Annotated in this window: 37 protein-coding genes and 2 pseudogenes; 14 read left to right on the forward strand and 25 right to left on the reverse strand. The window is 73.0% G+C overall.

Annotation, left to right across the window (positions count from 1 at the left end; all coding sequences use genetic code 11):
* The first annotated feature begins 576 nt into the window (after positions 1-576).
* Together ABZ924_RS24290 and ABZ924_RS24295 are read left to right on the forward strand one after the other, a co-directional pair.
* Entirely contained in the window at positions 577-3,138 is a 2,562-nt protein-coding gene (locus ABZ924_RS24290) for a LuxR C-terminal-related transcriptional regulator (protein WP_361913490.1), read from the forward strand.
* Positions 3,135-4,859, forward strand: a complete 1,725-nt coding sequence (locus tag ABZ924_RS24295; protein ID WP_361913493.1) for an AMP-binding protein — start codon at positions 3,135-3,137, stop codon at positions 4,857-4,859. The genes ABZ924_RS24290 and ABZ924_RS24295 overlap by 4 nt, the downstream gene beginning before the upstream one ends.
* Positions 4,860-4,880: 21 nt before the next feature.
* Here the strand turns inward: ABZ924_RS24295 and ABZ924_RS24300 are convergent, their stop codons facing one another.
* From ABZ924_RS24300 to ABZ924_RS24310, 3 genes are all read right to left on the reverse strand, one after another.
* Positions 4,881-5,981 (reverse strand): serine hydrolase domain-containing protein, encoded by a 1,101-nt coding sequence (locus ABZ924_RS24300; protein ID WP_361913496.1) that lies wholly within the window; start codon positions 5,979-5,981, stop codon positions 4,881-4,883.
* Between the two features lie 51 nt (positions 5,982-6,032).
* Complete coding sequence (locus ABZ924_RS24305; protein ID WP_361913499.1) at positions 6,033-6,704, reverse strand: DUF4097 family beta strand repeat-containing protein; 672 nt, start codon at positions 6,702-6,704, stop codon at positions 6,033-6,035.
* Positions 6,705-6,978: 274 nt separating this feature from the next.
* Entirely contained in the window at positions 6,979-7,941 is a 963-nt protein-coding gene (locus tag ABZ924_RS24310) for a polyprenyl synthetase family protein (RefSeq protein ID WP_361913502.1), read from the reverse strand.
* Positions 7,942-8,271: 330 nt separating this feature from the next.
* Between ABZ924_RS24310 and ABZ924_RS24315 the strand changes: the two genes are divergently transcribed.
* Together ABZ924_RS24315 and ABZ924_RS24320 are read left to right on the forward strand one after the other, a co-directional pair.
* Positions 8,272-8,523: a hypothetical protein gene (locus ABZ924_RS24315; protein ID WP_361913505.1), complete on the forward strand. Its 252-nt coding sequence runs from the start codon at positions 8,272-8,274 to the stop codon at positions 8,521-8,523.
* A 3-nt stretch (positions 8,524-8,526) separates the two neighbouring features.
* Entirely contained in the window at positions 8,527-9,438 is a 912-nt protein-coding gene (locus ABZ924_RS24320) for a hypothetical protein (RefSeq protein WP_361913508.1), read from the forward strand.
* Here ABZ924_RS24320 and ABZ924_RS24325 read toward each other — a convergent pair.
* Together ABZ924_RS24325 and ABZ924_RS24330 are read right to left on the reverse strand one after the other, a co-directional pair.
* Positions 9,435-9,644, reverse strand: a complete 210-nt coding sequence (locus tag ABZ924_RS24325) for an MbtH family protein (protein ID WP_361913511.1) — start codon at positions 9,642-9,644, stop codon at positions 9,435-9,437. The two genes, ABZ924_RS24320 and ABZ924_RS24325, sit on opposite strands and share 4 nt — an antisense overlap.
* Before the next feature lie 44 nt (positions 9,645-9,688).
* Positions 9,689-12,631 (reverse strand): AAA family ATPase, encoded by a 2,943-nt coding sequence (locus ABZ924_RS24330; protein ID WP_361913514.1) that lies wholly within the window; start codon positions 12,629-12,631, stop codon positions 9,689-9,691.
* Between the two features lie 797 nt (positions 12,632-13,428).
* Between ABZ924_RS24330 and ABZ924_RS24335 the strand changes: the two genes are divergently transcribed.
* The gene (locus ABZ924_RS24335; RefSeq protein WP_361913517.1) at positions 13,429-14,085 is read left to right on the forward strand and encodes a 4'-phosphopantetheinyl transferase superfamily protein; all 657 of its coding nucleotides are present in this window, start codon (positions 13,429-13,431) and stop codon (positions 14,083-14,085) included.
* A 137-nt stretch (positions 14,086-14,222) separates the two neighbouring features.
* On the opposite strand, the gene ABZ924_RS24340 is transcribed toward ABZ924_RS24335, so the two are convergent.
* From ABZ924_RS24340 to gdhA, 3 genes are all read right to left on the reverse strand, one after another.
* A complete protein-coding gene (locus ABZ924_RS24340; RefSeq protein ID WP_361913520.1) occupies positions 14,223-14,981 on the reverse strand; it encodes a 4'-phosphopantetheinyl transferase superfamily protein in 759 nt (252 codons plus the stop codon).
* A gap of 160 nt (positions 14,982-15,141) precedes the next feature.
* Positions 15,142-16,518, reverse strand: a complete 1,377-nt coding sequence (locus ABZ924_RS24345; protein WP_361913523.1) for an AMP-binding protein — start codon at positions 16,516-16,518, stop codon at positions 15,142-15,144.
* A 146-nt stretch (positions 16,519-16,664) separates the two neighbouring features.
* Complete coding sequence (gene gdhA, locus ABZ924_RS24350) at positions 16,665-18,020, reverse strand: NADP-specific glutamate dehydrogenase (RefSeq protein ID WP_361913525.1); 1,356 nt, start codon at positions 18,018-18,020, stop codon at positions 16,665-16,667.
* Between the two features lie 261 nt (positions 18,021-18,281).
* On the opposite strand from gdhA, the gene ABZ924_RS24355 reads away from it, so the two are divergent.
* Positions 18,282-18,779, forward strand: coding sequence for an anthrone oxygenase family protein (locus ABZ924_RS24355; protein ID WP_361913528.1), 498 nt, complete (start codon positions 18,282-18,284; stop codon positions 18,777-18,779).
* Positions 18,780-18,835: 56 nt separating this feature from the next.
* On the opposite strand, the gene ABZ924_RS24360 is transcribed toward ABZ924_RS24355, so the two are convergent.
* The gene (locus ABZ924_RS24360; RefSeq protein ID WP_361913531.1) at positions 18,836-19,363 is read right to left on the reverse strand and encodes a DUF1772 domain-containing protein; all 528 of its coding nucleotides are present in this window, start codon (positions 19,361-19,363) and stop codon (positions 18,836-18,838) included.
* Between the two features lie 165 nt (positions 19,364-19,528).
* Here ABZ924_RS24360 and ABZ924_RS24365 point away from each other — a divergent pair, with 165 nt between their 5' ends.
* Positions 19,529-20,002, forward strand: coding sequence for a GNAT family N-acetyltransferase (locus ABZ924_RS24365; RefSeq protein ID WP_361913534.1), 474 nt, complete (start codon positions 19,529-19,531; stop codon positions 20,000-20,002).
* Positions 20,003-20,284: 282 nt separating this feature from the next.
* Here ABZ924_RS24365 and ABZ924_RS24370 read toward each other — a convergent pair whose 3' ends face one another.
* From ABZ924_RS24370 to ABZ924_RS24380, 3 genes are all read right to left on the reverse strand, one after another.
* Positions 20,285-21,346 (reverse strand): AraC family transcriptional regulator, encoded by a 1,062-nt coding sequence (locus tag ABZ924_RS24370; protein ID WP_361913537.1) that lies wholly within the window; start codon positions 21,344-21,346, stop codon positions 20,285-20,287.
* A gap of 37 nt (positions 21,347-21,383) precedes the next feature.
* A complete protein-coding gene (locus tag ABZ924_RS24375; protein ID WP_361913540.1) occupies positions 21,384-22,241 on the reverse strand; it encodes an NAD(P)H-binding protein in 858 nt (285 codons plus the stop codon).
* 124 nt (positions 22,242-22,365) lie between these two features.
* Complete coding sequence (locus ABZ924_RS24380; RefSeq protein WP_361913543.1) at positions 22,366-22,767, reverse strand: SgcJ/EcaC family oxidoreductase; 402 nt, start codon at positions 22,765-22,767, stop codon at positions 22,366-22,368.
* 59 nt (positions 22,768-22,826) lie between these two features.
* On the opposite strand from ABZ924_RS24380, the gene ABZ924_RS24385 reads away from it, so the two are divergent.
* Positions 22,827-23,384, forward strand: coding sequence for a flavoprotein (locus ABZ924_RS24385; protein ID WP_361913546.1), 558 nt, complete (start codon positions 22,827-22,829; stop codon positions 23,382-23,384).
* 26 nt (positions 23,385-23,410) lie between these two features.
* On the opposite strand, the gene ABZ924_RS24390 is transcribed toward ABZ924_RS24385, so the two are convergent.
* Positions 23,411-23,917 (reverse strand): DinB family protein, encoded by a 507-nt coding sequence (locus ABZ924_RS24390; protein ID WP_361913549.1) that lies wholly within the window; start codon positions 23,915-23,917, stop codon positions 23,411-23,413.
* 726 nt (positions 23,918-24,643) lie between these two features.
* Positions 24,644-25,978, reverse strand: a complete 1,335-nt coding sequence (locus tag ABZ924_RS24395) for a cation:proton antiporter (RefSeq protein ID WP_361913552.1) — start codon at positions 25,976-25,978, stop codon at positions 24,644-24,646.
* Between the two features lie 278 nt (positions 25,979-26,256).
* On the opposite strand from ABZ924_RS24395, the gene ABZ924_RS24400 reads away from it, so the two are divergent.
* The 3 genes from ABZ924_RS24400 to ABZ924_RS24410 all read left to right on the forward strand — a co-directional run bounded on the left by ABZ924_RS24400 (position 26,257) and on the right by ABZ924_RS24410 (position 29,249).
* Positions 26,257-26,937, forward strand: a complete 681-nt coding sequence (locus tag ABZ924_RS24400) for a ScbR family autoregulator-binding transcription factor (RefSeq protein WP_361913555.1) — start codon at positions 26,257-26,259, stop codon at positions 26,935-26,937.
* Positions 26,938-27,084: 147 nt separating this feature from the next.
* Positions 27,085-28,356, forward strand: a complete 1,272-nt coding sequence (locus ABZ924_RS24405; protein WP_361913558.1) for a ParA family protein — start codon at positions 27,085-27,087, stop codon at positions 28,354-28,356.
* Positions 28,353-29,249 carry a ParB/RepB/Spo0J family partition protein gene (locus ABZ924_RS24410; protein WP_361913561.1) on the forward strand — a complete coding sequence of 299 codons (897 nt, stop codon included), beginning with the start codon at positions 28,353-28,355 and terminating at the stop codon, positions 29,247-29,249. Before ABZ924_RS24405 ends, ABZ924_RS24410 begins: the two co-directional genes overlap by 4 nt.
* Positions 29,250-29,516: 267 nt before the next feature.
* Here ABZ924_RS24410 and ABZ924_RS24415 read toward each other — a convergent pair whose 3' ends face one another.
* The 6 genes from ABZ924_RS24415 to ABZ924_RS24440 form a co-directional block, all read right to left on the reverse strand.
* Entirely contained in the window at positions 29,517-29,894 is a 378-nt protein-coding gene (locus ABZ924_RS24415; RefSeq protein ID WP_361913564.1) for a DUF6009 family protein, read from the reverse strand.
* A gap of 180 nt (positions 29,895-30,074) precedes the next feature.
* Entirely contained in the window at positions 30,075-31,655 is a 1,581-nt protein-coding gene (locus ABZ924_RS24420) for a phage/plasmid primase, P4 family (protein WP_361913567.1), read from the reverse strand.
* Entirely contained in the window at positions 31,652-32,686 is a 1,035-nt protein-coding gene (locus ABZ924_RS24425; RefSeq protein ID WP_361913570.1) for a bifunctional DNA primase/polymerase, read from the reverse strand. The genes ABZ924_RS24420 and ABZ924_RS24425 overlap by 4 nt, the downstream gene beginning before the upstream one ends.
* A 980-nt stretch (positions 32,687-33,666) precedes the next feature.
* Positions 33,667-34,224: an XRE family transcriptional regulator gene (locus ABZ924_RS24430; RefSeq protein WP_361913573.1), complete on the reverse strand. Its 558-nt coding sequence runs from the start codon at positions 34,222-34,224 to the stop codon at positions 33,667-33,669.
* 9 nt (positions 34,225-34,233) lie between these two features.
* Complete coding sequence (locus tag ABZ924_RS24435) at positions 34,234-36,336, reverse strand: helix-turn-helix transcriptional regulator (RefSeq protein ID WP_361913576.1); 2,103 nt, start codon at positions 36,334-36,336, stop codon at positions 34,234-34,236.
* A gap of 96 nt (positions 36,337-36,432) precedes the next feature.
* Entirely contained in the window at positions 36,433-36,696 is a 264-nt protein-coding gene (locus tag ABZ924_RS24440; protein WP_361913579.1) for a hypothetical protein, read from the reverse strand.
* Positions 36,697-36,928: 232 nt separating this feature from the next.
* Between ABZ924_RS24440 and ABZ924_RS24445 the strand changes: the two genes are divergently transcribed.
* Complete coding sequence (locus tag ABZ924_RS24445) at positions 36,929-38,413, forward strand: hypothetical protein (protein ID WP_361913582.1); 1,485 nt, start codon at positions 36,929-36,931, stop codon at positions 38,411-38,413.
* On the opposite strand, the gene ABZ924_RS24450 is transcribed toward ABZ924_RS24445, so the two are convergent.
* The 5 genes and pseudogenes from ABZ924_RS24450 to ABZ924_RS24470 all read right to left on the reverse strand — a co-directional run bounded on the left by ABZ924_RS24450 (position 38,387) and on the right by ABZ924_RS24470 (position 40,590).
* Positions 38,387-38,731 (reverse strand): peptidoglycan-binding domain-containing protein, encoded by a 345-nt coding sequence (locus ABZ924_RS24450; protein WP_361913585.1) that lies wholly within the window; start codon positions 38,729-38,731, stop codon positions 38,387-38,389. The two genes, ABZ924_RS24445 and ABZ924_RS24450, sit on opposite strands and share 27 nt — an antisense overlap.
* Positions 38,709-38,864: pseudogene (locus ABZ924_RS24455) on the reverse strand (peptidoglycan-binding protein); the annotation flags it as partial. The pseudogene ABZ924_RS24455 and the gene ABZ924_RS24450, both read right to left, overlap by 23 nt.
* A 427-nt stretch (positions 38,865-39,291) precedes the next feature.
* Positions 39,292-39,342 (reverse strand): annotated as a pseudogene (locus tag ABZ924_RS24460) (hypothetical protein); the annotation flags it as partial.
* 399 nt (positions 39,343-39,741) lie between these two features.
* Entirely contained in the window at positions 39,742-40,095 is a 354-nt protein-coding gene (locus tag ABZ924_RS24465) for a hypothetical protein (RefSeq protein WP_361913589.1), read from the reverse strand.
* 177 nt (positions 40,096-40,272) lie between these two features.
* Positions 40,273-40,590: a peptidoglycan-binding domain-containing protein gene (locus tag ABZ924_RS24470; protein WP_361913592.1), complete on the reverse strand. Its 318-nt coding sequence runs from the start codon at positions 40,588-40,590 to the stop codon at positions 40,273-40,275.
* 497 nt (positions 40,591-41,087) lie between these two features.
* Here ABZ924_RS24470 and ABZ924_RS24475 point away from each other — a divergent pair, with 497 nt between their 5' ends.
* Positions 41,088-41,951, forward strand: a complete 864-nt coding sequence (locus tag ABZ924_RS24475) for a hypothetical protein (RefSeq protein ID WP_361913594.1) — start codon at positions 41,088-41,090, stop codon at positions 41,949-41,951.
* Between the two features lie 174 nt (positions 41,952-42,125).
* Entirely contained in the window at positions 42,126-42,542 is a 417-nt protein-coding gene (locus ABZ924_RS24480) for a hypothetical protein (protein WP_361913596.1), read from the forward strand.
* Positions 42,543-43,080 lie beyond the last annotated feature (538 nt).

Genomic DNA, 43,080 nt, shown 5'->3' on the forward strand with positions numbered 1-43,080 from the left:
CAGCGCAACGGGCCCCCAGCAGTAGCCAGGAAAGGGTCCGGGCACAGCGATCCAGCCCGCCCCGCGCTTCAGCGCAACGGGCCCCCAGCAGTAGCCAGGAAAGGGTCCGGGCACAGCGATCCAGCCCGCCCCGCGCTTCAGCGCAACGGGCCCCCAGCAGTAGCCGGGAAAGGCTCCGGGCACAGCGATCCAGCCCACCCCGCGCTTCAGCGCAACGGACCCCCAGCAGTAGCCGGGAAAGGCTCCGGGCACAGCGATCCAGCCCGCGCGGCGCTTCAGCGCAACGGGCCCCCAGCGGTAGCCAGGGAAGGGTCCGGGCGGAGCCCGGGAAACGGTGAAAGGGCGGGTAGGGGACAAGCCCCGCAGGGCCCGGTCCCCAGACCCGCGCAAGGCCCCCGCCCAGGCCCCGGCCGAGCCGAGGAACGACGGCCCCACGCCGAACCACGGCCAAGGCCCGGCTTTACCGCCCCTTCAGCGGTACCGGCGAGGGTGGCGGGGCCCGTGCCCGGCCGCATCCCGCGGGTGCCCCGCGGCATACCCGCGGCCCGGGCCGGAACCGAGAGCACAGGGGGCCCGATGACGGCGCAGACCTTCCACCCGGAGACGGCGACAACAACGGCGACAGCGACGGCCGCGACGGCGACGGCGACAGCGACGGCCACGACGACGGCCAAGACGACGCCACCGCGGACCCAGGCAACCGCTACGGCCCCGCTCCCTCCCACCCCCACCCTGATCGGCCGCGAAGCCGAGGCCCGGGCCCTGACCGAACGCCTCGCCGCAGGCCGCGTGGTCACCGCGACCGGCCCGGGCGGCATCGGCAAGAGCGCCCTGGTGGCCTCCCTGCTGCCGCAGCTCACCGACCGCTTCGGCAAGGTCACGTACGCGGACCTGTCCGAGGCCGCCACCCCCACAGAGGCGGCCGCCCTCGTCCGCGAGGCCGCCACCGCCCACGGCCCCGGCGGCCTGCTCCTCCTGGACGACTGCCGGGCCACGGGCCCCGAACTGGCCCGCGCCCTCACACACACCACGCACCCCACGCACCCCACCCACCCCGCGGCGGACCCAACACCCCCGGCCGTCCTCCTCACCTCCCGCCACCCCGTCCGCGCAACGGCCGAACAGCTCTTCGCCCTGGCCCCCCTGGCGGTTCCTCCCCCGTTCCCGGAGGAGGCCCTCCACCCCACCGAGCTCGAACGGTTCCCCTCCGTCTCCCTGCTCATGGCCCGGGCCGCCCAAGCCCGCGCCGGCTTCGCCCTGACCGAGGAGAACGCCGCGGCGGTGGCCGGCCTGTGCATCCTGCTGGAGGGACTGCCGCTCGCGCTGGTCCTGGCCGCCGACAGGCTGCGCCTGTTCACCCCGCAGGTCCTGCTGGGCCGCCTCGCCCAGGGCGGCGCCGCGCTGACCGGCCTGTCGGGCGGGCCGGCCGACGCCCCCGACCGGCACCGCTCGCTGGCCGCCCTGGCCGCCTCCCAGGTGGCCGACCTGGCCCCCGAAGCCCGCCGCACACTGGAACGCCTGGCCGTCTTCGCCCCCGGCTTCGGCATGCCCATGGCCGACCGCGCCCTGCGCGCCCCCCGGGGGACCCGCTCCGAGGAGCCGCCCCTCGACGCCCTGCTCGACACCCTCCTCGACGCCCACCTGATCACCGCCGGCGCCGGTTCCAGCGCCGGCGCCGGCTCCGGCGCCGACACCCCCGAGCCGCACCTCACGGTCCCCGAGCCGGTCCGCTCGTACCTGCGCGAGCAACTCGCCCGCGACGGCCGCCTGGCGGAGGCCCAGGACCGCCACGCCGACGCCTACCACCAGCTCGTCCTGTCCGCCGAACCCCGCCTGGCCGGCCCCGAGGAAGGCCGCTGGCTGCGCATCCTGGCCGCCGAACACGCCAACACCCTCACCGCCCTTGACCGCCTGGAGGCCCGCGGCGACCGGGACGCGGCCGCCTCGATGCTCCTCGCCCTGCGCACGCCCTGGCTGGCCCACGGCCACCTCGCCGAGGGGGTGCGCCGCTGCGAGCGGCTGCTCGCCGAGCAGCCCGGCCGGCCCGCCCCCGCAGAGCCCGTACAGGCCCGGCTGATCGACCTGTCGGCCTCCTTCACCCTCGCCCTGGGCGATGCGGACCTCGCGGTACGGCGCCACCGGCGCGCTCTGGCCCTGTGCAAGCGGCTCGGCGACCGCCGCCAGAGCGCGCTGGTGACGGCCCGGCTGGGCACCGCCCTGCTGGCCCTGCCCGACGCGGAGGCCGCCGAGGCGGCACTGCGGCCCGCGCTCGCGGCCCTGGAGTCGCTGGGCGCCACGGCCCCGGCGGCCGAGGCTGCAACCGCGCTGGCCCGCGCCCTGCGCGCCACCGGCCGCACCCGCAAGGCCGCCGAACTGCGCGAACAGGCCCTGGACACCCACCGCCGCATCCAGGCCACCCGAGGCCTGGCGGAGGCCCTGACGGAAACGGCAGAGGCGGCAGAGGCGGCAGAAGCGACAGGGGCAACAGAAGCAGCAGAAGCAGCAGGGGCCACAAACCCGGCACCCAACGGCGGCGGAGCCGGCGAGGCACCCCGGCAAGGAGCCACCCAAGGAGACCTGACGGCGCTCAAAGCCCTCCGCGAGGCCCTGTCCCTCTACGCACAGCTGAACGAACGCACCCGCCTGCCCGCCGTACTGGAGGCCTACACGTTGACGCTGCTGCGCACCGCCCCCGGCGCCCAGCCCCTCGCCCTGCGCCTGTTGGGCGCCGCCGAGGCACTGCGCGGCCGGCTCGGCTCGGCCGCGGAACCGGCGCACCGCGCCCGGGTCGCGGAGGCCCTGACGGGCCTGCGGACCCGGATGCACCCCGCGGCCGCGGCGGTGGCGTGGGCGGAGGGCCTGCGCCTGGAGCCGGCCGGCGCGGTGGACGAGGCCTTGGCCCAGCCCCTCCCGACCCGCGCGGCGGCCACCGGCCCCGCGGTGCCGGTGGCCCAGCCGCTGACGGGCCGCCAGGTCCAAGTGGCCATGCTGGTGGCAGAGGGCCTGACGAACCGCCAGATCGCCGATCGCCTGAAGATCTCGGAGTGGACGGTCGTCAACCACGTCCGCCAGATCATGCGCCGCCTGGGCTGTGCCTCCCGCGTCCAGGTGGCCTGGGCGGTGGGCCGGTGGTCATGACGACCGAGCCGATGGCCGCCGCCGACGGTCCGCCGCCCGCCGCGCTGTGGAGCTCGGCGGGCCCGCCGCCCGCCGTCGCGGACGCGTACCGGTCGGCGGGCTGGTGGCGCACCGGGACCTTCCTCGACGACCTCTACCGCACCGCCGCCGCCGACGGCACCCGCACCGCCCTGGTCGCCGACCGCGCGCACCACCCGGCCGGGCTGCGGCTGCGCCGCCTGAGCTACGCCCAACTGGCCACGTACGTCGACCGGTACGCCGCCGCCCTGCGCTCGCTCGGCCTGCGCGCCGGGGACCCGGTCGCCTACCAGCTGCCGAGCTGGTGGGAGGCGGCCGCGCTGACCCTGGCCGTCTGGCGCATCGGGGCGGTCGCGGTGCCCGTGCTGCCGGTCGTGCGGGCCGGCGGTCTGGAGCGGATCCTGGCCGCCACCCAGGCCCGCCTGTGCGTGGTGCCGGACGTGTGGGAGGGCCACGCCCACGCCGAGGTCCTGGCCGGCCTCGCCCCCCGCCTGCCGTGGCTGCGCCGCAGGGCGGTCATCCGCACCGCCTCCGGCCCGGAAACCCCCGCCCCGAGGACGGAAGGCGCCCTTGACTTCGACGCGTACTTCACCCGCACCGCCCACGAACGCGGCCCCCACGCCTGCCCGCCCGGCCTGCCCGGCGCCCGACCCGGCGACCCCGCACTGCTCATCACGGTCATGGCCCTGGGCGAGCGGTTCCGCGCCGTGCTCCACTCCCCCGACACCCTCCACGCGCCGCTGGCCGCGGCCCGCACCCTGCCCGGGCCGGTGCCGCAGCCGGGCGAGGTGTTCTGCTCCGCCCTGCCGCTGACCTCGCTCGCGTCCCTGGCCCACTCCCTGTGCTGGCCGCTCGCACTCGGCGGCACCGGCGTCCTGCAGGACGTCTGGGATCCGAACCGGTACCTCGACCTGCTCGCCGAGGCGGGTGTGAGCCAGGCGTACGCCTCCCCCGCCCAGTGGTCCGAGGTCCTGACGGCCCATCGCACCCGCGCCACCCGCGGGGCGGGCCCGCTGCCCGCCCTCCGCCTGCTCCTCTCCGGGGGCCGCACCCCCACCCCGCCGGAGCTGCTCGCCGCGCTGCCCGAGGCGCTCGGCGCGCCCGTGCGCTCGCTGTGGGGCGCACCCGAGGTGGCCCTCGGCACCCTGGGCGGCGTCCACGACCCCACCGAGGGCGCACCGCTGCCGGGCCTGGAACTGGACTCCCGCGAGGGCGGTGCCCTGTGGGTGCGCGGCCCGGCCGTGGCCCACGCGGTGTGGCCCTTCGGCGCCGACCGGGCCGTCCTGCCCTGGGAGCAGGACGACGGCTGGCTCGCCACCGGCGACCGCGGCGACGCCACCCGCGTCACCGGCCGCGCGGGCCACCGTACCGGCGCGGCGTTCCTCGTACCCGTGGCCGAACTGGAGGAGGCGCTGGCCGCGCACCCCGGCGTGCGGGAGGCGGCCGTCGTGGAGTACGGGGACCCCCAGCACGGCGAACTGCCCTGCGCGGTGGTCGTACCGGCCGTCGAGGCGGAATCGCCGGGCCTGGTGGAGCTGCGGGAGTGGCTGCTCGGGGCGGGGCTGGCACCCGCCGCCCTGCCGACCCGCCTGGAACTGGTGGGCTCCCTCCCCCGTGCCGAGGACGGCACCCTGCGCAAGGACGCCCTGCGCGGATGGCTCTCGGGCCTGCGCCCGGGCGCACCCCGGACGACACTGCGGTAGGCGTGCGGCCGCCGCGCGCCCTCAGTCCGTCGGCCGGCCCGACCCGGACCGCCCGCCGCAGAACACCTCGTCGACCAGCCGCTGCTGGGTCTTCGCGAACAGCGCCCCCACCTGCGTGAAGTCGAGTTCGGCGTCCCCGGTGGTCAGCGAGGCGGTCAGGGTCGTGGCGCCGTCGGGCGAGCTGTACATCAGCGCGCCCCAGCCCCACATGCCGCCGTTGTGGGTGTAGACGGTGCCGCCGCACTCCGCCTCCTGCACGAACAGCCCGAGGCCGTAGCCGAGCTTGGGGTGCGGGGTGCGCATCTCGGCCAGCAGCGGGGCCGGCAGGATCCTGCCGCCCATCAGGGCGGAGAAGAAGGTGTGCAGGTCGCGGGTGGTCGAGATCATGTCACCGGCGGCGGAGATCCAGGAGGGGTTGGCGCGGGTGACGTCGACCGTCTTCCACTCGCCGGCGTCCTGGTAGGTGTAGTAGCCGTGGGCGTGCGGCTCGGGGATCTCCGGCGAGGCGTCCGGCACTACGGTTCCGGTCAGGCCGAGCGGACCGAGGATCCGCCGCTGCATCTCCTCGGCGAACGGGCGGCCGCCGACCTCCTCCACCAGCAGCCTGGCCAGGACGTAGTTGGTGTTGGAGTAGCTCCAGTCCGTCCCCGGCTCGAACCGCGCCGGCTTCGACAGCGCCAGCCGTACAAGCTCCTCGGGCCGGTAGGTGCGGAAGAGGTTGTCGACCCACTCCTGGCCCTGCCAGGCGATCCCGGGGGCGGTCGTGCCGTCCTCGTGGTACTCGCCGGTGAAGTTGAACAGCCCGCTGGTGTGTTGGAGCAGCATGCGGACGGTGATCCGCCGGTCCAGCTCGTACTCGGGGAGGTGCTCGGCGACCGGGCCGTCGAGTTCGAGCCGGCCGTCGGCGACCAGGAGGAGCACGAGGGTCGCGGTGAAGGTCTTGGTGTTGCTGCCGATCCGGAAGTGCCCGTCGGTCGGCGGCTCGGCGCTCCCGCCCAGCTCGGCCACGCCTGCGCTGCCGACCCACTCGCCGCGCGGATCGTTCACGCGCAGCTGTACTCCGGCCCAGCCGGAATCGGCGATCTCCTGAACGGCCTTCTGCAGCTCCGGACGGACGGACATGGTGGTGTGCTCCTTTACGTCTGTCATGGCGTCGGTCGAGCGGATGGAGTGTCAGAGGCTGCGGGCGGTGATGTCGCCGTAGGAGGTGGTGGCCCGGATGTGCAGGGCGGCGGAGGCGCCGTCGCTGTTCTGCAGCGCGTTGTGGATGCGGCCGTGGCCGGTGCCGGCGTCGAGGGTGGCGGAGACGCCCTGGGCGGCGCCGATGGAGATGCCGCCGTGCTCGGTGCGGAGGGTGACCGTGCCGCGTACGGCCTCGTCGATCCGGAGGTCGCCCTTCTGGGTGCTGATCTCCGCGGGGCCGCCGAGGCGGCCGACGGTGACGTCGCCGGCCTGGAGGGTGAGGCGGGCGCTCGCGGTCTCCTCGAGCCGGACGGTGGCCTGCGCGGCATCCAGGGCGACGTCGCCGAGCCGTCCGACGCCGTTGAGTTCGGCAAGCGCGGCCTTGGCCTCGATACGGGAGCCGGCGGGCAGCTGGACGGTGACCTCGACCGAACCGGAGGAACCGAAGAGCTGGTTCTTGGGCTCGGCGGTACGGATCTGCAGGACGCCGTCGGCGTAGCCGACCTCGATCTGCTCCGCCGCCTTGACGTCGCGGCCCTTGGAGGCGTCGGCCGGCCGGACCTCGACGGTGGTGTCGGCGCGGTCGGCGGCAACGAGCCGGATACGGCCCGCGGCAATGTCCAGGACGGCGGAAACCGGGGCGGCGGTGGCGAACTTCTGCATGGTGGTGTGCTCCTCGTCTGGGGCGCGGGCCCCTTCGGCCCGCTGTTTCCGACGAGAGAAACGCTACGTTGCGTTCAAGATTCGAGCAACACACTCGTTGCGCCAGAACACCAAACACGCAGGTCAACGCCACAAATTCATTGCAATGGCCCTAAATTCAACGCAACGAACATCCTGTCCTTCATTGCAATGAGCTGAGGGTGAACGCCACGGTGGAGAGCTCCGCGGGACTCCGGAGGACCCAGCGGGACACCCGCAGGACCCCGCGGGGTCCTCAGCCCGCCGTCACGCGCCCGGCGAAGGCGGCCAGTTCCTCCCGCCACTCCGGGGACAGGGCGCTGCCGGCGGCGACCCGGCCGGCGCGGTCCGTCAGGTCGCGGATGATCTCCTCTGCCACCGCCCGCTCACGGTCCTCCAGGAGCACCTCGCGCAGCAGCTCCGCCTCCCAGTCGTACTCCGGGCCCCCGGACAGGAATCCGCGCATCCGCCAGGCCGCGTGCAGCGGCAGCGCGTAGTCGGCGTACGTGCCGGCCAGGTCGGGGCGCCCCGCGAGGTGCGCGCCGAGCAGCAGCGGATGGCGCAGCGCGTACCAGCCGGCCGCGCAGCCGTCCGTACAGCCGGCGATGCACTGCCCGGGCCAGGGGTCCTCCAGGTACGCCGCGGCCGTGGCCTCGTGCGTGTACAGGCCGAGGGCCCGCTCGGTGCGCAGCTCCTCCCACAGCCGTACCGCCTCCGGCGGCAGCCGGCGCACCAGCCGGTCGGCCCAGGCCAGGGCGAGGTCCCCGCCCAGCGTGGCAGCGCACTCGCCGAACCGGCGGGACTCGCCGGCCCAGCCGTTGCGCTCGTGGTCCCCGGCGTGCCGGACGTGCAGGGCGGGCAGGCCGCGGCGCAGCGGTGCGTTGTCGTAGACGTCGGCGCGCACCAGGGTGCAGGTGTCCAGGAGTTCGAGGGCGGCGGCCGCGTCGACGGCCGCCTCGGCCTCGGGCCCCTCCAGGCTGCCGCCCGCGGCGAGGTATCCGGTGAGCAGCACCTGCGGCCGGACGCGGCCGTCACCCGCGCTGACCAGCTCGGCCAGCGACTCGATCAGCACGGCGGCCCGCAGGTCACTGGTGCGGCGCCGGTACTCGTCGTTCAGGAGGGCGTGCAGCCGGTCCTCGACCTTCTCGAGCAGCTCCGCCCGCGCCCGGGCGGGTGCCACGACGGCGGCGGGTGCGGAGTGGGTCGTCGGGTGAGTCATGGGGTGCGGCCTCCCGGATCGGCGGTGTACGCCTGAACCTGCCGGACCGGCGGCGCCCGCTCAACCCCGGGCCGGGCCACGGGCCACCCCGGCCCGTCCGGGGGCCTCCGGCCTGCCAGGCGCTTGCCATAACGGCCGGCCGGCGGGGCGCGCTTGCCATACGCCTGCCATACCTCCTGCCATGCGCCCTGCGCCCTGCCGCACGCCGACGCCATACACCCGCCGCGCGCCGCCCGAGGCCCGCCCTCAGCCCCACGCATCTGCGGCTTTAGCGGCAGGCCCGTCAATGAGCCAGCTGTCCGCTGTCCCCTCTCACTCGTGGAGACCCACATGTCGAACATGTCGAACAACAACGCCAACAACAGCGCGAACAACAGCAACAACAACGCCTCGAACAACAACTCCCTCGCCGTGAACGAGAACACCGACTACACGGCCAACGAGATGAACGCCCCGCGCCTGCAGAGCGTGGTCCCGGCCGACCTCGAGGCGATCATGAACGACATCAACAACAGCAACAACGCCAACAACAACGCGATGTCGAACAACAACACCATGAACAACAACAACCCCAACGCGTAACCGGTGACGAGGCAGCGGGGCCGGGAAGTGCTGTCCGCGCCCCGCCCTGCCCACCGTCCGCCCCACCTGACCGGAGACGCCCGCGCCATCGCCGCGTACCGCGACCAGCGGCGCCTGCTGCAGAAGGAAGCCGTCCTGGGCCGCGGCGAGCTGATCGAAGCCCTGCTCGCCGGCCGCCGCACCCGCCTCGCCGAGCTGCGGCGCAGCACCTGGGTGCGCCGCCTGTTCGACTCCACCCACCGGCAGGTCCGCCAGGTCCTGGCCCACCCCGCCTACGCACGGATCCTGCCGCTGCGCCGCGACATGCTGGTCTGCCTGGCCGAACTGGCCCTGCCCCTGCCCGCGGACGCGGTGATCCTGTCCCACCCCACGCACGCGCCGGCCGCCGAGATCCTGCCCCGGCTCCCCCAGCTGCGCCACCGCCGGAGCCTGGTCGAGCGGATCCTGGACGAGTCCAGCCTCACGCTCCCGGGCACCCCCTTCCGTACCGTCGGGGAACCGCAGTCCGCCGTCATCCTCGGCGGCGACGCACCGACCGTCGAGGCGCTGGCCGGCGTCGCGCACGAGCTGGGCCACTGCCTGTACGAGCGCACCCGCCCCGGCACCGGCATCCGCACCCAGCTGGCCTCCGAGCGCCTGGCCCACCGGCTGGAGGAACAGCTCGTCGCCGCCTACCTGGCCGAGCACGGCAGCCCCGACGAGGGTCGCGCCTGGTGGGCGTACCAGCGCCGGGTGGACTCCTTCAACCTCTACTTCTTCGAGCTGGAACGGGCCCTGCTGTACGAGGAGCCCGCCGCGGTCCCCGAGCTGATGCCCGAGTCCGCGACGAGCTTCCGCGAGTCCCTCTTCATCGTCCCCGGCTGCCAGGCCGTGTACGCACGCGCCTCACTGGCCCGGCTCGCAGCCGCTGCCTAGCCCTGCGCGGCCTCCCTCAGCCGGGCGGGCCGCATGTCCGTCCACTCCCGCTCGATGTGGTCCAGCACCGCCTGCCGGGTGTCCGCGGGCAGCTCCACCCGCCAGCCCGCCGGGACCTCCGCCCCCGCGGGCCACACCGCGTACTGGCCCTCGTCGTTGACCAGTGCCAGGTACTGCGCCGCGTCGTCCTCGAACGGCTGCGTCATCGCTTCCCTTCCTCCTTCTCGTTCGTCGGCTTCGTTCGTCGTGTTCACGCGAGCTCGTGCGCGGCCATCAGCTGGAGGTCGGCCGGCAGGTCCTGGCGCCGCGTGATGTTGAGCTTGCGGTAGACCCGGGTCAGGTGCTGCTCGACCGTGCTCACCGTGATGTAGAGCTTCAGGGCGATCTCCCGGTTGGTGTGCCCGTGCACCGCGAGCATCGCCACCCGCTTCTCGGAGTCGCTGAGCCGGTCCCCGAGTTCGGTGTACGCCACCCGCGGCCCGGCCGCCTCCGTCTCCTGCGCGGCGGGCGCCGGCGCGGGCACGTGCCCGGGCAGGATCCGCTCCTGGAGCGCGTCGGCCCCACAGGCCTTGGCCAGGTGCCAGGCCCGCCGGTTGACCATGTTGGCGCGCCCCGGCTCCCCCGACTCCTTCAGCACCCGCCCCAGGTCGGCCATCGCCCGGGCCAGCTCGAGCCGGTCGCCGGAGCGGCGCAGCTCGTCGACGGCCCGCCGCAGCACCGCCTGGCGTTCGCCGGGCGCGCCCGTCCACGCCTTCAGGCGCAGCGAGACGCCCGCCGTCCACGGGTGGGCGGCGTCGGCGTGCTCCAGCTGCTCGGCGACCATCCGGGCCGCCTGGCGCACCTCGCCGAGCTGGAGCAGCGCCTCCGCCGCGCCGGTGCGCCACGGCAGCAGCAGCGGCCGGTCCAGGCCCCAGTGGCGGACCGCCTTGCCGATGTCCAGGAAGTCGCACAGCGCCGCGTGGTAGCGGTTCGTGGCCAGGTGGTGCAGCCCGGTCGCCTGCATGCGGACCAGCTCCTGCACCGTACCGGGCAGGGTCTGCGGCAGCGGCCGGGCCAGCTCCCGGGCGGCCTCGTCGGGCCGGCCCATCGCGGTGTACGCGCGGGCGAGCAGCGCCGAGGCCCACGTCCCGGTCAGCGAGGTCTGCTCCCCCGCCGCCGCCCCGCGCACCAGCCCGGCCTGTTCGGCCGCGCCCGCCAGGTCGCCCTGGCGCAGCAGTGCCTCGGTCCGCAGCAGTGCGAACTCCGCCCGCCAGCCCGGCGCGCCCTGGCGCAGCGCCTGCTCGGCGTACGTCTGGGTCCAGGGCAGCGCCCGCAGCGGCCCGTCCAGGTACAGCAGGGCCCGTACGGCCTGCAGCACCGGGGCGAGCGTCGCCTGCGACAGGGCGGTGCCGCGCAGGAACAGCTCGGCCCGGTTCGCGGCGCCGCCGTGCCGGTTGTAGCCGGGGACGCCCCAGAACGCGGCCGCCTCACCGAGGCCGCTGCCGGGCCGGCCGCGGCGGGCCGTACGGTCCGCGAGGGCGGCCGCCGAGCCGCCGGAGCCACGCCCCGCGGCCGCAGCCGATGCCGCAGCCGCACCGGGCGCGGCGGCCGGCAGGACATCGGCGCCGCCGTCCGGGGCGTTCCAGCGCGGGAAGGCGAACAGCCCGTCCAGCGGCGCCTGCAGGGCGGCGTCCCGCACGCCCACCATGCCCCAGACGCCCACCACGCCCCCCGCGGCCTGCCCGGCCCCCGTCTGCCCGGCGGCGTACACCGCGTCCAGAGCGAGAGCAGCCTCCTCGACCCGCCCCTGCACCACCAGCAGCCGCCCCAGCCGGGCCGCGCCGACGGTGTCGAGCGTGCCGGCCTTCAGCGCCTCGACCGGCCCGTGCAGGGCCGCCTCGGCCGCGGCCGGATCCACCCGGGCACCGGCCACGGCCAGCGCGGCGGCGAGCTCCGCCCGGGCCGCCTCGCTGCCCCGTGCGCCGAGCGCCAGCTCCAGCACCCGTACGGCCCCGGCGGCGTCCCCGTCGGCCAGCAGCTCGTCCGCGGCGGTGCGCAGCACGCCCGGCGCCCACTCCTCGCCGGCGGCCAGCAGCTGCCCGGCGACCTCGGCCACCGGGGCGCCGGTGCGGAACGCGAAGCGCGCGGCCCGCCGGTGGCAGGCCACCCGCACCAGCGGATCCATCCCCTCCAGCACCACCGCCCGGGCCGCCGGGTGCCAGCGCACCCCGTCCAGCAGCCCGGCCGCGCCCAGCGCGAGGACCGCCTGCCGGGCCACCGCCTGGGTGGTGGAGGCCAGTTCGGCCGCCCCGACCACCGAGGCGAGCCCGTCCAGCACGGCCAGCCCCTGGGCCACCGCGAGCGTCACGACCCCGCAGCGCTGGAGGCAGGCCCACACCGCGTGGGTGAACGCCGCACCGGGCACGGGCAGCTGGCCGGCGTCTCCCGCCGGAGCCTCCAGCGCGGCCCGGTGGTCCTCCAGCAGCGCACGCAGCAGCAGCGGGTTGCCCCCGCTGAGCGCGGTGAACCGCTCGAGCGCCTGCCCCGCCGGCTCGGCGTCCGCGTACTGCGGGGCGCCCGCGACGACGGCGGCCACCTCCTCCTCGGCCAGCCGCTCCAGGCGCACCCGTACGAAGCCGGGCGCGCGCAGCAGCTCCGTACCCAGCACGGGGTCGTCGCTGCGCTCGTGCACCGACTCGGTGAGCACCATCAGCACCCGGTCGGTCCGCGCCCGGCGGGCCAGGTGCAGCAGGTAGCGGCGCGAGGCCTCGTCGGCCAGGTGCAGGTCGTCGACGCACACCGCGACCGGAACCCGCTCGGCCAGGGCGAGCACCTGCGCACAGAACGCCTGCATCGCCTGAACCCCACCGGCACCGGCCCCGGCATCAGCCGCCCACAAACCCCCGCCCCCAACAGACCCAACCGACCCACCCGGACCACTCAGCCCGCCCGCGTCCTCACCGAACGCCCCGGGCGGCGCATCCGCCACCAACTGCCCGATGACGCCCAACTCGATCCCGCTCTCGGCCGGCGTGCCCATCGCCCGCAGCACCAGCGCCCCCGCGCCGGCGGCCCGTTCGGCCGCCGTGTCCGCGAACTCCGATTTCCCGCAGCCCACCGCTCCCTCGGCCACGACCACCCGGGCCGCCCCCGCGGCCGCCTGGGCCACGGCCCGGTCGAGCAGTCCCCACTGATATCCACGCCCGTTCAACACCACTGCCCCCGTTACTCCAGCACCGGTGAACCTCTGATCCGCGGGGGGAGACCCCTGCCCGCAGCCGGTCACGGACCTGCCGCCCTCACCCGCCCGCGGGAGGGAAAGGGGGCGGTCACCACCGTCGACAACGTCACCTTATGCAGGTCGTGGCGGTGCGGCCGGTGGCCGCAACCTGCACGGCAACTACTGCACCCCACCCCTCCCCGCCCCCTGCCCACCCCAGCCTCCGAAGCCGGGCCCGGCAAAACCAGCCCCGCCGGCGTTTGAGGCGCAGGGCATGAGCGGCGCCCCAACAAACCCAGCCCACCGCCCTCCAGGCCCCAACCGGCGGCCCCCGCAAACCTTCGAAGCCGGGCCCGGCAAAACCAGCCCCGCCGGCGTTTGAGGCGCGGGGTTTGGGCGGCGCCCCAACAAACCCAGCCCCACCAACCACCAGGCCCCAACGGGCCCCCGTCAACCTTCGAAGCCGGAGGGCCGACCGTTCAGCCCCGCCGGCGTTTGAGGCGCGGGGCTTGGGGCGGCGCCCCAACAAACCCAGCCCCACCAACCACCAGGCCCCAACGGGCCCCCGCAAACCCCCGAAGCCGGAAGACCGGCATGGCAACCGTGTGACAAGCCCCTGCCCCCGCATCCCCGCCCGTGACAAGCCCGCACCCCCGCAAGGCCTACCCCGCCCCGGGTACACCCCCGCAGCCCCCTCCCGGCTGGGCCCGCGGCGACCCCCGCCGCACGGTGGAACCACGCCCCGCCGGGGCCGCGCACCACCCACCACTCGCAAGGTTTCGGGGGACACCGTGATCCAGCAGCTGCTGCCCCGCCACATCGCCGCAGTCGACACCCACCACGACCGGCACGAGCTCACCCTCTTCCCCGAGGAGGAGGCGCACATCCGCGAGGCGGTCCCGAAGCGCCGGCACGAGTACACGACCGCCCGCTGGTGCGCCCGCCGGGCCCTGGCCCAGCTCGGCCTGCCCGCGGCGCCCATCACCCCCGGCCACCGCGGCGCCCCGCAGTGGCACCCGAGCGTCACCGGCAGCATCACGCACTGCGCCGGCTACCGTGCCGCGGCCGTGGCGCACCGCTCCCGGACCCGGGCCATCGGCATCGACGCCGAGCCCCACCAGCCGCTGCCGGAGGGGGTGCTGGAGTCGATCGCCCTGCCGGCCGAGTGCGCATGGGTGCGCCGGCACGCGCGGACGCACCCGGGCACCCACTGGGACCGGCTGCTGTTCTCGATCAAGGAGACGGTCTACAAGACCTGGTACCCGCTCACGGCCCAGCCGCTGGAGTTCGAGGACGCGCTCATCACGCCGCACCCGGAGACCAGCACGTTCACCGCGCAGATCTTCCCGCACCGGCCGACGCCGTACCCGACGACGCTCACCGGCCACTACACCACCGAGAACGACATCATCCTGACGACGCTGACCATCCCGAACGACGACCACTGACGGACGGCAAACCCAGCAGGTCAGCAAAACCAGCAGAACCAGCAGACCCAGCACAGGCACCAGAACCACCCGTGCCAGGCGCCAGCCGCCAAGCAGCCGCCAAGCCGCCAAGCAGCCAAGCAGCCGCTAAGCAGCCGCTAAACAGCCGCCCCCCGCGGCGTGAACAGAGCGGCCCCCATCCGGAAGCCCCCCGGCAGCTCCGCCGACCGGAACTCCCACTCCTCACCCCGGGCCGCCGTGCCGTCGGGCCGCTGGACCCGCACCGGCCTGCCGTCGGGGCCGAACCCGAACTGCCCGAAGGGGAACCCGGCGCCCCAGCCGACGGCCTTGCGGTACGCCTCCTTCAGCGTCCACAGCCGGGCCAACTCCGCATCCCTCTCCGGCGGCGCCAGCTTGGCCAGGGAAACCAGCTCGTACGGGGTGCACACGCGCCGCCCGTCCCCGGAGCCGTACAGCATCCGGTCCGCCCGCTCGACGTCCACGCCGATCAGGCCCGCGCCGCTGGCCCCGACCAGGACGATGCCCTCCGCGCAGCTGACGGCGACGTCGACGCCCTCGCAGCCTGCCAGGACGGGCCGCCCGGCCACACCCCACTCGACGCGGCCGGTGCCGTCGCCGCGCACCGCGCGCGCGAGCCGCTCCAGCAGCGCCCGGGCGCCCTCGTACTGCCGGCGCTCCGTCGCGGAGACGAGCCCGGCCCGCAGCCCGCCGCCCCCGCACGGGGGCACCGCGGCCTGCCCGGCCAGGAGCCGCTCCAGCGGCGCGTAGAGGAGGGCGGTTCCGCCGCCGCGCACGAGTTCACCGGCCCGGTCCCACTCGGGACCTTCCGGACCGACCTCGACCGGTCCGTCCAGCAGCGTGCTGCGCACCACCGAAACCCGTCCCGCCGACACCATGAGCCCCACTCCACGTCCGCCCGCGCCGACCTCACCCGTCGACAGAACCACGGCCGTCCGCGACAGGCCGTCAGAAGCCGAAGCCCATGAGGGCCCAGTCCCCTCCATTCTCCCGGCGCGGCTAAACGACGGCTAAAAGCGGCGTTCAGGAAGGGCGGCGTCAGAGCCCGCCGAACTCCCCCGACAGCAGCAGCTTCTTCTGCGGCTTCCCCATGGCGTTACGGGGCAGGGAGGCCACGAACCGCACCTCCCGCGGCCGCTTGTGCACCGACAGGTGGGCGGCCACGAAGTCCGTCAACTCGGCGCCCGTGACCCCCTCGGCGACGACGAAGGCCACGATCCGCTGCCCCAGGTCCGCGTCCGGGACGCCGACCACCGCGGCCTCGCTCACCTTGGGGTGGTCCAGCAGGGCGTTCTCGATCTCGCCCGCCCCGATCCGGTAGCCGCCCGACTTGATCATGTCGATGGAGGCCCGGCCGACGATCCGGTGCACCCCGTCCGCCTCGTCGACGGCCGCGATGTCGCCCGTGCGGAACCAGCCGTCCTCGGTGTACGCGGCCGCGGTGGCCTCCGGCCGGCCCAGGTACCCGGCGAACAGCGTCGGCCCGGTCAGCTGCAGCTCCCCGATTTCGGCACCCGGCTCGGCCGCGATCCGCGTGCGGATGCCCGGCAGCGGCGTACCGACGGTGCCCGGGCGGACCTCACCGCCCGCCCTCCCGCTGACGGTGATCAGCGTCTCGGTCATCCCGTAGCGCTCCACGGGCCGCAGACCGGTCAGCCGCTCCAGGTCCCGGAAGACCGGCGCGGGCAGCGCCGCGCTCCCCGACACCAGCAGCCGGGCCCCCGACAGCGCGCCGGCGGCCTCCGGGTCGGCGGCGATCCGGGACCACACGGTCGGGACCCCGAAGTACAGGCTGCCGCCGGCCTGCGCGTACGCCTGCGGGGTCGGGCGCCCGGTGTGCACGAGCCTGCTCCCGGTCCGCAGGGCCCCGAGCACGCCCAGCACCAGCCCGTGCACGTGGAACAGCGGCAGCCCGTGCACAAGGATGTCCTCGGCGCTCCACTGCCAGGCCCCGGCGAGGGCGTCGAGGTCGGCGGCGATCGCCGCGCCGGTCAGCACGACGCCCTTGGGGGCGCCCGTCGTCCCGGAGGTGTACAGCACGAGGGCCGGATCGTCGGACCCCGCGCCCGCCGCGAACCCGGCCGACGCCGACGCCGACGCCGCCGAGCCGGTCGCCCGCCGCGCGAAGTCCACGTCGAGGAGCACCGCCCCGGAGTCGCGCAGGATGTGCTCGCGCTCCGCGGGCCCGGCGTCGGGCGGCAGCGGTACGAACGGCACCCCGGCCAGCAGGGCGCCGACGGCCGCGGCCACCGTCTCCAGGGACGCCGTCGCGGTCACGGCGAACGCCGGCGCCCCGGCCACGTCGGCGGCCACCGCCCGCGCCGCGCCGAGCAGTTCCTCGTACGAGGCGGTCCGCCCGGCCACGCAGACCGCGTCCCTCCGGTCCCCGTACACCCCGTCCAGCGCGGTCAGCACGCCCAGCCTCCTGCGGTCACATCGCCTCACCCGCCCCGGCGGGTCCAGAAGCCCAGGCTACGGCGGCCCGAAGAGCCGGAACGCCCCGGCACCGGCGGAAACCGCCGGCGCCGGGGCGCCCCCAACACAGAGGCCGGCTGATTGGCTCAGATGACGCCCTGAGCCAGCATCGCGTCCGCGACCCGCTCGAACCCGGCGATGTTCGCCCCGGTGACGTAGTCGCCCGGCGCCCCGTACCGCTCGGCGGTCTCGTACGCAACAGCGTGGATCGAACGCATGATCCCGGCCAGCTCGTCCTCGACCCGCTCGGCGCTCCACGCCGCCCGCGCCGCGTTCTGGCTCATCTCCAGGGCGCTGACGGCCACCCCGCCCGCGTTGGCGGCCTTGCCGGGCCCGAACGCGACCCCGGCCTCCTGCAGGATCCGTACGGCCTCGGGCGTGGTGGGCATGTTGGCTCCCTCGGAGACCGCCTTCACCCCGCCCGCGACGAGCGCCCGCGCGTCCTGCGCGTCCAGCTCGTTCTGCGTGGCCGAGGGGAACGCCACGTCCGCGGGGACCTCCCACACCCGGCCCCCGGGCACGAACCGCGCCGAGGGACCGCGCCGCTCGGCGTACTCGCTGACGCGTCCGCGCTCGACCTCCTTGATCTGCTTGAGCAGCGCCAGGTCGATGCCCTTGTCGTCGACGACGTAGCCCTGCGAGTCCGAACAGGTCAGCGGGTTCGCGCCCAGCTGCTGGAGCTTCTCGATCGTGTACAGCGCGACGTTCCCGGAACCGGAGACCACGGCGCTCAGCCCGTCCAGGGAGGTGTCCTTGACCTTCAGCATCTCGGCGGCGAACAGCACGCTGCCGTAGCCGGTGGCCTGCGGGCGGATCTTCGAGCCTCCCCAGCCCTGCCCCTTGCCGGTCAGGACGCCTGCCTCCCAGCGGTTGGTGATGCGCCGGTACTGGCCGAAGAGGTAGCCGATCTCGCGGCCGCCGACGCCGATGTCGCCGGCGGGAACGTCGGTGTGCTCGCCGACGTGGCGGTACAGCTCGGTCATGAACGACTGGCAGAAGCGCATGACCTCGGCGTCGGACCGGCCGTGCGGATCGAAGTCACTGCCGCCCTTGCCGCCGCCGATCCCCAGCCCGGTCAGGGCGTTCTTGAAGATCTGCTCGAAGCCGAGGAACTTGACGACCCCGATGTCCACGGACGGGTGGAAGCGCAGGCCCCCCTTGTACGGGCCGAGCGCGCTGTTGAACTCGACGCGGTAGCCGCGGTTGACCTGGACCCGGCCCCGGTCGTCGGTCCACGGCACCCGGAAGACGATCTGCCGCTCGGGCTCGGTGAGCCGCTCCAGCAGCGCCACCGCCGGGTCGGCGTACTCGGGCCGGGCGGCGAAGACGGGCGCCAGGGTCTCCAGGACCTCCCGGACCGCCTGGTGGAACTCGGGCTGGGCGGGGTTGCGGCGCTCGACTTCGGCTCGCAGGTCTTCCAGCCTGTCCTTCGGGTCCTTCACGTGTGTCCCTCCAAGAAGTGCACTACATGCGGGTACGCGGGCAACGGCAGGTGCATGGTGTCCGCAGGTCCGCGAGCGCCGGTCGCTTCCGAACGGAGCGCGTGCGCAGCGGGGCACCACGGCCGCCGCGAAAGATTCTTCCGTCCCGCGCATCCTGCGCGACAGCGGATCACGCCGGGCCTACGATCGGCAGCCTTGACGATTCGATGACCCGCGCATGACCACGACCAGACCAAGGCCGCCAACAGGGGGGAACCAACCGTGGAATTCGCCAGACTCGCCTCGCTCATCGCCGCGACCGTCACGACGGGCCTGATGGCAGGCCTCTTCTTCGCCTTCGACATCTCGGTCATGCCGGCCCTGAAGCGCGCCGACGACCGCACCGTCATCCAGGTCATGCAGCGCATCAACACCGCCATCGTGAACGGCCTCTTCCTCCTCGCCTTCCTGGGCGCCCTCGCCTTCACGGCCCTCGCCCTGGCCCTGCACCTCGCGGGCGACGACGGCGGCCCGGCCACCTGGCCCCTGACCGCCGCCCTCGTCGCCTACGTCCTGCAACTCGGCATCACCGGCCGGGTCAACATCCCGCTGAACAACGCCCTGGACCAGGCCGGCCCCGCCGACCGGATCCCCGACCCGGCCGCCGTCCGCCGCGCCTTCGAGTCCCGCTGGGTCCCCGCCAACCGCTGGCGCACCGCCCTGTGCACCCTGGCCCTGGGCTGCCTCGCCTGGGCGCTGATCGTCGGCGCCCGCATCTGACGCGGGCCCGACCCGATCCGGCCCGACCGACCCGACCGGCCCGACCGGCCCGTCGGTCAGCGCGCGGTGGCCCGCCCGTACAGCACCAGCGCCCGCGACAGGGCGGTCAGGGCCGCCGTGCACAGCAGCGTGCGCGCGATGTTCGTGGCCACCCACGTGCCCTTGAACCGCTCCACGATCGAGAAGTCCGTCAGCTTCACCGCGTCGCCCGCGTCGGCGAGCTCGTTGTTCAGCGGGATGTTCACCGTGAAGGTGACGACGAGGACCAGCAGGTACAGCACGGCGGCCGTCGCGGCCCACACCGCGACGGCGCGCCTGCCCCCGCGGTACTCCAGGACGGCCGAGCCCGCGGCGGCGAGCAGCGCCAGGACGAAGACGGCCCCGAACAGGCCGTTGCCGTCGATGGCCGCATTGAAGTTCTGCATGGCGACGACGTACGTGCGCTCGTCGCCCTGCGCGAGCCCCGGCATCACCGACACGTCGAAGGCGAAGAACAGGCCCGCCATCAACCCGACGAGCACGGTCGCGCCCGCGAGCAGGACGGTGGCGACCCGGGAACCGGATGCGGCTGGAACGGAGTTCATGGATGCGTCCTCACTGGTGGCTTCCAACAGTCAGTCGAGCAGTCTTCGCACGTCCTGCCGCCCGCGCCCACGGGCAGCTGATCGTGCCATCCGGACAGGCCTCCTGCCACGGCATTGTGAAAAACCGGCGGGGGGCCGGCCGGCCGGCCTCGGTAGGGTGCCGCCATGAGCACCTCCGCACTGCGCCTGGACCCGGTCACCCCCGCCAACTTCGACGCCGTCTGCGCCGTCCGGGTCAGGCCCGACCAGGAACACCTCGTCTCACCGGTCGTCACGTCCCTGGCCGAGGCGTACGTGCACGGCGCAACCGCCTGGCCGCGTGCCATCGTCGACGGCGACGCGGTCGTCGGCTTCGTCATGGCCTTCCTCGACATCGCCTGGGACCCGGACCGGGACCCCGCCGACATACGCTCCGGCATCTGGCGCCTCAACATCGACGCCGCCCACCAGTCCAAGGGCTACGGCCGCTTCGCCGTCCAGGCGGTCACCGCCGAGCTCCGCGCCCGCGGCGCGGCCCGCGCGTACGTCACCTGGGAGCCGGGCCCGGGCACCCCGGAGCCGTTCTACCGGGGCCTCGGCTTCCAACTGACCGGCGAACTCAGCGGCACCCAAACCGTAGGCGTCCTGGACCTCGCCTGACGGTGGGCGTTAACGCCGTTAACGCCTCCCCCTCCACCACCCGGGAGCATTAACGCCGTTAACGCTCCCCCTCCCCTCGCGGGGCATTAACGCCGTTAACGCGTCGGCCTCCCCGCCCGGGGCGTTTGAGCGCCTCCGCTTCCTCCCCTCCCCCGGGCCGTTAACGCCGTTAACGCCTGCGCCTCCTCCGCCGCGGGGGCATTAACGCCGTTAACGCCTGTGCCTCCTCCACCCCCGGGGCATTAACGCCGTTAACGCCTGCGGGCGCCCGAGCCAAACCGGCTACGCCCCCGGCAGCACCACGGTCCGCGGCTGCGCCGGCAGCCCGGGCACCGCCGGCCGGTCGTTGCCGACGCCGAGGCCGACGCCGAGGCCGACGCCGAGGCTGCCACCGGCGCCGCCGGCCGCGGCAGCCCGCCGGTACTCCTGCGGGCTGACACCCCGTACCCGCTTGAACGCCGCCGACAGCGCGAACGCCGACCCGTACCCCACCCGCCGGGCCACGGTGGCGACCGTGGCGTCCGGCTCGCGCAGCAGGTCCGCCGCAAGGGCCAGCCGCCACCCCGTCAGGTACGCCATCGGCGGCTCCCCCACGAGCTCCGCGAACCGCCGCGCCAGCGACGCCCGCGACACCCCCGCCCGGCGGGCGAGCTCCTCCACCGTCCAGCCGTGGGCCGGGTTCTCGTGCAGCAACCGCACCGCCGGCCCGACCACCGGATCGCCGTGGGCCCGGTACCAGCCCGGCGCCCCCGAGGCCGGGTCGGCGAGCCAGGCCCGCAGCACCCCGATCAGCAGCAGGTCCAGCAGCCGGTCCAGGACGATCTCCTGCCCGGGCTCGTCCCGCGCGACCTCCGAGGCGAGCAGCCCGATGAGCGTGCTGTCCGCCGCGGCCGCCGGCCGGACCAGCACGGTCGGCAGCGCCCCCAGCAGCCGCCGCCCGACCTCGCTCGGCGCCTGGTACGTCCCGCTCAGCATCACCGCCGAGCCGGCCTCCTGCACCGGCGCGCCCCAGGTCCGTACACCGATCGCCATGGACTGGCTGACGTCCACGCCCCCCTGCGTACTGCACCGCTGGTCGGTGTCCACCGTGATCTGCACCGGCGTCCCCGGCTCGTCGGCGATCGTGTACGGCTCCGGGCCCCGCAGGACGGCGACGTCCCCGGGACCGATCCGCACCGCCGTGCCCCCGTCGGGCAGCAGCCAGCCCGATCCGGCGGTCAGCGTGACCACCGACAGCGGGGCCCGGTCCTCGATCCGCACGGCCCACGGCGGATTGAAGACGGACTTGAGCAGGAAGGCCCCGCGGGCCTTGGGGCCTTCGAGAAGACCGGTCAGCGTGTCCACGGGCCCATCCTGCCCGGGGGCCACCCGCCGCGGGACCTCAGACGTCCCAGACACCGGTGGCCGCCGCCTCACGGGCGTAGTCGGCGAAGTCCCTCGGCTGCCGGCCGAGCACCTCCTGCACTCCGTCCACCAGGTGCGCGTTGCGCCCGTCCAGGATGGTGGTGAACAGCTCGGCGAACTCCTCCGGCAGCCCGTTCTCCCGCAGCACCGCCCGGTAGGCCTCGCCCGACACGGGCACGTACGCGATGTGCCGCCCGGTCGCCTTCGACAGCTCGGCCGCGACCTCCTCGAAGGACAGCAGCCTCGGCCCGGACAGCTCGTACGTCCGCCCGATGTGCCGGCGGTCGTCGCCGAGTGCGGCGACGACCACGTCCGCGATGTCGTCGGCATCGACAAACGGCTCCACGGCGTCCGCAGTCGGCAGGGCGATCACCCCGGCCCGCACCGACTCCAGGAAGAAGCTCTCGTCGAAGTTCTGGTCGAACCAGCTGGACCGCACGACCGTCCAGTCCGCCCCCGACTCCTTGAGCCGCTCCTCGGCCCGCCGCGCCGCCTCCTCGCCACGGCCGGACAGCAGCACCAGCCGCCGCGCCCCAGCGGCCACGGCCGCCCGGGCGAAGGCCCCGATCTGCTCGTCGGCCCCGGGGAAGGCAAGGTCGGGGTGGTACGTCACGTACACCCGGTCGACGCCGTCGAGGGCGGCGGCCCAGCCGGCCGGCGCGTTCCAGTCGAAGGCCGGCTCCCCGACCCGCGACCCGATGCGCACCGGACGGCCGTCGGCGCGGAGCTTCGCGGCAACACGCCGGCCGGTCTTGCCGTGACCCCCGATGACGAGGGTGGCGGGGACGGCGGCGGTGGTGGTGGTCTGGTTGCTGTTCGGTGTCTTCTGCGTCATGCCCTCAGTGAATCCCGCCTCCGAGAGACGGAACATGGCCGAGAGACTCACACGCATACGCGTCCGTCCACGCCGCCGCGCCGGGGCCACGCCGTGCCCGCGTCGTGCCGCCGCGCCGGGTGGACTACTCGGCGTGCACCTGGGTGTTCTGGCAGGCGGTCAGCAGCCAGGGGCCGTCGTCCCCGTCGCGCGTCATCACGTACAGCGGCGCCCCCTCGCCCTTCGGCTCGCCGTCCGCACCCGTGTACAGCTGGCGCACCTTCACCGCGGCCACGTCCGGCCGCAGGAACTGGGTGTGCACCACCTCGTACGTCACCCGGCCGTCCCAGTCCGCCGCGGGCAGCACCGCCCGCGTGAACTCAGCGATCGCGTCGAACCCGATGAGTACCTTGCCGTGCCCCGTGGTCCACAGGGCGTCCCGGTGGAAGAGGGCGAGGAAGCCCTCCGCGTCCTTCGCCTGCTGGGTGCGCTGCACCTCGGCGACCACCTGCGCAATGGCCTTGACGGCCAGTTCCTGTTCGCTCATGCGGTCGATGATGTCGCCTCAACTGGGGTTGAGGTCAAGGAATGTGATCACATGTCGGTATGACCAGCACCAAGACGCTCTACCTGCTCTGCTCCGCCGCCCCACCCGTCTTCGACGTGGCCCACGTGATCGAGGACGCGCAGTCCCGCGGCTGGGACGTCTGTCTCGGCCTCACCCCCACGGCCGCCCACTGGCTCCGCGTCAGCCTCGACGGCCTGGCCGCCCTGACCGGCCACCCCGTCCGCTGGCAGTACAAGCTTCCGGGCGAGCCGGACGTCTGGCCGGCCGCCGACGCCCTGCTCCTCGCCCCGGCGACCTTCAACTCCCTCAACGCGTGGGCCCTGGGCCTGACCGACCGCTTCGCGATCGGCGTCGCCGCCGAGGCCATCGGCAAGGGCACCCCCGTCGTCACCATGCCGTGCACGAACGCCGCCCTCGCCGCCCACCCCCAGTTCGACCAGTCCCTGGCCATCCTGCGCAGCGCGGGCGTCACGGTCCTGTACGGGGAGAACGGCTTCGTCCCCGGCCCGGCCGGCGTCGACGCCCCGCCGCACTTCCCGTGGCAGCTGGCCCTGGACGCCGTGGACGCCACCACCCGCACGCAGAACGGCCAGTGAGTGCCCCTGCCTACTCGTGCCCCTGCCTACTCCCCCGTCACGCCGTCGATCGCCTCGCGCAACAGGTCTGCGTGCCCGTTGTGCCGGGCGTACTCCTCGATCATGTGGCCCAGGATGTAGCGCAGGGAGTACTCCTCCTCGCCGAAGCGCCCGATGACGTCCAGCGACCCGGCGGCCGCCACGATCGCCCGGGACCGCTCGCACGTCTCGCGCCAGATCCGGAACGACTCCGCCGGGTCGGCGTCCTCGACGTGGAACTCGGTCCACTCCCCCGCCTCGTCCCTCGGGAAGTAGCCGCGCACGTCCTCGCCGTTGAATACGTTGCGGAACCAGCCCCGCTCGACCTCCGCGAGGTGCCGGACCAGCCCGAGCAGGCTCAGCCCGGAGGGGGCGACCGCCTTACGCCGCAACTGCTCGTCCGTCAGCCCGGCACACTTCACCATGAGCGTGCCGCGCTGCCAGTCGAGCAGACTGGTCAGGGTGGCACGCTCATCGCCCACGCGGACGGGCGGGATCCTCAGCTCATCACTCATCCCAAGATGATCACATCCAGCATTAACGCCGTTAACGCTCCCCGGGGCGAAGCCTCCGACCCAACGCTCCCCTGAGCGAAGCCCCCGATCCACCGTTAACGCCGTTAACGCTCCCCTGAAAACCCCCGACGCACCGTTAACGCCGTTAACGCTCCCCTGAGCGAAGCCTGCGCCATTAACGCCGTTAACGCCTCGGGGCGCAGCCCCGACCGTCACCCCGGATCCGGGGCGTCCCCGTTCCGCCTGACCTCTGGGACGAAGGGCCGGCCAATCTCCCCTCCGCCGACCTCTGGGACGGAGGCCCTGGCCCCTCCCCCCTCCGCCCGACGCCTCCCACGAGGCCCGGCAAATCCAGCCCCGCCGGCGATTGAGGCGCGGGGTCTGGGGCAGAGCCCCAGCAAGCACAGCCGCACACCGGAACGGCCGGCAGTGCCAGGACGGGACCGGCCGGTCAGCGGGAGCCGGGGACGGGATCCCGGCGGACCGGAGTCGGTGGGGGCCCGGGGGTTTCCCGGCCGCCCATTGTCCTTTCGGTGCGGGCCGGCGCGTCAAGGGCGCTCCCTGCGGTCGCGTCGCTGCGCGATGGCCTTCGGCCACCCTTGACCCGCCGTCCCACCCCGAAATGCCAAAGAGCTGCCGGGAAGCCCCCGAAGGACGGCCAGGGGGCTCCAGCCTCCACCAGACTTCGACGAAATGGCTGCCGGGAGCGGGGAGCGCCGCAGATCGCTACGCGCTTCTCCTGTGTTGGCGTCCGTCGGCCGTCTGGGGCTGGGCATTAACGGCGTTAACGCCCAGCCTGCCCAGCCCGTCGCCCGGGAGCCCAACCTCGCGGCGGCGGCGCGCCCGCAAGGCCCTCACCGCCGGGCCGGTCACCGCGGTGGTCACCAGGGCCATCAGCACCAGCATGGTGAACAGTTCACCGCCGATGACCCCCAGCTCGAGCCCCAGGTTCAGTACGACCAGTTCGGTCACCCCGCGGCAGTTCATCAGCGCGCCCACCATCACCGCATCCCGCACCGGCTGGCCCGTCAGCAGGGCCGCCCCCGTGCCCGCGCCCCACTTCCCCACGACAGCCACCGCCAACACCGCCGCCGCCCACAGCCACGCCGTGCCGTGGCCCAGCAGCCCCACATCCGTCTTGAGGCCGCTCCCGACGAAGAACAGCGGCAGCAGTACCGGCACCGCGAAATCCCGCATCCGCGCCGCGGCCATCTCGACGGCCTTCACCCGCGGTACCACCGCCCCGAACACGAAGGCACCGAACAGCGCGTGCACCCCCATCGCATGGGTGGCGTAGGCCGCCAGGCAGAGCCCGCTGCACAGGCCTACGACCGCCCCGGCGCCCGCTCGGCCGCCGCCCCACCGCTCGATGCCCCGGCGGAGCAGGGGGCGTACCCCCCACCACATGGCCGCCAGGAACACCGCTGCCAGCACCCCCATGCCGGCGATTCCCCATCCCGGCGCACTGTTCGGTCCGGCCAGTGCCGCCACCATGGCCAGCAGGCACCACGCCACCACGTCGGCGACGGCGGCGCACGCCATCGCCAGCGCCCCCACCGGCGTCCCGTACAGACCCTGGTCCGTCAGGATCCGGGCCAGCACCGGGAACGCGGTCACGCTGAGGGCGACCGCCACGAACAGCACGAACGGCGGCCGCGCGGTTCCGTCCGGCGCGAAGCCCTCGTACATCGCCAGTGCGAGGAGTCCGCCCAACCCGAGCGGCACCCACACGCTCGCCTGGCTGACCGCCAGCACGGCGCGGCCACGGCCCCGCAGCAGCCCGAGGTCCAGTTCCAGCCCCACGAGGAACATGAAGACGAGCAGCCCCAGGTTTCCCAGCACCCCCAGGTACGGGAGCACCTCCCCCGGCAGCAGCCACCGGCCCCCCGCCGGCCAGAGCCACCCGAGCAGCGACGGCCCGAGCACGATCCCCACCAGGATCTCCCCGACCACGGCCGTCTGCCCCAGCCGCCGCATCAGGGCGCCGGCCGCCCCGCACGCGAGCACGACGACCGGTACGGCAACGAGCACGGCCTCGAGCGGATCACGTGATGCCCCCACCGCCCCAGGCTCCGCCCGCAGCCGTACCCCGGCAACGAACCGCCCCACACTTCCAGGAGTCGGCAGCCGCGACCGGGCTGACCATTAACGCCGTTAACATGGCGCCCAAATCGCCTCAAGTGGTGGGGAAAGGCCGCGCCAGCCCCGCCAGAACCTACTTGTCGACTGGTTTTTTTCGTGGGCCGCCCACTAAATTGACCTTCGTTCAGCCCGCCGCCTCCCCCGCCAGGGACCCGGCACCCCCCACCCAGCTACACACCCCCCGCAGGAGAGCGCACGTGGCAAGGGCGAGGCAGGAACGCGCCGAGATCACCCGGCGGGCGATCCTCGACGGCGCGGCCATCGCCTTCGACCACAGCGGCTTCGGCGGCACGAGCCTCAGCGACGTGGTGCGCCACGCCGGGGTCACCAAGGGCGCGCTCTACTTCCACTTCCCGTCCAAGGAAGCCCTCGCCCGCACGCTGATGGACGAGCAGTTCCAGGTCTCCGAAGGAGTCCCCGACCTGGAAGACCTCGGCCTGCAGACGGTCATCGACCTGACGCACCGGATGGCCTTCGGGCTGCGCACGAACGTCCGCGTCCGCGCCGGCATCCGCTTGGTCATCGAGTTCGGCTCCTTCACGAACCCGGACCCCACCCCGTACAACGCCTGGATCGACACCTGCCACAGCTGTCTGACGCCGGCCCGGGATCGCGGAGACCTCTACCCGTCGCTCGACCTGGAAGCCCTCTCGACGTTCCTCGTCGGCTCGTTCACCGGCATCCAGGTCACCTCGCACGTCCGCACCGGCCGTGAGGACCTCCACCGCCGGGTCATCGACCTGTGGGCCTTCCTGCTCCCGGGCATCGTGCCCGCGGACCGCATCCCGCTCTTCGACCCGGCCGGCTCGCCCCCGTGCCGGGCCGAACTCGGTCTGGCCGCCGCCCCGGACGCCCCCGCGGTCCCGGTCGCCGGCTGACCACCGCCTCAGGGCGGCCTCGCACACACCGTGGTGAACCACGGGGGTGCTCGCTTCGGCGGGTGCGAGGCCGCCCTGTCGCATTTCGTTAGCAATACCCAAGCGTGGCGCTCACATCCGCCCGCGAACGTTAGTAAAGTCCCTCTCATGACTTCGCCCTCCTCACAGAGCGACCGAGAGAAGGTCGTCTCCAAACTCCCGCCGTGGCTCCGCCAGGAGTTGAAGATCCGCACCGCCCAACTCCGCGTGGACATCCAGGACGCCGTCCACCAGGGCATCGCCCACTGGAGCGCCCTCGCCTCCGCCCCGTCCCCCGTGGACACCTCGGGCGCCGAATCGTTCTCCACCTGGCTCCCCGCCGGCCAATGGGAGTCCTTCCGCTCCGGTGCCAAGGACCGCGGCGTCTCCCTCATCCAGGGACTCGCCCAAGCCGTCCGCCTCTGGCTGGAGATGAACCCGGCCCCCACGGTCAAGCGGCCCTCCGTCGTCCGCCGCATCGTCGTGTGCAACCAGAAGGGCGGCGTCGGCAAGACCGCCATCACCGCCGGCACCGCGGAGGCCCTCGCCGAGGACCCCGACTCCCTCCACCCGGTCCGCGTGGCCCGCCAGCTGGCGCGCCTCTCCTCGGCCGACGCCCCGGACGCAGGCCCCCACCCGGCCGCCCCGGACCCGAACGCCCTGGACCTGGAAGACCTCCCGGGCCTCGGCATGCGCGTCCTGCTGGTCGACTTCGACCCCCAGGGCCACCTCACCAAGCAGCTCGGCCAGCAGCCCCTGCCCATCGGCGGCGACAGCCTCACCTGCCACATGGCCGGCGAGGCCAAGGGCCCCTTGTCCGATCTGGTCGTCCCCATCCCGGACGCCCGCTTCGGCGACCGCCTCCACCTCCTGCCCGCCTGCACGGACGCCTTCCTCCTCGACGTCCGCCTCTCCACGGTCCGCGCCCGCGAGGCCGCCCTCGAACGGGCCCTGGCCCCCGTCGAGTCGGACTACGACGTCATCCTCATCGACTGCCCGCCCAGCCTCGGCCTGAGCATGGACGCCGCGATCTACTACGGCCGCCGCCGCGACGCCGAGCAGCCGGGCGCCTCCGGCGCGCTGATCGTCGTCCAGGCGGAGGACTCCTCGGCCGACGCCTACGACCTCCTCACCTCCCAGATCAACGACCTGCGCGACGACCTCAGCCTCGACATCGACTACCTCGGCCTCGTCGTCAACCTCTACGACGGCCGCCGCGGCTACATCGCCACGTCCTCGCTCCAGGCCTGGATGGACATAAAGGATCCGCGCGTCGTCGCCGTCGTACCCGACCTCAAGGAACAGCGCGAGGCCGTCCGCGTCAAGCAGCCCCTTTTCGTCTACGCACCCAAGGGCGACCAGGCCGTCGCCCTGCGCGCCCTGGCCCGGGAGATCTCATGAGCAAGGCCGACAAACTCGGAGTCTCGGCGTCCTTCGCCCGGGCCCAGCCCGTGAGCGTCAGCTCCCGCCGCGCCGCCATCGCCGAGGCCACGGGCGCCCCCACCTCCGGGGTGACGCCGCCCTCCGAGGTCCCCATCGAGGCCCTCGCGCACAACCCGTTCAACCTGCGCGAGGACCTGACCGAACTGGACGAGCTCGCCCAGTCCCTGGCCTCCCGCGGCCAGCTCCAGCCCCTCGCGGTCGCCACCCGCCTGGCCTTCATGGAGGCCCACCCGGGCCAGACCGACGGCCTCGGCCGCGCCCCGTACGTCGTCATCGACGGCAACCGTCGCCTCGCGGCCGCGCAGCTCGCCGGCCTGAAGACGATGCACATCCACGTCAACGACTCCCTCGCCGCGTCGGCGGCGGACATCCTGGAATCGGCGCTCATCGCCAACGTCCACCGCGTCGACGTGGCGCCCATGGACCAGGCCCGCGCCCTGCAGGAGCTCGTCGACGTCCACGGCTCCCAGGCCCAGGTCGCCAAGCGCCTCGGCAAGACGCCCGCCTGGGTCTCCCAGCGCCTGACCCTGCTGAACCTCACCCCGGCCCTCCAGGAGAAGGTCGACACGGGGGAGCTCAAGGTGGAGCCGGCCCGCCGCATCGGCCGCCTGCCCCAGGAGCAGCAGGAGGCAGCGGCCACGGAGTCGATCAACACCCCGGCGCCGCCGCGCCAGCGCTCCACGCCGGCCCCCGGCCGGCCCCCGGCGCCCGTCCCCGCCACGACCCCGCCCGCCACACCACGCATCATGATCGCCACGGATTCCCCGGAGACGATCGCGGACGCCCTGACGGCCCACCTCACCCCGGACGACCTCAAGGCCGTCACGGAACTGCTGATGACCCGCATCTGAGCCCGACCCCACGCCGGGGGCGCTGACGGCATTAACGCCGTTAACGCCCCCACGTGCACGGCACGGGGACCCGGGCAGGCCCGCCCCCGGGCGCGGGCATTAACGGCGTTAACGCTTTCCCGAGGGACCGAAGGGACTGAAGGGACTGAATTTCGCCATTACCTTCAGGCAGTTTTCAGCCACCACAAGGCACAGGAGTGCCCACCTCAGGGCAGCAAACAGGGACTGAACGGGACCAAGGGTCCCAAGGGACTGAAGGGACCGAGTTCAGGCAACGGTGGGAGCGGACAGCCCGCGCTGCGAGCGCGTGGTCTTCCTGCCGACCTGCCTCGGCGCGATCGTGCGGGGGTCCACGGCCTCGCCGGGCGCCCCTTCGCGGTACAGGCCGTCGGGCTCGGCGTCCCGGTCGTGGGGGAGCAGGTAGAAGACCCGGCGCTTCTGCAGGCCGCTGTCGGGGTCCGCTTCCGCGGTGTCGCCGAGCTCGGTGAAGCCGATCATGCGACCGTCGCGGTGGTAGCGCGGCTTCCCCCGGCGCCGGGGGGTCTTGTCCAGGGCCTGGCGCACGTAATCGAGTTCTTCGGGGTCCTCCAGCCACACCACTTTGTCCTCGTGGGCGAGATCGCTTGCTGTCAGTAGCGAGCTCATGGCCTGGGTCCTTCCTCGTTCACGTCGGGCCTTCCGGGCCCCTGGGTCCTCCACGCCGCAAGCGACGCCGATACCGGTATGCGGCAGGGCCCTGTGGGCCCCCGCCGGCTGGTGGGTCTGTTCATCTTCCTTGTCCATCGTAGGCGTGCCCGCCCCGGGGAGGCGGCACACGTCGGCCGATCACGTCGCGTTTGCCCTGTTCGCGTCGCGCGGTGGCTGTTCTTCGTCGGCCAGGAGGGCCAGGCCGGGATAGAACTTCTGCCCGTTCGAGCGGAGCATCTCACTGGGTGAGGCGACGCCGACCTCGGCGCGGATACGCGTGGCGAACGCACGCGTGGTGGCGGGGCGCAGGCCCTCGCCGTCGAGGCACCATGCACTGTAGGCCCGATAGAGGGCGCCCTGCTCCACCTTCAGGTCGCGGGGCTCGGGCAGGTCCGCCCCGGTGGTGCAGCATTCCGCCAGGAACCGCCCGATGTGGTCCTCGGTGGTGGCGTAGGCCTGCGTGGCGGTACGGACCACGCTCGGCCCGGTCAGGGCCGGCTTGGTCGCAAGGTAGGCCTTGGCACCCTGGATCATCCAGTGGAGGATGCCCGGACCCTCCTCCTGGACCAGTGCCTCGGCCAGATTGTCGATCTTACGGTGGTCGGGGACGACCTTCTCGAAGGGGATCAGCCTGATACGGCGCCAGAACGCGTGCCCGCCGGTGCCGACCTCCGGCCGGTGGTTGCCCAGCAGCCACAGCTTGTGGGTCGGCTCGAAGCTGAAGTAGTCCTGCCGCATGCGGCGGGCCTTGAGGCGGTCGCCACCGGTGAGGAGCTTGACGCGGGCCTCGTCGAACTTGTCGTGCGGCTTGAGCTCACTGCACACGAACAGGCGACGGCCGTGGAGCTCCGTCAACTCGGTCGAGTGCTCGTTGAACTTGCCCCGCTCCATCAGGAAGCCGGGCGGGGCCACGTCCGCGTAGTCGCCGAGGATCTTGATGACCACGTCGAGGAGGGCCGACTTGCCGTTGGCGCCGACGCCGTACAGGAAGGGCAGCACCTGGCCGCCCACGTCCCCGGTGATGGAGTAGCCGAGCAGGAGATGAAGAAAGTTGATCATCTCCTTGCCCTTGTCGTCGTCCCCGAACGTCTGGTTCAGGAAGTCGTGGAACCGAGGCGTCGGCATGGCCTCCGGGGCCAGGTGCGTGGCACGCGAGTGCAGGTCCCTGGTGGGGTCGGGCTTGTGCAGGTCGCCGGTGCGCAGGTCCACGACGCCCGACGGGGTGCACAGGGCGTACTTGTCGCCGTCGAGGGAGTCGGGGTCAAGGGCGAGCTCGGGCGACGCCTTGGCCTGCGTGAGCATGGCCTTCACGCCCGAGGTGGACATCGCGCGCTTGCGGTGCTGCGCCAGCTCCCGGTCGGTGAAGACGCCGCGCGGGTCGTGGTCGGGCAGTTCCTCCGCCATCTCGCCGGCGGCCCAGATCGCCGCCTTCTCCCCGCCGGTGCGCTTCCACCGGTACTCGTCCCACACGTACCAGCCCAGTCCCTCCACGTGCCGGAACCGGTCGTGGTGGAGGTGGGCGAACAGCTTGGCGTTGCCCCGGTCGGTGAGGTTGCGCAGCAGACCCGCGGCGATGAAGTCGCCCGCCCCCGTCGCCGCCTGGGCCGTCCCCTGCTGGGCGGGCAGGCGCCGGGCGGGCGTGACGGTGTCCGTGGTGAACGCGGCGAGCTGTTCCGCCGCTGCCTGGGCGTTGAACCCCGTGCTTTCGGCGCTGCTCATGGGCGTTCCTCGGTGTGGATGGGTCGGTTGCTTCCGGCGTTCAGCCCTGTTTCGACGATGACGCGGTTCCGGCGCGGCTGGTGGGGTCGAGCCTGGTCTGCGGCCTCCAGGAGCAGTCGGCGGCACTCCTCGGCGGCGAGGTGGCCTGCGGCGGCCAACCCGCCCGCGGTGAACGCCGCCCGGTTGAGCTTCTCGCTGAAGGCCGTGCCTGCGGGGCTGGCCCCGCAGGCACTCACCTCGTCGATGAGCGGGGCCAGGATGCGCTGCCCGGCCCGTCCGGGTCCCGGAGCCCCCGGACGCCGAGTACGGGCCGCCACAGGGCCGTGGGAGGGCTTTGCAGGGGCCGTCTCCACCGAGTGCCCGGTGCGGGTGAGTTCGGCGGTCAGCCAGAGCGGCAGGGGCGCGGGCAGCCGTGCCCCGGGCAGGGCCTCGTACACGCCCGCAGCCGTACGGGTCCCGGGCGCCACGATGTATCCGCCGACCGACCGGACGTCGACCTGCCAGGCGAGCGCGACCTTGGGGCTCGAGCCGCTGGAGGACCGGAAGCCCGGACCGTCCTTGGGCGCCCGGTACCAGATGTGCATGCCTCCGGAGGGCGTGCGCACCCGCAGGGTCGAGGCATCCTCGCACGGGTGGGGCCGCGATCGGTACGCGGCCAGCAGCGCCAGGGTGTCGAAACCGTTCTGCAGCCCGGTCAGGTCCACACGGTCGTCGACGGGAATGCCGGGCAGGAGCCGCTGACGGTCCGGCAGCGGGGTCCGGTGGGCGTCGACATCGATGACCACCAGCCGGGCCGGCCCGCAGGAGACCCCGACACCGAACGCGGGCTCGGTCTGCCACCACCGCAGGACCGTGGGGACGTCCGTGGTGGCCGCGTGGAAGCCGTGGCACCAGCGGCCCCGGGCCCGGCAGGGGCATTCCTGCGGCGCGTGCGGGGCGCTGCGGCAGTCGGGGCAGTTCGGGGCGGGCGTCTTGGTCCCCGGGGCCAGCGGGTGCACCGGGTAGCCCCTGCGGGCCATCCAGGCGGCCACGTCCCGTGCCGTCCTGCCACTCTCACCGTGTGGCAGGCTCTCGGAATGGACGGGCACTGGCTCTTCCTTGACGCATTGTTAGTGGCGGCTGCTGCTGTCCCCGGGCCTGTTCTCCGAGGTGTGCGCTGACCTGCACCTCAGGGACCAGAGGGACTGAAGATTCACTATGTCGGAGACTACCCCAGAGATCGTGACCGCTCGGGATGCAATCTCCGCCGTATCCGAAGTTCAGTCCCTTCAGTCCCTCGGTCCCTGACGGTTTCCAACTGCTTTGTCCCGAGACACCCCTTCTCCAAAGCCAGTGCACGCCCGGGCGTGTCGCGCCCCCGCCCCGGACAGGGACTCAGTCCCTCACCCTCCGACGTCCCGACTCCTCGGTCCCTTTCGGTCCCTGCACCCGCCACAGGCTCTCCGGCCCGTCCCGCCCTCCGCCGAACCGCCCCAGGTACTGAATCACCCAGACCCTCGTTCAGTCCCTGCACGTTCAGTCCCTGAACAAAACCGCAGGTCAGAGCCTTAGGCCCCAACCATCAGGGACTGAAGGGACTCAGAATCCCTACTTCCAGCCTTTACGTGCGTGCGTGTATGCGCCCGCGTAAGTATTACTGGGTATGCCTGGGTAGCTCATAACTAGAGATTTGAGTCCCTTTGGTCCCTGTCGGAAGAGACCCGAGCCCCTGACCTGCAGGTTTATGCAGGGACCGAAGGGACAGGGACCGAAGTGCGCCCACCGGGCTTCAGTCCCCCGAGCCGGGGGGAGGGAGCACCGGGGGAGGGGGAGGCCTCAGGCGCCCACCGGGCACCTGGGATACGAGCATGGCCACCGCACGCAGCCACGGCTGCTCGCCGAGCCGGACCGGGGCCTCGATTTCGTCCCGCTGGACGAAGCCCGGGCACGAACCACAAACGGGCTCGTCCACTCCCCGCCGGACCCGGGCCCGAGACAGCGAGAAGACCGAGAAGACTAGAGACAGAAAGCCCTACAGCTCGAACTCGATGTGCTCGAGCTCGGTGTACTCGACCAGCAGCCCCTGAGCCCGCCGCCCGTGGTCCTTGAAGTAGGTCTCCTGCAGCCCCTCGGCGGCGATCTGCCGCAGCCGCTGCTCGGTGGCCCCCGCTTCCTGCGCGTCGAAGAGGCGCCCGGCGAACTCCGGCGGCAGCGCCACGGTCAGGTGGCGCATCCGGGCGTCGTCGGTGGTACCGGGCGCGGCCGTGTAGCCGAACCGGGCACGGGTGTCGATCATGATGCCGGTGGTGGTGGCAGCGGCCTTCTTCGCCCTGGCCCGCACCTGCGGCTGCCACCGCCTGCGCACCTCCCGCTCGATCCGGGCGGCGAGCTCCGGCCGGGGGTGCCTGAGCTGGTCCTTCACGTACCGCTCCACCGTGCGCCGGCTGATCCCGAGCAGCCGGGCTACCTCCCCGGTACGGCCTTTGTACTGCTTGACGAGGAAACGCATCTGGGCGCCCGCGCTCTTGGGGACGGGACGGGTGAACGCCCGCTGCAGTGCTTCCTCAAGCCCTTCGCCGACCGTGGCCATCGGATCCGCCTACTCTCCGCTGTCCTTGGCCGTGATCTGGCCGTCCTTGATGTACCGGGCCAGATTGAGCTCGCTGCCGTACTCCTCTCGTACGCCTTCGGCCCACAGCACGGTCTGGGTCCCCTCGTGCTTGACCATGCCGGGGGAGACACCCAGTTGGAAGCCGCCCTTGAGCGGCTTGCCGTCCTGGTACGGGAGGAAGTCGAGCGGGCTCGGCCCGTCGGAGGCGTACACGGCGCAGTCCGACAGCACGGCGACCGGGAACAGCCCGGTGGCAGCGGCCGTCTTCAGCATCTTGCGGTGCATGTTGACCCGGGTCCGGGAGATGACGGCCGCACGGATGTCCGGGCGCCAGGTCGGGCGCTGCAGCGCCGGCCAGGGCTGCCCGGGGCGCCAGCCGCCGCCCCGGGGCCGTTCGCGGAGCTTGCCGATGCCGCCCTTCACGGTCGCCTTGATCGCGGACAGCACCAGCGCCAGCTCGGGGTCGACCTCGCGGTGCCGGGCCATCGCCTCCAGGAAGGCCTGCGGCTCCATGCCCGTGGTGACGCCGAGGTCGGCCATGGTGGCGACGTAGGCGTCACGCAGCCGCTGGTACCAGGCGTCCAGGTACCGTCCGGTCTCCTTGCGCAGCCAGCCCTCGGCAGGACGCACCTCGTACCCCAGCTCCACCGCGTAGGCGACGGTCGGAGTGGCGTACCAGGCCGGCCCCTCGGGCCGCACACCGGTCGGGGTGAAAGGCGACGGCAGCCGCGGATCGAGCTCCACATGGGACAGGTCGACCAACCAGCACCCGGGCACCTTCACATCAAACCGGGGCCGGTCAACGTGCACGGGCGCCCCGAGCCCGACAACGGCACCGTTCGCCCCCGCAGCGAAGGCCATGTTGACGTCGATCCCCACCACGTAGGGCTTGAGGCACTCCTCGTCGGTCAGCTGCCGCGCCCAGTCGTACGCCTCCTCCACCAGCACCTCGGCGGGGCCCCGCTGGTGGAACCGGGGCAGGTGAGCCAGCAGCGGGTGCCCGTCCGGAGCCTCCGGCGGCGCACAGTCCACCGGCTGACTGCCGAGCGACCCGGGGTTGTACTCACTGTGGCGCCGGCCGTCGGCATCGGGCCGCCCGGCCCGGGTCGGCGGGTGCAGAGCGGTCATCAGCTCCAGGCCGTTGACCGCGGTTGACCCGCGCGGGGTGATGACCCGCGTCGCGTACGTACCCAGCAGCCGCGCCAGCTCGGCCGGCGGCAGCTCGGCGGCCCGCCCCCAGGACCGGCTGTCGAGCGCGTCCCAGCCCAGCACGCACAGCTGGACGCACGACCGCTTGCCACCCTGCGCGGGCCGGTAGATCCGCGCCCACGGCCCGAGCCCGCGCCGGGTCAGCTGCCACTGCGCCTTGGTGAGCTGCTTGACGACCTTGTGGTCCTCCGGCAGCCGACCGGCATGCCGCTCCTCCTCGGACAGCCTGGACGGCAGCCCGTAGCGCTCGGCAGCGGCATCGGTCAGTACGAGCACCGGATCGGCGTCCCGCCCGTTCGCAACGAGCCGGGCCGCCCCCAGCCCACCCTCACCGAGGGCCCACTCCACCAGGGCGGGAAGCGACTTGGCGGGCACGTCCAACACCAGCCCGCCCACACCGTACGCAACGACCTGCCGGTCGGCATCGGCATCAAGCACAACCAGCGGCCCATGCGGAAACCGCCCCTCACCCCCCACGGAGGCCACCCGCGCCGGCACGGCAACCGCGGCAGAAGCAACAGAAGCAGCAGGAGCAGGAGCAGCAACAACAGGAGCAGAAACAACAGGAGCAGAAACAGGACGAGAAACGGAAAGAGGCTCAGACGACTCAGGGGCGCTCTCCGAAGCTGCCGGGAACCGCTCCGCCAGCCCGTCCAGCAGCCTGGCGTACGCCCCCCGCTTCGGCGCGCGCGGCTCGCTGCGGCCCGACTCCCAGCCGCTGACGGTCTCGCGCCGGGTCTGCAGAGCAGTGGCGATCTGGTCCTGGCTCAGCCCGGCGGCCTCGCGCAGCCGCCTCCGCTCGGCAGGAGGCGGCAGAACCTCCTGGGCAACGTGCTCCAGCAGCGCGTCCACCGCACTGAACAGCTCGTTTTCCGTGGTCACAGCGCATACCTCCACCTGGCAGCCTACACACACGGCCACCAGACCACACATCGAACCACACGCCGAACCGCACGCGAACCTCACACCCGGCCGCGCTCAGACCTCGATGTAAGCCACGACCACCACCGTGCGCAGGGCAGTGACGAAGTAGAGAACCCGCACGGATTCGAGCTCGTCGACGTACTGGTGCAGACGCGGGCCCGAGGTGCCGCCGGGGAGCGGCTCCCCGACGTCGGGATCAACGGAGATGACCACCAGAGCACGGTCCAGGGCGTGGATCTCCGCCTCGCTGGTGATGTCCTCCAGCTGCTTGGCAGCGGCATCGGAGAAGGCGATGCGTGCCCGCCGCTGAGCGGGCATCAGAAACACACCGGCTGCCGCCGGGCGGACGGGACAGGACAGAACCAGCGCATGACCCCACCGTACCGCCGGCACCACGGGAAAACCGGCCGCACGAGGGGGCGCCTCTCGCTCTCCGCCGCCGGCTTCGGCTGACTGCCGTTCGGAGTGCGGGGTCGGCTCGCGGCGGGCAGGGTGGTGCACGGGTGGGGACCGGCTCCGTGTCCCCTGTCGCATCGGAGGTACGACGTCGATGCTCGATAAGGCCGTCGCGGTGCCCGATCCCCCGACCGCCCTGGCGGGCTCCGCCCGGCCCCGCAGCCGTTCGAAAGACCTAATCCCACTGGGCTCCGTGGCCGCCGTGTACGCCGTAGTCCAGCTCCTCCTCGTCGTACCGGGCACCGGGCTGGGGTGGGACGAGACGGTATACGTCAGCCAGGTGTCCCCGGACTTGCCGGCCGCGTTCTTCAGCGCCCCGCGCGCCCGCGGCATCACCTACCTGGTGGCCCCGGTCACCATGCTCACCTCTTCCGTATCGGTGCTACGGGTGTACCTGGCCGTCCTGGCCGCAGCGGCACTGCTGCTCTCGCTGTGGGTATGGCGGGGGCTGCTCCCCACCCGCGTCCTCGCCCTGGCGGGCGGCCTGTACGCAGGGCTGTGGACCACCGTGTTCTACGGCCCCCAGGCCATGCCCAACCTCTGGGTGGCCTTCGGGGCACTCTTCACGGTCGGCTGTTTCCTGAGGGCCGCGCCCGCCGGCGTCGCCGCGGGGGTGGCGTTCACCGCACTCATGCGACCCGGGGACGCGATATGGCTGGTCCTCCCCCTGCTCTGCGCCGCGTGGGCCGTCCCCCCTCGGCGGCGGGTAGCCCTCGCCGCGGCCCTGCTCGTCGGCCTCGTCGCCGGCGGCGCGGAATGGGCCGTCGAAGCCCACCTCCGCTACGGCGGCCTCCTGCCCAGGCTCCGCAGGGCGAGCGAGATCCAAGGCGGCCTGGGCTGGAACCCGGCCTTCACCGACCAGCTGCGCGCCCTCGATGGCCGAACCCTGTGCCGTCCCTGCAATGTGCCGTGGTCCCGGCCCTACACGGGCCTGTGGTGGTTCGCCCTGCCCCCGCTGACCGCGGGCGGGCTCGTCGCCGCATACCGCAGCGGCCGAGGCACTCTGGTCGCCGCCCTACCCACCGCGGTGGCGCTGTTCCTGGCCGTGCCCTACCTCCTGATGGTCGGTTACGCGGCTCCCCGCTTCCTCCTACCGGCATACGCGCTGCTCGCGATCCCGGTGGCGCTGTGCCTGGACCGCCTGTTCGCCGCCTGCCGCACCCGCCGTCCGCTGGCCCTGACCGCCCTGTGCGCCGCCCTGGTGGCCCATCTGGCCCTGCAGTTCACGATCGCCGGTGGCGCAGCGGCCCGCAGCCGCGCCGACCGGGCGGCGTTCACCGCAATCGCCGGCGAACTGCACCGCCTGGGCGTGCGCCCACCGTGCATCGTCAGCGGCACGGAGGCGGTCCGCGCCGCCTCCGCCACCGGATGCGCGGCCCGCCAGGTGTACGGGGGCCACGACGGCAGCATCACCGCCCGCGAGCTCGTCTCCCTGGCACGCACCCGCCCGACGGCAGTCCTGGTATCAGGCCACTCCCCGCCCCGCTGGGCCCCCAACTGGCGCCCCCACCCACTCCCCGCCCTACCGGGCCACCCCGACTACCGCGCGTACCTACCACCCGCGCCGCCCGCACCCTGACGGGGAGTGCGGGACACGGGTGCCTCCTTCGCTGCAGGGCGCGTGGGCGGTGCTGCAGGGTGGGGGGTCTGTGTCAGCTCCGGCTGGCATAGAGCAGCTGCGCCAGGTGTCGGCGCCGATGACGCCGTCGACGGTCAGGTGGTGCTTGCTCTGGAAGGCCCGGACAGCGGTGGTGGTGGCGGCCCCGTACCGCCCGTCGGTCGTGACCTTGGCACTGGCGGCGTTCAGCTGCTCCTGCACTGCCCGAACTGCGGCCGCTATCGCCGGAGTGCAGCGTGGGGACGAGCCGTGCCCAGGTGTCGGGGCCGGTGATGTCATCGGATTGCAGGCGGTGCTGGTTCTGGAAGGCCTTGACTGCGGATGCGGATGCGGATGCGGTGGCCGACCCGTACCTGCCGTCGACCGTGATCTTCGCGCCGGCGGCGGTGTGCAGCAGCTGGAGCGTGCGCACGTCCGTGCCTTCGCTGCCCTGTCGCGGCAGGGGCCAGGACCGCCCGGCGGGCGCTGGAGTGCCGGGGTCTCCTTGTCCGCCTGGGGCGGCCAGGGCGCGCAGCTGGGCTTCGGTGCCGCGGAAGGCATTGACGTCCCCGGCATGGGGAACGCCCGAGACGCTGCCCGTCTCGCTGTACTGCCAGATGGTCCACTGTCCCGCTCCCGGAATGGGGGCCGGCTCGCGGGTGCCGCTGCCGTAGCGCGGCTGCCACAGTACGTGCGAGGCCAGGGCCGAGGCGTCGCCGGGCAGGCAGTCCTTTCATGAACGAGGCGGAGGTGTAGAAGATCGGCTTGACGTGCAGCTCGCCCGCACCGTGGCCGCTGTAGCCGGTCGCGCGGACGGTCTTGACGAAGTGCTCGGCCTGGGAGGCGCCCGGGGTGCGGCCGTAGAAGTGGTAGGGCGCGCGCAGGATGCCGGCCTTGGAGGCGCCGGCCATGTCCCGGGCGAACCACCTGTCTGTCCAGTCGTTGCCTTCAGGAAGGCGAACTTCCGGCCCGAGCGCACGACCTGCGGCCAGTCGATGGCCTTCCCGCCTCCGTTGTGGCGCTGTCGTCGTGGCTGTAGTGGCTGGTGTCCAGGCCCCTGACGGCGTACGCGCACGGGGAGGCCGCCTCGGCGGGGGTCACCAGGCCGCCCACCCCCATCGTGGCGAGCACCGTTGCCGCGGCCGCTGCAGCGCTCCAGGTAACGGTCCGTTTCGTCATGTGCATGAGGAAACTCCTTGTCCGGAAGGGACGGGCGTTCGGGGCCTGCCGTGCCAGGGCACGGCAGGCGGGCGGGGCGATGCGGTGGAGTGTGTCGGCGGCCCGGGCGCCCAGACCGGCCGCAGGCGGTTTTAGTGGCGGGGCCAGGCGCAGTGCACGGGGGTGGCCTGGCCGGGTCGCCGGGGCCGAGAATCTCGGTGGCGCCCAGGGCCCTGCAGGCCTGCTTGAACCGGGCGACCGACTTTGTTGCTGCCGCTGACCTTCGTCCCGTCGATGACGCTGGTATCGAAGGCGGTGCCGGCGTAGTGGCGGGAGGTGCTGCTCTGGTCTCCGCCGGCGATCTCGGTGATGTTGAACCGGAAGCCATGGCTGGTGGCGAGCTGGAGAACCTCGTTCAGCATTCGCTCGTCCAGCTGGGTCCGGCGGGCGCCGACGTCGTTGTAGCGGCTGGTCACGGCGGCCTTGCCGGCTGCGGTGTCCTGCATGGTGCGCAGCGGGGTGGAGGCGGGGTCCTTTACGTTGGAGGAACGGGAGTTGCCCAGGCTGACGCCCTTGGCATTCAGGATCTGCCGGGCCAGTGAGGCGCGGGTCTGCGCTCCTTGACCGCCCGGCGCGCCGTGCGGGGCGTGCCGGGTCGCGGGGCCGACGACCCAGTCGGCCTGCTAGCCGTGGGCACGATGGAAGGCTTTGTGGGCTGCGGTGGTCTCGGGACCGAAAATGCCGTCGACCTTGAGGTGGTGGCCGTGGGAATTGAGCTGACGCTGGAGGTCGGTGACGGTGCTTCCGCGCATGCCTGGACGCAGGTCGGGCTGCGAGTCGGAGACGTTGGCAGAGGCCGGGGAGGCGTGGACCCGGCTGCACGGTGGCGGCGCTGGCGGAGCCACACCGGCGATGACTCCGGCGGCCACGAGGGCCGCGGCAGCGGCCCGCCAGGTGCGCCCCTTGAGGGCGGTGGGCGTCGTGTTGCGAGTCGTACGCATGACTACTCTTGGGAGGGTCGTTCCCGTTGCCCCGGGCAAGCCGCAGCCGGCCCACGATGGGAGAGAGAAGGTGGTCGGGGCGAGCCCGCCCCGGCGGGGCCCTGCGCCGGGAACCATGCGGGAATCGGCCGCAGGGCTGGGCGCCGCAAGGCCATCACAGTGAGCGTGGCGAGGGAGGCCGCTGCGGTGGCAGCTCCACGGAAGCGAGAGCCAGTTGCGGTGTTCAGGATCTTTCATCCCTTTCGTGTCGTGATCCGAGACAGCCTCGCACCGGCTGGCCTACTCCCACAGATCCTGCGCTCCACACGACTGCTCACCCTTGCCGACGAACTCGACGTCAAGCAGCTCACCGTGACGCTGGGCATGTCCTACGGCGGAACTGCCCGCTACCGATAAAGGCCTGAGCAGTTGTCGGTTGTGGCGGAGCGGAGGCTGCAGAGGCGGCCACCAACCTCGTGCGCGGACCCGTTGTCACACGGGGGATGCACAATCGGCGCATGTCTGAGATCTTCGTCGACCTGGGAACTGTCGATGCGCCGTCGGGTGCGCTGGTGCTTGGTATGGCCGGTTGCATCGATCAGTGGCGGGAACTGGGTCTGCCCCTGTCCGAGCGCGCCAGGGCGGCCACGGCGAAGGGCGGGGGCCATCTTCGTGAAGGGTTGTGCGAGGCGGTCGCGGTTCCAGCAGCCGCTGACCGGGTTTTGATGGTGCGGGCGAGTACCTCGCCGTCTCCGTTCGACCGTGAGCCGACGATCGCGACTCTGGAGATCGGTCTCGGGCTTCCGTGGCCCGAGACCGCGGACCGGGCGGTACCGGTCTGGCTCGGGGACCTGCCCGTTGATCGGTGCGGCATGGTTCTCGGCGACGCCGTGGGCCTGGACGTGTGGCGGGGATGGGACGACGATCCGGCCGACGGGCTCGCCGATGTCTTCTACTGGGGCCTGTACGCGGAGGACGCACATACGCAGTTCGGCGGTGAGCGGATCGCCCAGCACGGCGTCGACGGGCCACACGGGTGGCTGGACCTCCCGATGGCGGAGGCGGTTGCCCGTACGGCCGAACTCGAGGCCTGGCGCGACCGCCTCCATGGCAAGGGCCTCATGGTTTCGATCGACGAGCACACCGATGTGCATCGCTTCCAGCGGGCTGGGTGGCAGCATCCGCTCCGTGTGGGTGCGATCGACGTCGGTGGTTGCCAGGTGCTGGGCATTGAATGGGACCAGGGCGACCACTCGATCAGGCACCGTGGTGAGCGGGCCGCCGGCCAGGTGTATCCGGTCACGCTCGAAGCCGATAAGGCGGGAGAGATGGTGCTGCGATGGGCCATCCCGCCCTACGACTTCGATGACGAAGCCGAGTGACGAGCCCGGCCCTGGTACCCCCAGTGGGAATCACCCGCACGACAAGGTTCACTGGCAGACGACAGCATGACTGTCGTCGGGGAGGACCCGGAGCGGACCATGCCATCACTTCCCGTATCAAGCCAAGCTACATTTTGAAGCATCACCTGGGATGCGAGCTGGCATGATCGGGCCATGCCTATTGCTGTTGAGTTCTTCGTGGCCCCGCATGACGGGGTGGCTTCCGAGATGGGACCACGGCATCGCCATCATGGTCTTCCGGCTTTCGCGTGCACGGACTTCTACCCCGACGATGCGGTGGGGGACTGGGAGGTCCTGCTGGTAGGGGGTGCGGCCACAGAGCCGCGTGTTGTTGTGCCGATGAAGAATGACGGCTTCACGGTGTTCGAGCTCCCCGAGAGACTGTGTTCCACCCTGACGCAGGCGAGCAGGAGCCGGCTCGTTGCGGCCGCTGGTGTCTGGGTCGGACTTGCCACCATGAAAGACGAGGGGGTCCCGGTGGAGGCGGCGGTCGAGGCCCTGACTGAAGTGGCAGATCTGGCCCGCACGGCGGCAGGCCTCCGTCACCCCTTGTACTGCTGGTACTTCTGAGGAAGGCTGGTCGGCCAGTGGCCACCCCCCTTGCTGCCGACAGCCCGCAGAGCGGGCTACGGCCCCTGGAGGCGAAGCCGAAAGGGCCTGAGGGGAGCGAAAACGAATACCCACGGGCCGAGCCGCAGGCAGTGTTCCTCTCTTCCCGGCCAGCCCCGAAAGCTCCGAGGCCAGGAGGCCCGCCCCGGGCACGACTTCCCCGCCTGCTGCTGGCGCCCGCGATAGCGGGCTGGTCCTGGAGGCGGAGCCGGAAGGACCTGGGTGGGGGAGCGGAGCGGGCCCGCCCAACGGGCCGAAGGCCCGGACCCCGTGAAACGGGGTCACTCAAGCCTGCGAAGCAGGCTGTTCGGGGTGGAGCGAAGCGGAACACAGCCCGGAGCGCAGCGTAGGGCACCGGCACGAAGGGCCGGCCCTGAGGGCGCGAAGCGCCCTCCCGCTGAGCGAAGCGAAGCGGCTCGTTGGCACAGCGCGCAGCGCTGTGGGGACGACCCCGATGTCCACGGACGGGTGGAAGCGCAGGCCCCCCTTGTACGGGCCG

Origin of the sequence: Streptomyces sp. NPDC046876, from assembly GCF_040645035.1 — a bacterium.
Classification (GTDB): Bacteria; Actinomycetota; Actinomycetes; order Streptomycetales; family Streptomycetaceae; genus Streptomyces.

Excerpts from the sequence above, each read along its gene's own strand:
- ABZ924_RS24315 (WP_361913505.1), top strand. The coding sequence starts at position 8,272 with ATGTCGAACATGTCGAACAACAACGCCAACAACAGCGCGAACAACAGC.
- ABZ924_RS24440 (WP_361913579.1), bottom strand. The coding sequence starts at position 36,696 with ATGCCCGCTCAGCGGCGGGCACGCATCGCCTTCTCCGATGCCGCTGCC.
- ABZ924_RS24390 (WP_361913549.1), bottom strand. The coding sequence starts at position 23,917 with ATGAGTGATGAGCTGAGGATCCCGCCCGTCCGCGTGGGCGATGAGCGT.
- ABZ924_RS24365 (WP_361913534.1), top strand. The coding sequence starts at position 19,529 with ATGAGCACCTCCGCACTGCGCCTGGACCCGGTCACCCCCGCCAACTTC.
- ABZ924_RS24410 (WP_361913561.1), top strand. The coding sequence starts at position 28,353 with ATGAGCAAGGCCGACAAACTCGGAGTCTCGGCGTCCTTCGCCCGGGCC.
- ABZ924_RS24475 (WP_361913594.1), top strand. The coding sequence starts at position 41,088 with ATGTCTGAGATCTTCGTCGACCTGGGAACTGTCGATGCGCCGTCGGGT.
- ABZ924_RS24385 (WP_361913546.1), top strand. The coding sequence starts at position 22,827 with ATGACCAGCACCAAGACGCTCTACCTGCTCTGCTCCGCCGCCCCACCC.
- ABZ924_RS24375 (WP_361913540.1), bottom strand. The coding sequence starts at position 22,241 with ATGACGCAGAAGACACCGAACAGCAACCAGACCACCACCACCGCCGCC.
- ABZ924_RS24480 (WP_361913596.1), top strand. The coding sequence starts at position 42,126 with ATGCCTATTGCTGTTGAGTTCTTCGTGGCCCCGCATGACGGGGTGGCT.
- ABZ924_RS24450 (WP_361913585.1), bottom strand. The coding sequence starts at position 38,731 with ATGACATCACCGGCCCCGACACCTGGGCACGGCTCGTCCCCACGCTGC.
- ABZ924_RS24470 (WP_361913592.1), bottom strand. The coding sequence starts at position 40,590 with ATGCGTACGACTCGCAACACGACGCCCACCGCCCTCAAGGGGCGCACC.
- ABZ924_RS24405 (WP_361913558.1), top strand. The coding sequence starts at position 27,085 with ATGACTTCGCCCTCCTCACAGAGCGACCGAGAGAAGGTCGTCTCCAAA.
- ABZ924_RS24465 (WP_361913589.1), bottom strand. The coding sequence starts at position 40,095 with ATGCAGGACACCGCAGCCGGCAAGGCCGCCGTGACCAGCCGCTACAAC.
- ABZ924_RS24295 (WP_361913493.1), top strand. The coding sequence starts at position 3,135 with ATGACGACCGAGCCGATGGCCGCCGCCGACGGTCCGCCGCCCGCCGCG.
- ABZ924_RS24305 (WP_361913499.1), bottom strand. The coding sequence starts at position 6,704 with ATGCAGAAGTTCGCCACCGCCGCCCCGGTTTCCGCCGTCCTGGACATT.
- ABZ924_RS24380 (WP_361913543.1), bottom strand. The coding sequence starts at position 22,767 with ATGAGCGAACAGGAACTGGCCGTCAAGGCCATTGCGCAGGTGGTCGCC.
- ABZ924_RS24360 (WP_361913531.1), bottom strand. The coding sequence starts at position 19,363 with ATGAACTCCGTTCCAGCCGCATCCGGTTCCCGGGTCGCCACCGTCCTG.
- ABZ924_RS24310 (WP_361913502.1), bottom strand. The coding sequence starts at position 7,941 with ATGACTCACCCGACGACCCACTCCGCACCCGCCGCCGTCGTGGCACCC.
- ABZ924_RS24290 (WP_361913490.1), top strand. The coding sequence starts at position 577 with ATGACGGCGCAGACCTTCCACCCGGAGACGGCGACAACAACGGCGACA.
- ABZ924_RS24340 (WP_361913520.1), bottom strand. The coding sequence starts at position 14,981 with ATGGTGTCGGCGGGACGGGTTTCGGTGGTGCGCAGCACGCTGCTGGAC.
- ABZ924_RS24445 (WP_361913582.1), top strand. The coding sequence starts at position 36,929 with ATGCTCGATAAGGCCGTCGCGGTGCCCGATCCCCCGACCGCCCTGGCG.
- ABZ924_RS24420 (WP_361913567.1), bottom strand. The coding sequence starts at position 31,655 with ATGAGCAGCGCCGAAAGCACGGGGTTCAACGCCCAGGCAGCGGCGGAA.
- ABZ924_RS24325 (WP_361913511.1), bottom strand. The coding sequence starts at position 9,644 with ATGACGCAGCCGTTCGAGGACGACGCGGCGCAGTACCTGGCACTGGTC.
- ABZ924_RS24415 (WP_361913564.1), bottom strand. The coding sequence starts at position 29,894 with ATGAGCTCGCTACTGACAGCAAGCGATCTCGCCCACGAGGACAAAGTG.
- ABZ924_RS24300 (WP_361913496.1), bottom strand. The coding sequence starts at position 5,981 with ATGTCCGTCCGTCCGGAGCTGCAGAAGGCCGTTCAGGAGATCGCCGAT.
- ABZ924_RS24430 (WP_361913573.1), bottom strand. The coding sequence starts at position 34,224 with ATGGCCACGGTCGGCGAAGGGCTTGAGGAAGCACTGCAGCGGGCGTTC.